Raw genomic sequence first — 55641 nt, forward strand, 5'->3', positions numbered from 1 at the left:
GCTGGTCAAGCTGCAGCAACAGCTGGTGGTGGACAAGGAAAAGCGCATCGCCAATGGCCTGGGCATCAGCGACGACCATCTGTCCGCGCAAACGCGCTTGAGCTTGCTGCAACAGCAGATCGCCCTGCTGGAAACGCAGATCGTCACGGAACGGGAAGCCTTGCGCGCCCTGCTCGGTGCGGATTCCTCGGCCCTGGCCAGTCTGCAGCCCAAAGAAGCCCAGGCATTGCCGCACGCCCTGCCCGGCAAGCTGGGCATGGAATTGCTGGCGCGCCGGCCCGACTTGCAGGCGGCGCGCTGGCGGGTGCAGGCGGCCATGAGCACGATCGAGGCGGCGCAGGCGGCGTTCTACCCCGATATCGACCTGGGCGCGTCGTTCGGCCTCGATGCGATCAAGCTGGGCAAGCTGCTGCAGTCCGGCAGCCGCACCCTGTTCATCGGTCCCGCCTTGTCGCTGCCCCTGTTCGACAGCGGCCGTTTGCAGGCGCAGCTGGCCGGCGCGCGCAGCGAACGCAATGAACTGATCGCCGACTACAACCAGAATGTCTTCAATGTCGTGCGCGACGTGGCGCAAGCGGGGGCCAAGGTGCAGGGCGTGGAAAACCAGCTGCGCCTGCAGGAAGAAAACCTGCGCGCCAGCGAGGCGCAGCTGCGCAACGCCAATGCCCGTTTGAAACAAGGGCTGGCCGACCGCGCCACCCAGCTCAATGCGGAAATGACCGTGCGGGGCCAGGTAGACCTGGGCATGCAGCTGCAAAACCAGCGCCAGAACGCGGAAATCAACCTGAACGTGGCACTGGGCGGCGGCTACCGGGGCAGCAGCGACTTTGCCGATACCGCAAGCACCAGCAAACGCAGCACCCAACAATAACACTGACTACGGAACACATCATGAGCAGCGATACCACAGCAAGCACCACCCCAACCGAACAGCCGGGCAAGCGCAAGGCCGTCCTCCTCGCCATCACGGCCGCCTTTGTCGTGGCCGGCGTGGCCTGGGCCGCCTATTACCAGCTGGTGCTGGCCAAGGAAGAAGTCACGGACAACGCCTATGTGGGCGGCAACCTGGTCACCCTGTCCGCGCAAGTGACGGGCAATGTCGATGAAATCCGCGCCGATGAGACGCAGATGGTGAAAGCGGGCGCGCCCCTGATCACCCTGAACGGCATCGATGCGGACCTGGCCCTGAGCCAGGCGCAGGCGCGGCTGGGCAACGTCGTGCGCCAGGAGCGCGAGCGCTATGCCAGCGTGGCGCAGTACGACGCCGTCATCGAGCAGCGCCGCCTGGCACTGGCCACGGCGCAGGGCAACCTGGCCCGCCGCGCGCCGCTGGCCGCGGACCAGACGATTTCCGGTGAAGACCTGGCCCATGCGAAACAGGCCGTCGATGACGCGAAAGCGGCGCTGGCCGTGGCGCAGCGCCAGGCCGAGTCCGCCAAATCGGGCGTGGCCGGCGTGAACCTGGCCAGCCATCCGGCCGTGCTGTCCGCCAAAGGCGACGTGGTGCAGGCGTGGCTGGCCGTGCGCCGCAACGCCGTGCTCGCGCCCGTCTCCGGCTACGTGGCCAAGCGCAGCGTGCAGCTGGGCACGCACGTGACGCCGGGCACGCCCTTGATGTCCATCGTGCCGCTCGACCAATTATGGGTCGATGCCAACTTCAAGGAATCCGAATTGCGCAATATCCGCGTGGGCCAGGCGGCCACCATCGAAACGGACTTGTATGGCAGCAAGGTGGTCTACCACGGCAAGGTGCTGGGCATGTCGGCCGGCACGGGCAGCGCGTTTTCCCTGCTGCCGGCGCAAAACGCCACGGGCAACTGGATCAAGGTGGTGCAGCGCGTGCCCGTGCGCATCACCCTGGACCCGAAGGAACTGGCCGCCCACCCGCTGCGCATCGGCCTGTCGACCACGGTGACGGTCGACACCAGCCATGGCGAAGGCGCGACCCTGGACCAGCCGATGGTGGCGTCAACCGTCTACACGACCAAGGCGCTGGGCCAGCCCGTGGATGAGGCGGAGAAGATGGCTGATACCATCATTGCGCAAAATCTGGCACAGTAAGACCAGCCCTAACCCCCAGCAACATCCGGGGTCGTACCCTGCTGGGTACGACCCCGGCATTTGGCCTCTGGGTTTGCTTGACGTTACTTCGTCTTGCCCGCGGCCGCCACCTGGTCGAGGATATGCTTGGGCACGGCCGCATAGTGCTTGAATTCCATCGTGTAGGTGGCGCGGCCCTGGGTCAGTGAACGCAGGGTGGTGGAATAGCCGAACATCTCGGCCAGCGGCACCAGAGCCTTGACGATGCGGCCCGAACCGCCGGGAATGTCGTCGACGCCCTGCACCATGCCGCGCCGCGCCGTCAGGTCGCCCATGACGTTGCCCATGAACTCTTCCGGCGTTTCCGCCTCCACCTGCATCATCGGTTCCAGCAGCACAGGATGGGCCTTGCGCATGCCATCCTTGAAGGCGATGGAACCGGCCATGCGGAATGCATTCTCATTCGAATCGACGTCGTGGTAGGAGCCGAACGTCAAGGTCGCCTTGACGTCCACCACGGGATAGCCGGCCAGCACGCCCGCCTTCAGGGTTTCGACGATGCCCTTGTCGACGGCAGGAATGAATTCGCGCGGCACCACGCCGCCCTTGATGGCGTCGACGAACTGATAGCCGGTGCCGGGCGGCAAGGGTTCCAGCTTGAGCACCACGTGGCCGTACTGGCCCCGTCCGCCCGATTGCTTGACGAACTTGCCCTCGATATCTTCCACCGCGCGCGTGATGGTTTCGCGGTACGCCACCTGCGGCTTGCCCACGTTCGCTTCCACGCCGAATTCGCGCCGCATGCGGTCCACCAGGATTTCCAGGTGCAATTCTCCCATGCCCGACATGATGGTCTGGCCCGATTCCTCGTCCGTATGGACCTTGAACGACGGGTCTTCCTGCGCCAGGCGGTTCAGGGCGATGCCCATCTTTTCCTGGTCCGGCTTGGTCTTCGGTTCGACCGCCTGCGAAATCACGGGTTCCGGGAAGATCATCTTTTCCAGCACGATGATGTGGTCGAGCGCGCACAGGGTGTCGCCCGTGGTGACGGCTTTCAGGCCCACGGCGGCGGCAATATCGCCCGCATACACTTCCTTGATTTCCTTGCGCTCGTTCGCATGCATCTGCAGGATGCGCCCCAGCCGCTCGCGCGCGCTCTTGGTGGGGTTGTAGACCATGTCGCCCGAGTTCACCACGCCCGAATACACGCGGAAGAAGGTCAGCTGCCCCACGAACGGGTCCGTCATGATCTTGAAAGCGAGGGCCGAGAAATGCTCGTCGTCCGTCGGGTGGCGTTCCACCTCGTTGTCGTGCTCGTCATGGCCCATGATGGGCGGCACTTCCATCGGCGACGGCAGGTATTCGATGACGGCATCCAGCATGGCCTGCACGCCCTTGTTTTTAAAAGCGCTGCCGCACAGCATGGGCACGATCTCGTTGCGGATGGTGCGCGCGCGCAAGGCTTGCTTGAGTTCCGCTTCCGTAAACGTGTCGCCGTTCAGGTAGCGCTCCGTCATCTCCAGCGTGGCCTCGGCCGCATGTTCGACCAGGTGCTCGTGCCATTCCTGCGCCTGGGCCTGCAACTCGGCGGGAATCTCGCCATAGCTGAACTGCACGCCCTGGCTGGCGTCGTCCCACGTGATGGCGCGCATTTTCAGCAAGTCGATCACGCCCGTGAAATGCTCTTCCGCGCCGATGGGCAGCTGGATGGGCACGGCCACGCCCTTCAGGCGGTCGGCGATCTGCTTGCGCACGCGTAAAAAATCTGCACCCACCCGGTCCATCTTGTTGATGAAGGCGATGCGCGGCACATGGTATTTGTTCGCCTGGCGCCACACGGTTTCCGATTGCGGCTGCACGCCGCCCACGGCGTCGTAGACCATCACGGCGCCGTCGAGCACGCGCATCGAGCGCTCCACCTCGATCGTGAAATCCACGTGGCCCGGCGTATCGATGATGTTGATGCGGTGTTCGGGGAAGTTGCCGGCCATGCCTTTCCAGAACGCCGTGGTGGCGGCCGAGGTGATGGTGATGCCCCGCTCCTGTTCCTGCTCCATCCAGTCCATGGTGGCGGCGCCATTGTGCACTTCGCCGATCTTGTGGTTGACCCCCGTGTAAAACAGGATGCGCTCGGTGGTGGTGGTCTTGCCGGCGTCGATATGGGCGCTGATGCCGATGTTGCGGTAGCGCTCGATAGGTGTTTTGCGGGTCATCACAATCTCCATGGCTAGCCCCGGTACCCGGTTTTCCAGTGTAGCAGACATCGATTTGCAGGGCTGCCGGTAACCAGTTTTTACCGTGCGCACAACACTAACATTAACGCGCACGTGCGTTGCGCAGGATAAACAGGAGATTCAGCTATACTTTCATATCTATTAATTCAACAAAGATTAATCAGAATCAAGACGCACGGTGAGATATCGTGCAAGGCGACGCCGCCGGCATGCCAGCCCAGGTGCGCACCGAATGACATGCCCCACTCAGCCTATGACTATCCAACTAAGAAAAATAATCCTCTCTTCCCTGCTGGCGTCCCCGGCGCTGGCCATGGCCGGCGAACTGGAACAGCAAATGCAGCGCTGCGCCGTGCTTGGCGATGCCAGCGCCCGCCTGGGCTGCTTCGATACACTGGCCAAGGCGGCAGAAAAAGCCACCATCGCCGCCGGCGGTGATGCGGCCACGGCCGCCGTGACCCTGGCAGCCGCCGCCGAAGTCGCCCCCTTCACGCCCGTCAGCCCGCCTGGCGTGGCCACGCCAGAAGCGGTCAACGCGGCCATTCCCGCCGTCGCGCAGGCTGGCGCGGCGCCGCCGGAAGCGCCGATTTCGCGTACGCAACAATCCTGGGAACTCAACGATGCGTCGAAGCGGGGCCTGTTCAACTTCCGTCCCCACCGCGACACCTATCTGTTGCTGGCCAATTACAGCGATGCCTCGAACGACGAACCGTTCCAGGATTTCACGCCGGGCGGCATCAAGAGCCAGCACGTGGAATTGACGTTCCAGCTCAGCTTTAAAATGAAGATGCTGGAAGACATCGCCGGCACGCCCATCGACATGTGGTTCGGCTATACGCAGCAAAGTTTCTGGCAGGCGTATAACCGCAAGGCGTCGAGCCCGTTCCGCGAGACCAATTACCAGCCGGAACTGATGCTGGTCATGCCGATCAACAAGAATCTGGCTGGTTTGGAATTCAATTACCTGAACTTCGGCCTCGTGCACCAGTCGAATGGCCAGACCTCGACCCTGTCACGCAGCTGGAACCGCGTGTATGCCGAGCTGGGCATGGAAAAGGACAATCTGGCCATCACGGCCCGCGTCTGGCACCGTCTCGACAATAGCGCCAAGGACAATGACAATATCGACATCATCGATTACATGGGCCATGGCGACTTGCGCCTGAGCTACCGCAACAAGGGCCATGAATACGCGGTGACGGCGCGCCGCAATTTCAGCAAGAAGCATGGCTCCATGCAGGCCAGCTGGGCTTTCCCCTTGAAAGCCAACCTGAAAGGCTATCTGCAGCTGTTCTCCGGCTATGGCCAGAGCCTGATCGACTACAACTACTCGCAGAAATCGATCGGCGCCGGTTTCATGGTCGACCTGTAAGCAGCACAAAGATGGAAATGAAAATGGCGCCATGGGCGCCATTTTTTATTGCGAGAAAGTAAATCTCAGCGCCGGCCGCCACCCAGCACGCGGGCCGGCAGCATGACGATGGCGCGCAGCAGTTCGAACACGCCTTCCACGCCGATGCCGATCAAGCGGAATGGCAGCAACAGCAGCCAGGCCAGCGGATACAGCACGAGGGCCAGCAAGGCCAGGGGCCAGCACACCAGCAAGAGCAGCAGCCACAGCACAAATCCCAGCATCGCGTTCCCCCAGAATGAAATGTGCGGAGCAAGCCGTGCTTGCCCCGCTACCGTGACAGCACTATATAAAAGCGCCGGCGCGGCGGCAACGGCCATGCGATGAACTGCAGGATGGGGGGATGGACTGGATAAAAACGGGGATGAACGGTAGTTGGCGGCCCGCTTACTGGCCGACGCAAATCACTTTCGTGACGTATTCATGCGCGTTCGGCTTCTTGCTGGTGGCCCATTTGATGGCCTGGTTGGCATCTTCGATGGTCATGACGGTGGCCTTGTCCTTCGACTTGATGAAGGACACGCCTTCAAACACGCCTTCCTTGCTGCGCATTACCTTGGCAAACACGGGCGGCCTGGTCTCGCCATCGCTGATTTTGTTCTGTTGCACGAGGTAACGCTGATCGATCTGTTCCATGATAGTAAAGCTGTCCAGTGGGTAAAAGACGAAATATACCCTGAATGGACGAACGCCGCAGGATGAAATCGCTGCGGCGTTGCCTTTACATTAATGATGCTTAAGCATACACCGCGTTCTGTATCACCGGCTGCAGGTTCACGTCATAGATCACCTGCGCGCGGATCGACGCTTCCAGCGAAGGGATCGAACCGCCCGCGCGGTACTGGAAGCTCACCTGCAGCACGTCGCCCGCCTTCACGGCGACGGGCGCGGCCAGCGGCAGACACATGTAGTGGTTCAGCCAGTCGATGGTGGTCGAGCGTTCGGGCACCACGGCCAGGATGTTCTTGGTGACGAAGCGCAAGGCGTTCAGGGTGCCGCTGCGCTCGACGACAAACTTGCCGTCGAAACCGAACACGCTGTCCGTCGGCTGGCTGAAGTCGATGATGCTGTAGACGGACGGCGGCGCCAGTTCCTGCACGCCCGGGTGGATGGCCGTGGTTTCCTGGAATTGCACGATGGGCGCATAAAAACCCTCGAAATCGTATTCCTGCTGCATCGGCTGCACGGCCATGATCACGGCTTCGGGCAGGAAGATGGGCAGCGGGCCGCCAAAGCGTGCCAGGTAGCGGCGCTTGAACGATTCGATCACTTCCACCTGCTTTTCGCGCAGCATGCCCACATGGATCATTTCGCAGATGACCACGTCGACGGGCTCGGGCGGCAGGTATTCGAAGGCATCCGCGTGGACCACTTCGACCTTTTCACCGTTGGGATTGAGCGCCAGCATCTTGCGCGCTTCCTTCACCATGTCCGGATTGAATTCCACGCACCACACCTTGTCGGCGCGCGCGGCCGCAAACCATGACAGCACGCCCGTGCCGCCGCCCAGCTCCAGCACCTTCATGCCGGGTTTCACCGCGTAATCGATCGCCGACTTGAACCCGTGCATGCGGTTCTGGTCCATCAACATATTGTGGTGGTAATGGACGGGGATAAATTGCCCCAGGTAACAACTCTCGATTTCTCGTTCATTCAGCATGTCTGTCCTCTTGGAGTCTGGCTCCGATGGCCGATCGGTTTTGTCATTCCAGAAAGCAGTGATATCGCACGGGCTGCGCGAGGGGCGGCGACAATACAGCCGGCGCCTGACGTTGATGTGATGATTGCCCATGCGAGATATCTCCTGATTAATGCGACACGATCATTATCGTGAATCGGGAGCGGGAACAAAGGGCTGAGGTGAGAGGCAATTCCATGCCAGTTTGAGCGCTGGCATGGAAAGTATTACTAAAGAGATATTTACTTGCGTGCCGCGCGCGCCTGCTGGGCGGCCGTGATGATGGCCACCACGCCAGGCTTGTCGCCCGCCTGGGCGAACTGCACGGCCGTCCAGCCGTGATCGCTTTTCAGGCTGGCGTCCGCGCCCCAGGACAGCAGCAGCTTGACGGCGCCCTCCTGCCCTTCGCGGGCGGCAAACATCAGCGGCGTGATGTTGGCGGGCGCGCGCGCATCGACCACGGCGTCGCGGTCCAGCAAGATCTTCATGATGGGCAAGTCGCCGGCCGAGGCCGCATAGTGGAGCGCCGTCCAGCCGCCCTGGTTGACCTTGGCGCCCTTGGCCAGCAAGGCTTGCACGGCATCCTGCTTGTGCTTGTAGGCAGCCATCATCAGCGCCGTGTTGCCATTGGCCGAGCGCGCTTCGAGGTCGATGCCGGGAGCGTCGAGCAGCACCTTGAACACCCGGTCCGCATCGTCGCGCAGGGCCAGCACGAGGGGAATGTCGCCCCGCTGCGCGTCAGGCTGGTTCGGATTCATGCCGTCATCCAGCATGCCGCGCACGCCGCTGGCGTTGTTGACGGACACGGCGCGGAAGAAGGCGTCCGGTTCCGGCGCCGCGTGGCTGGCGCCAGCCCAGCACAGCAGCATCGCCACGGCGAGTTTTTTCATCATGTCTGACCTTAAGAAGTTATGGCAACTGATTGAATAACTTGAAGAAATTGTCCGTCGTCTGGCGTGCCACCTGGTCCAGCGGGATGCCTTTCAGGGTGGACAGGTATTCGGCCACGTGGGCCACATAGCCCGGCTCGTTCATGCGGCCGCGGAACGGCACGGGTGCCAGATACGGCGAATCGGTCTCGATCAGGATGCGCTCGAGCGGCACTTCCAGGGCCACGGCTTGCAAGTCTTTCGCGCTCTTGAACGTGACGATGCCGGAAAACGAAATATAGAAACCCATGTCGATGGCGGCGCGCGCCACTTCCAGGGATTCCGTAAAGCAATGCATGACGCCGGCCACGCCGCCGTCGGACACGCCCGCGCCCTCTTCGCGCATGATGCGTATCGTGTCTTCGCTGGCCGCTCTTGTGTGAATAATCAAGGGCTTGCGCGTGATTCTTGAAGCTTTGATGTGGGTACGGAAGCGCTCGCGCTGCCATTCGAGGTCGCCCGTCAGGCGGAAATAGTCGAGGCCCGTCTCGCCGATGGCGATGATCTTCGGATGGTCGGCCAGGCGCACCAGGTCTTCCACGGACGGTTCCGGCGTGTCTTCATAGTCGGGATGCACGCCGACCGATGCAAAAATATGCGGATACTGCTCGGCCAGGGCCAGCACCTGCGGGAAGTCCGGCAAGTCGACGGACACGCACAGCGCGTGCGTCACCTTGTTCTCGGCCATCTTGGCGAGGATTTCGGGCATGCGAGCAGCCAGCTCGGGGAAATTGATATGGCAATGGGAATCGATATACATAAGGCGGGATTGTACCGGAGCGGGGAAAAACCGGCAGGGGAACGGCTGCGCCGCGCAACCCCTGCCGAGGCGGTTCAACTGCTGGCAGCCGATTAGACCTGGGAGGCCGGATGGTCGGCGAGCGGCACGAAATTGCCGGTCGACTCGTCGAGCGCATCGAGGGAGCCGTTCTCGATGTCGTAGACCCAGCCGTGCAGGGTCAGGCGGTCCTGCGCCATGGCCAGGGCCACCGAAGGATGGGTGCGCAGGTTATTCAGTTGCGCCACCACGTTGGCACGCACCATGCCGTCGATGCGCGACTGTTCCGTCGGATGGTCGATCGACTCGTTGATCATGCGCGCCGCATCGGCATGGTGCAGCCAGCTGCGCACGGCCGGCATGTGGTCGAGGCAGGCACAGGTGGCAATCGCCTTCATCGCGCCGCAATCGGAATGGCCGCAAATGACGATGTCGGTCACGTTCAGGGCGGACACGGCAAATTCGACCGTGGCGCTCACGCCGCCCGGCTCGGGGCCGTACGACGGCACGATGTTGCCCGCGTTGCGGATCACGAACAGCTCGCCCGGCTCGCGCTGCGTCACCAGTTCCGGCACCATGCGGCTGTCGGAACATGAAATGAACAGGGCTTTGGGGGTCTGTCCCGTGGCCAGCGTCTTGAACAACTCGCGGCGCGTGGGAAAAACCTCTTTTTGGAAGCGTAGGAAGCCAGCAATAATGTCGCGCATAAATAAATAAGATGGTTATCTGAACCCGTATTATCGCTGATCTGGCGCCTGCCCTGCCTATTGTCCTTCTGGCGGCTGCCACAGCTCCACCTTGTTGCCCTCCGGATCAATGACCCAGCCGAACTGGCCGTATTCCGAATCGGGCGCCTTGTCCAGCACATTGCAGCCTTCGTCGCGCAGGGCTTGCAGCAGCGCATCGAGGTCATCGACCCGGTAATTGATCATGAAGGCGGCCTTGCCGGGCGCGAATTGCTCGCTGTCCTGTGCCGCCACGGACCAGATGGTGGTGCCGGCCGTGAGCTGGCCGTCGGCGTCCGTCCAGGTAAACGCGGCGCCGCCCCAGGGCTGTACGTCCAGGCCCAGATGGCGCTGGTACCAGGCGCGCAATGCGGCCGGATCCTGCGCGTGGAAGAAGATGCCGCCGATGCCAGTGACCCGTTTCATGCACGCCTCCGTGGCGGGACGCTGCCCGCGAGGTTATCCAGTGCGCTGACTGTAACACCAGGCTCCGGGCATGGCAATCGGCCATGGCGCGGTAGGCAAAAACGTTATCAAGATGTATAGTTGGCGGCCGGTGCGCGGCCATGGGGTTGCGCGCGGAACCATGGAGAGTGTACATGCTGAAAATTGCCAGCCCTTTGATACTGCTGGCCTGCCTGGCCCACAGCGCGCACGCACAAGACAAGCGCGACGTGCCCAGGGCCCTCCCCGACAGCGGCTTGTGCGCGCCCGTGTGTGCGTCGGCGCGCCAGGATTGCCGTGCGCACGTGGAGCGCGCCACGGAAGACGACAGCAGCCCCATGCTGCTGATGAAGCCCAGCAGCAACCCCTACGCTGCCGCCAGCCGGGAAACGGGGCCCCAGTCGCAGCAGCTGCAGCCCACGCAAGCCCAGGCCTTGCGCGCCCGGCGCGCCGAACGCCAGCAAGCGTGTGAAGTGCAGTACCGCAGCTGCACGCGCGCCTGCGGCTAGGTCATTCGCCCGCACCAAGAATCATACAATCAACATCAACTTGATGATGCAAGTGCTTGATTCTATTGACAGCTGGATGCGTAGTCGAGCAGCATGTCCTCGAGGAACAGCTTGGGCGACAAGGGGTGCTCGGCAATGGCCCGGCGCTCATTTGCCGCCTTGATGGCCGCCATCAGACGGCTGACGTTGATGCGTCCGGCCAGCGCTTCCAGCTCGCGCCGGTGGCGCGGGTAGTAGCGGATGGTGCCCGACAGCTTGACGGAGAACACGTCGTACAGCCAGCGCTGCAGGGACGCCACCAGCGGCGCCAGCGGAGACTTCTGTAATTTGTCGGCCGCCTTCAGGGCCGCTTCCACGCCCGGATTGGCCAGCACCTGCAGCAATTGTTCCGTTTCTTCGCGCCCGCCCGACTCGGACTGGGCCAGCGCGGCCAGCGGCGCGCCGCCCTGCTCGCGCAGCCAGCTGTCCGCGTCGTTCAAGCCCTGGGCCTTGAGCCAGGCCAGGGCCTGCTCGTGGCTGGGCATGGGCAGGGCGAACTTGCGGCAGCGCGACAGGATGGTCGGCAGCAACCGGTCCAGGCTGTTTGAGGCCAGCAGGAACAAGGTGCCCGGCGGCGGCTCTTCCAGGGTCTTCAGCAAGGCGTTCGAGGCGGGCGTGTTCAGCGCCTCGGCCGGATACAGCACCACCACGCGCAAGCCTTGCCGGTGCGTGGAAATGTTCATGAAATCGGCCAGGTTGCGGATCTGCTCGATCTTGATGTCTTTCGACGGCGTCTTGGTCTTGGCGCTTTTCTTCGCGCCTTCGCCCTCTTCGCCGTCATCGGCCACCTCGTCTTCCAGCGCTTCCGGACGGACCCGGCGGTAATCGGGATGGTTGCCCTGGCTAAACCAGCCGCACGAGGCGCATGCACCGCAGGCATGGCCATCGGGACGCACGTCTTCGCACAGCAGCGCCTGCGCAAAGTGCTCGATGAAGTCGGCCTTGCCGATGCCTTGCGCGCCATGGAACAGGATGGCGTGCGGCATGCGCGGGCGCAAGGCTTGCAATTGTTGCCAGGCGTCCTGCTGCCAAGGATAGAGAGAACTGGTCATTTTATCCTTTGTAAATCAGCATGTTGTAACGCTTTTCTCAAGTAACACATCAAGCAGTTGCGCGAGTTGTACTTGAATGTCAGCAATGCTTTGCGTGGAATCGATGATGCGGAAACGCCCGGGGAACTGGGCGGCGCGGCGCAGATACTCGTTGCGCGTGGCGGCAAAGAAGTCCGCCTGCTCCTGCTCGAACTTGTCGAGCGCGCGCGTGGCGTCCAGGCGGGCACGGGCCACTTCCAGGGGGACGTCGAACAGGAACGTCAGGTCCGGCTGCAGGTGCGGGTGCACCCACGCTTCCAGCGCTTCCATCTTGCCCAGGTCCATGCCCCGGCCGCCGCCCTGGTAGGCGAAGCTGGCATCGGTGAAACGGTCGGAAATGACCCACTCGCCCCGCTCCAGCGCGGGCGCGATGACTTGCGCGATGTGTTCGCGGCGGCTGGCAAACATCAGCAGGGCTTCCGTTTCCAGGTGCATCTTTTCGTGCAGCAGCAGTTCGCGCAGCTTTTCGCCCAGGCTGGTGCCGCCCGGTTCGCGCGACGAGACGAGGGCCACGCCCCGCTGCTGCAGGTAGTCGGCAACAAAGCCGATATGCGTCGACTTGCCCGCGCCATCGATGCCTTCGAAGGTGATGAAGCGCGGTTGATAGTGTTGTGTCATGAAACTCTTAATCTGGTGATGATGAATGCCGGCAATTAGCGCTGATACTGGTTCACGGCGCGGTTATGGTCGGGCAAGTTGGCCGAGAACTGGCTGGTGCCGTCGCCCCGCGCCACGAAATACAGGGCCTGCGTGCGGGCCGGCGCCAGCGCCGCCGTCAGCGATTGCGCGCCGGCCAGAGCGATCGGCGTGGGCGGCAAGCCGCCGCGCGTGTAGGTATTGTACGGCGTGTCCGCTTCCAGGTCGCGTTTGCGGATCTTGCCCTGGTAGCTGTCGCCCATGCCATAGATCACGGTCGGGTCCGTCTGCAGCAGCATGCCCGTCTTCAGGCGGTTGACGAACACGCCCGCAATCATGGCCCGCTCGGATTTCTGTCCCGTTTCCTTTTCCACGATGGAGGCCATGATCAGCGCCTCGTACGGGTTTTTATACGGCAGGGCCGGATCGCGCTTGAACCACGCTTCGGACAAGCGGCCTATCATGGCCGTGTGCGCCTGCTTGAAGATCTGCATTTCGCTGGCGCCCTTGGCGAACAGATACGTGTCCGGGAAGAACAGCCCTTCCGGCAGCACGAACTCGGGGCTGATCTTCGCCATCAGTTCCCTGTCGGACAGGCCCACGGTATCGTGCTTGAGGCCGGGATGATTGGCCATCGCCTGGCGCATCTGCTTGAACGTCCAGCCTTCGATGATGGTCAGCGACTCCTGCGCGAACTCGCCGCGCGCCAGCTGCGTGATCAGGCGCTGCGGCGTCGTGCCGGGCTTCAATTCGTAGGAGCCGGCCTTGATCTTCGACGTCTTGCCTTCGATGCGCGCCAGCAGGTTGAACAGGATAGGCACGATGGGCACGCCCGCATCGGCGATCTGCTGGCCGGCCGCATGCGCGCCGCTGCCCGGGCTGATCGTAAACGGGATCGCGTCGCCTTCCGTGGTGATGGGCTGCTGCGCCCAGTACACAAAAGTACCACCGGCGCCGATGGCGGCGATGACTGAACTGACTACAAGTTTTTTAAAGAAAGCCATTGTTCCGATTCTTGTGATGCGGTCGCTGATGGGCAGCGCCCGCTTGTTATGATCGTTCATTTGTGAAGCAAGTGCGCGCAAAGCGGCGCCAACACTGGCAATCTTGCCGCTGCCGACGCAAACTGCGCGACATCACTATAATGAACCCGTAATGATAATGCTTAATCGCTGATCTAATGGAAATTATGAATAACTGGAATCAATTTTTAACAGCCCAAGGCGCCCGCCCCGTTGCCACCGATGGCGCGCCTGACAGCGGCGCTCCCATCGCCGCCGCCCCCATCCATGATTTTGGCCAGTCCCTGACAGTGCCCCAGCTGCAAGACGGTTTTGTCGCGGCCATCACGGACCAGGGCTTGATCGGCCTCCATGGCGACGATGCGGCCAGTTTCCTGCACGGCCAGCTGACCAACGATGTGGAGCACCTGAGCCAGGAGCAAGTGCGCCTGGCCGGCTACTGCACGCCGAAAGGCCGGTTGCTGGCCAGTTTCCTGATGTGGCGCAATGCCACCACCATTTATCTGCAATTGCCGCGCGCCATACAGCCCGCCATCCAGAAGCGCTTGCAGATGTTCGTGCTGCGCGCCAAGGCCAAGCTGCACGATGCGAGCGGCGATGAAGCCAATCAAGTCATCCTGGGCCTGGGCGGCAAGCAAGCCACCGCCGCCCTGTCCGCCTGGTTCCCCGTGCTGCCCGCCGCGCCGTTCAACAAGGTCGAGCACGCATCCGGCACCCTGCTGCGCGTGGCCGACGCGTTCGGCAGCGCCCGCTATGAATGGCTGACGTCGGCCGCCACGGCGCGCGACGCGTGGCCGCAATTGACGGCCCAGCTAGCCAAGGGCGGCTATGACGCCTGGCAATTGTCGGACATCCATGCGGGCATCCCGCAAATCACGGCCGCCACGCAAGAACAATTCGTGCCGCAGATGGTCAACTTCGAACTGCTGGGCGGCGTCAATTTCAAGAAAGGCTGCTATCCGGGCCAGGAAATCGTCGCCCGCAGCCAGTACCTGGGCAAGCTCAAGCGCCGCACCACGCTCGTCAGCATCGCTGATGCGGCAGCCGTGGCGGGCGGCGAACTGTTTGCCGTCAGCGACCCGGACCAGCCTTGCGGCATGGTCGTCAACGCCGCGCCGAACGGCGCCGGCGGCATCGACGCCCTCGTCGAGATGAAGCTGGGGGCGATAGCGGAAGGTTCAAGCGCCGCCGGCGCCGTGCGCTACGGCTCGGCCCAGGGCGCCAGCGTGCATTTCCTGCCCATGCCTTACGTGCTCGACGCACTCGACTTGTGAGAATGCCATGAAAGATTTGTACATCTATTATCAAGTCAAAGAAGAGCACGCCCAGGCGCTGGAAGCCAGGGTCCGCGCCATGCAGGCGAAGCTGGCAGCCGCTTCCGGCGTGGCGCCGCAACTGAAGCGCCGTCCTGACAGCAAGGATGGCTTGCAGACGTGGATGGAAATCTATCCCGTCGTGGGCGAAGGTTTTGCGGACTTGCTGGCCGCTGCCGCCGACGAGGCAGGCTTGCTGGCCCTGACGGCCGGCGCGCGCCATACGGAAGTGTTCATGGATTTGCCTCCATGTGCCTGATCGTTTTTGCCTGGAAAGTCAATCCGCACATCCCGCTGATTGCCGCCGCCAACCGCGACGAATTCTATGAACGCGCCAGCGCCCCCGCCGGTGCCTGGCCCGAGCACCCGCAAGTGTATGCGGGCCGCGACCTGCAGGCGGGCGGCAGCTGGATGGGCATCACCCAGGCGGGCAGCGGCAGTTCGCGCTTTGCCGCCATCACCAACATCCGCAGCCCGCAAGACCGCAATCCGGACGCTCCCTCGCGCGGCGCCCTGGTGGCCGACTATCTGGCAGGCAACATGTCGCCGCAAGACTACATCGCGCAAATCCGTCCCGGCAGCGGGGCCTACAACGGCTTCAACCTGGTGCTGGGCGATGCGGATACCCTGATCTGGTTTTCCAACCGGGGCGATGGCGATGCGCGCAATGGCCAGCCTTTGGAGCCGGGCATCTACGGCCTGTCGAACGCCCTGCTGGACGCGCCGTGGCCGAAGGTGCTGAAAACCAAGGCCCAGTTCGCCAGCCTGTTGTGCCAGGGTGCGCCCGACGAAGCGTATTTCGACATGCTGGCCGACACCACGCGCGCACCCGACTTCCGCTTGCCAGACACGGGCGTGCCGCTCGACCTCGAGCGCGTGCTGTCCGCCGTCTGCATCGAAACGCCGGGCTACGGCACGCGCACATCCACCGTCGTGAAACTCTTCCCCGATTCGCCCGGCGAATTGCATGAGCTGGTGATTCAGTAACGCCACCTTGCACCAGGCAAGGTCAGGCAGGTCGGGTTAGCGCGCAGCGCGTAAGCCGACACCACCCACCCCACTCCAGCGGCATCACCGCCGTCCCGATGCCGGATCAGCGCGCCGTTGGCGCGCCGATCCGGCCTGCGCAAGCTTCCCTGCCCCCTAAAAAATTCACCCATCATCCATGCGCACAAAAAAAGAAAGCGCTTGCGCAAGCGCTTTCTTTTGTTTACGATGGATTCCAACGCGGCGACACAGCCGCATCCAATCGCAGCACATAAGAATAAAAAAACACCATCAGGAGACACCATGGCCACCATGGAAGATGTAGCGCGGGCGGCGGACGTATCGCTGTCGACCGTTTCGCACGTACTCAACGGCACCCGCAAGGTCAGCCCGAAAACCGTCGCCGCCGTCAACGCGGCCATGCAGCAGATCGGCTATGTACCCAATATGCTGGCGCGCGCGCTGGCCGGCTCGTCGTCGGGCACCATCGGCGTGGCCATTTCCGCCTTCACCAATCATTACTTCAGCGAAACCGTGCGCGCCATTGAGGCAGCCTGCACGCGCCACGGCTTGATGATGCTGTTTTCCGATACGCATGACGATCCCGCGCAGGAATTGAAAGTGGTGCAGAACTTGCACCAGCGCAGGGTCGACGGCATCGTGCTGGCGCCGTCGGGCGACGCGCACAACCGCACCCTCGACTATTTGACCGGCAACAAGATCGCTTCCGTGCTGGTCGACCGCATGTCGCCCCAGCCGTTCGACCAGGTGGGCGTGGAAAACATCGAGGCGACGGCGCAGCTGGTCAGCCATCTGATCGCCGCCCACGGCCACCGCCGCATCGGCTTCATCGCGGGCGCACCGGGCCTGTCCACGACGGACGAGCGCATCGACGGCTACCGCCTGGCCTTGCAGCGCGCCGGCATCGTCTTTGATCCCGAACTGCTGCGCTCGGGCGACTCCAACCTGGAACGCAGCGGCGCGGCCACGCGCGAACTGCTGGCCTTGCCATCGGACAAGCGCCCTACGGCCATCGTTGCCGGCAATAACCTGATGACCATCGGCACCATGCATGCCTTGCGCGACGCGCACATTGCGGTACCTCAAGACGTCGCGCTGGCCGGCTTCGATGATTTCGACTGGGCCGATTATTTCAGCCCTCGCCTGACCGTGATGGCCCAGCCGCTGGAAGAGCTGGGCGCCATGGCCGTCGACCTGTTGATCGAACGTATCGCCAACCCGGGCCGCGCCCAGCATGTGCAGCGCCTGTCGCCGGCCTTGCGCGTACGCAATTCCTGCGGCTGCCCCTGACCTTTTACCGTACATACTCATGCATCCAGCAATTTCCCTTGGTATCGACCTCGGTACCTCCGAACTGAAAACCGTGCTGATGGACAGCGCAGGCAGCGTGCGCGGCCAGGCTTCCGTGCGCATCGCCACCAGCCGCCCGCAGGCAGGCTGGTCCGAACAGTCGCCGCAGGACTGGTGGGACGCCTGCATCAAGGCGCTGGGCCAGCTGCGCGCCGGCTGGCCCCAGGAGTATGCGCAGATCGCCTGCATCGGCCTGTCGGGCCAGATGCATGGCGCCGTGCTGCTCGACCTGGACGAGGCCGTGATCCGCCCCGCCATCCTGTGGAACGATGCGCGCGCCGAGGCCGAAGCGGCCGCCCTGGCGCGCGATTATCCCGCCTACGCGGACGTGACGGGCAGCCTGCCCATGGCGGGATTGACGGCGCCGAAACTGCTGTGGCTGCAAGCGCACGAGCCGTCCGCCTTTGCTGCCATCGCCTGCGTGCTGTCGCCGAAAGACTATCTGCGCCTGCGCTTGACGGGCAAAAAAGTGACCGAAATGTCCGACGCGGCCGGCACCCTGTGGCTGGACGAAGCCAAGCGTTCCTGGTTCGCCCCCATGCTGGCTGCCTGCGGCCTGACCTTGGCGCAGATGCCGGCCCTGGCCGAAGGCGATGCGGCCACGGGCACCGTGCTGGCCGCCATCGGCGACCAGCTGGGCTTGCCCGCTGGCGTGGTGGTGGCAGGCGGCGGCGGCGACAATCCCGTCTCGGCCGTGGGCATCGGCGCCGTCAACGGCGGCGACAGTTTCATTTCGCTGGGCACCAGCGCCGCCATCGTCAGCGTGACGGAAGCGCCGCTGGGCAACCCGGCCGGCGGCGTGCACAGCTTTTGCCACGCCCTGCCCGGCCGCTGGTACGCGATGGGCGCAATCCTGTCGGGCGCCAGCTGCCTGCGCTGGGCGACTGGCGTGCTGGGCCAGCCGGACGAGGCGTCCCTGCTGGCACTGGTGGAAGCGGGCTTGCCGTTTGACGTCCCCGTCGCGCCATCGGCGCCCCTGTTCCTGCCCTACCTGTCGGGCGAGCGCACGCCGCACAACGACCCGCAAGTGCGCGGCGCCTTCCTGCAGCTGGGCCACGACAGCACGCCCGCGCAGCTGGGCTACGCCGTGCTCGAAGGCGTGGCCTTTGCCTTGCGCGACGCCATGGCGGCCGTCACCTCGACGGGCGCCGTCGTACCCCACTGCATGCTGGTGGGCGGCGGTGCGCGCAGCCAGTACTGGGCGCAACTGCTGGCCAATGTGCTGGGCTGCGAAATGCGCACCTTGCACAACAGCGAACTGTCAGCCAGCCTGGGCGCGGCCAAGCTGGGCTTTGCCGCCATCGGCCAGCGCCAGCTGCTGTCCACCGGCTTGCCCGTCAAAAACACTTTCCTGCCCGATGCCGCGCACAGCGCAGCCTTGAGCCTCCGCTACGGCCGATACCGTAGCCTGTTTCCTGCCGTGCAAGCCTTGCACCAACTTAGCGAAGGATAAGCAGCAATGAATCAACTGCAACAATTGAAGCAACACAGCACCGTCGTCGCCGACACGGGCGACTTCCTGCAACTGGCCCGTTTCGCGCCGCAAGACGCCACCACCAACCCGTCGCTGATTTTAAAAGCCGTGCTGCAGCCCGATTACGCGCCCTTGCTGGAAAGCACGGTCGCCGCCCATCCAGGCGCCTCGCTCGGCGATATCGTCGACCAGGTGCTGGTGCGCTTCGGCCTGGAAATCCTGAAGGTCGTGCCGGGCCGCGTGTCGACGGAAGTCGATGCCCGCCTGAGCTTTGACCGTGCCGCCACCGTGGCCCGCGGACGCCGTCTGATCGCCCTGTACGAAGCGGCAGGTATCAACCGCGAGCGCGTGCTGATCAAGGTCGCCGCCACCTGGGAAGGCATCCAGGCCGCGCGCGAACTGGAAGCGGACGGCATCTTTTGCAACCTGACCCTGCTGTTCGCGTTTTGCCAGGCCGTCGCCTGCGCCGACGCGAAAGTGCGCCTGATTTCGCCGTTTGTGGGCCGCATCTACGACTGGCACAAGAAGTCGCAAGGTCCGGCATGGGACGAAGCGGCGCGCAGCCTGTCCAACGATCCGGGCGTGCAATCGGTCACGCGCATCTTCAATTACTACAAGCAACATGGCATCGCCACGCAAGTGATGGGCGCCAGCTTCCGCAACGTGGGCCAGATCACGGCCCTGTCCGGTTGTGACTTGCTGACCATCAGCCCCGATTTGCTGGCCAAGCTGGAAGCCTCGGATGCGCCATTCGAGCGCGCGCTGGGCGGCGACCTGGGCGCGGCGCAGCCGGCCGTCACGTACGACGAAGCGGCTTTCCGCTACGCCTTGAACGACGATGCGATGGCGACCGAAAAGCTGGCCGAAGGCATCCGCGGCTTTGCCATCGATGCGGGCAAGCTGGACGCCATGATCGAGAAATTGCGCAGTCACTAAGTTCAACCCGGTTTTCACCCGCAGCACCGTTTGTTTTTACAATAAAAACCCTTGGAGATCCTCATGAAAAAAGTCATTACCGCCACCCTGCTGCTGTCCGCCGCCTGCGGCGCCTTCGCCGCCGACAAACCGCTGAAATCGATCGGCGTCAGCGTGGGCGACCTGGCCAACCCGTTTTTTGTCGCTATCGGCCGCGGCGCGGAAGAAAGCGCGAAAAAGCTGGGCGGCCCTGGCGTGAAAGTCACGACTGTTTCCAGCAAGTATGACCTGAACACCCAGGTGGACCAGATCGAGAACTTCATCGCCAACAAGACCGACATCATCATCCTGAACGCCGTCGATTCCAAGGGCATCGCGCCCGCCATCAAGAAAGCGCGCAATGCGGGCGTGGTCGTGATCGCCGTCGACGTGGGCGCCGTGGGCGCGTCGGCCACCGTGATGTCCGACAACACCATGGCGGGCGACGTGTCGTGCGCCTACCTGGCCAAGCAGATCGGCGGCAAGGGCAACGTGGTGATCCTGAACGGTCCGCCCGTCACGTCCGTGATCGACCGCGTCAACGGCTGCAAGAAAACCCTGGCCGCGTTCAAGGATATCAAGATCCTGTCCGACAACCAGAACGCGGGCGGCAGCCGCGACGGCGGCATGACCGTGATGTCGAACCTGCTGACGGCCCATCCGAAGATCGACGGCGTGTTCGCCATCAACGATCCGACGGGCATCGGCGCCGAACTGGCGATCAAGCAATCGAAGCGCACGGACGTGAAACTGATCACGGCCGTCGATGGCGCGCCCGATGGCCAGAACGCCCTGAAAAACAAGGCCGGCCTGTTTGCCGCCACCTCGGCGCAAAACCCGTACCGCATGGCCACGGACGCCGTGCAGATGGGCTACGACATCATGAATGGCCGCACGCCAAAGCAAACGATGGTGCTGCTGCCGACGCCGGCCATCACCAAGGAAAACGTCGCCACCTACACGGGCTGGGTAAAGAACTGATCTGCCTGACCTGAACCACGTGGCGCCGCCTGCGATCAGGCGGCGCCAGTTTCACCAGCAAGGAAGGACAGTCATGAGCGACGATATTATTTTTGAAATGCGCGGCATCGAGAAGCGCTTTGGCGCCACGCGCGCGCTGCGCGGCGTGCACCTGACGGTGCGCAGCGGCGAAATCCATGCCGTGATGGGCGAGAACGGCGCCGGCAAGAGTACCCTGATGAAGATTCTGTCGGGCGTGTACACGCCTGACGCGGGCGAAATCATCCTCGACGGCAAGCCGATCAGGATCCGCAACCCGGGCGAGGCACGCGCGCTGGGCATCAACCTGATCTACCAAGAACTGAGCGTGGCCAAGAACATGACGGTGGCGCAGAACGTCTTCATGGGCAGCGAGCCGCAGGGACCGTTCTGGACCGTCAAGGGCGGCGAGATGCGCGCGCGCACGAACGCCATCCTGGCCGACCTCGGCTCCCGCTTCGACGCGGACACCATGGTGTCCACCCTGTCGATTGCTGAGCAGCAGCAGGTGGAAATCGCCCGCGCCCTCGTGCACGAAAGCCGCATCCTGATCATGGACGAGCCCACTGCCGCCCTGTCCGACCGGGAAACAGAACAATTGTTCCGCATCATCGAAGAGCAGCGCGACAAGGGCCTGGCCGTGCTGTACATCAGCCACCGCATGGCCGAGGTGGAGCGCCTGGCGCGCCGCATCACGGTACTGCGCGACGGCGCCTATGTAGGCGAGCTGGGCAAGGATGAACTGGATCAAAAGAAAGTCGTGCAAATGATGGTGGGCCGCCCCGCCGACGACTTCTATTCGCACCAGCGGCGCACCACGCGGGGCGCCGAGCGCCTGCGCGTGGAAAACGTGGGCGGCGGCAAGGTCAAGCCCGCCTCGTTCTCCCTGCATGCGGGCGAAGTGACGGGCCTGGCCGGTCTCGTGGGCGCGGGCCGCACGGAACTGGCGCGCCTGATCTTTGGCGCCGACAAGAAGCAATCGGGGCAAGTATGGCTCGATGGCCAGGAAGTGCATATCCAGCGGCCGCTGGCGGCGATACGCCACGGCATCGGCTATCTGCCCGAGGACCGCAAGAGCCTGGGCCTGTTCATGCAATTGTCGGCCATGGAAAACATGTCGATGAATATCCTCTCCAAGCATTCCACTGCAGGCGTGGTCAACCGCGGCGCCCTGACGCAGCTCACGCGCGAAGCGATCAGCAACCTGAACGTCAAGGTATCGGGGCCCGAAGGCATCGTGGGCGGATTGTCGGGCGGCAACCAGCAGAAAGTCTTGCTGGCACGCTGGCTGGCCATCGCGCCCAAGGTCCTCATCCTCGATGAACCGACGCGGGGCGTGGACGTGGGCGCAAAGAGCGAAATCTACAAGATCATCCACCAGCTGGCCGATGCGGGCACGGCCGTGCTGTGCATTTCCAGCGAACTGGCCGAACTGGTCGGCATCTGCGACAGGGTGATGGTGATGTGCGAGGGACGCCTGACGGGCGAAGTGACGGGCGACGACATCACGCAGGAAAACATCCTCGCCTATGCCACCCAGCTGGAAGCGGCATAAAAATAATCATTCAGGAGATTTAACATGACAACGACTACCACCCGCGGCGCCGCGCGCGCCGGCGAACCCTTCAATGCCTCGAACATGATGCGCCGCCTGGGCATGCTGCCCGTGCTGGTGGTGCTGTACCTGGCCATGTACGGCCTGACCGTGTATTTCTCGGCCGACGGCACGTCCACCTTCATGACCAGCAACAACACCATGAACATCTTCCGCCAGGTGTCGATCAACATCGTGCTGGCGTCCGGCATGACCTTCGTCATCCTGACCAGCGGCATCGATTTGTCCGTCGGTTCCGTGCTGGCCGTCTCGGCCGTGGCGGGCATGCTGATGTCGCTGTCGGCCCAGTTTGCCGGCTTCTCGATTCCCACCTTCCTGATCGTGGGCCTGCTGCTGGGCGCGCTCAATGGCGTGCTGGTGGCCCTCGTCGGCCTGAACCCGTTCGTCGTCACCCTGGGCACCATGACGGCTCTGCGCGGCGCGGCCTACCTGCTGGCGGACGGCACCAGCGTGCTGAACACGGAAATCCCCAGCTTCGAATGGATGGGCAACGGCAGCTTCCTGGCCGTGCCCTGGCTGATCTGGCTGGCCGCGGCCGTCGTCGTGCTGACGTGGTTCATCCTGCGCAAGACCACCTTGGGCCTGCATATCTACGCCGTCGGCGGCAACATCCAGGCTGCGCGCCTGACGGGCATCAAGGTCGGCCTCGTGCTGATGTTTGTCTACACGATCAGCGGCCTGTTCGCAGGCCTGGGCGGCGCCATGTCGGCCAGCCGCCTGTATGCGGCCAACGGCAACTGGGGCACGGGCTATGAGCTGGACGCGATTGCAGCCGTCGTGCTCGGCGGCACGAGCCTGATGGGCGGCGTGGGTTCCGTCTGGGGCACCGTCATCGGCGCCTTGATCATCGGCGTGATGAACAATGGCTTGACGATCCTGGGCTTGTCGTCGTTCTGGCAGTATGTGGCCAAGGGTGTCGTGATCGTGCTGGCCGTCATTCTGGATAAATGGCGCCAGTCGCACGCACAAAACTGATTGTGCTGGTGGTGTTGGGTTACGCGCTGCGCGCTAACCCGACCTACCATAGCCGTAACAGGTCGGCGTAGGTCGGATTAGGCCGCAGGCCGTAATCCGACAACACCTGAAGCAAGGCCTATAACACCAGCCGCATCTCCACATGCGCAATCCCCGCCTCTTCGAATTGTTCCCCCTGCTGCACGAAACCGTGGCGCGCATAGAATGGCGCGGCCACGGTTTGCGCGTTCAGGACCACGGCGGCATCGCCCCGTTCGCGCGCTTTTTCCATCAGCAAGGTCAAGATGGCGCCGCCCACGCCCGTGCCGCGGCCCGGCAGGCGCACGGCCATGCGGCCGATGTGGCCGTCGGGCAATAAACGGCCCGTGCCGATGGCATTGCCGGCATCGTCATAGGCGACGGCGTGCAGGCAGACGGCGTCCATGTCGTCGAGTTCGATCTCGGCCGGCACTTTCTGTTCATCGACGAAGACTTCAAAACGGATGGCGGTGGCGTCAGGGCCCAGGGTGGCCCAGTCGCCGAGGCGGATGGTGTGCTTGGTCATGGTAGGCAGTAGTAAAAGACAGGCCGTTATTGTCGCACGGCCTGCCCTGCTTTAGCAGGACACTCTGCCCAGCCGATTCAAGTCAGCTTCACCAGCTGCTTGCCGAAGTTACGGCCTTTCAACAGGCCGATGAAAGCCTCGGGCGCACTGGCCAGGCCGTCGGCCACGGATTCGCGGAATTTCAGCTTGCCCGTCGCCACCAGGCTGCCCAGTTCCGCCAATCCCTGCGGCCAGAATTCGGGCTGCTCGGAAACGATGAAACCGCGCACGGTGAGGCGGTTGGTGAGGATCAGGCGCGCATTGTCGAGCGGCGTCGGCTCGCCGTTGTAGCCGGCGATCCAGCCGCACACGGCCACGCGGCCAAACGCATTGGTGCGCGCCAGCGCCGCATCGAAGATGGCGCCGCCCACGTTTTCAAAGATGGCGTCGATACCGTCCGGCGTGGCTGCCGCCAGGTCAGCCACCAGATTGCCCGCCTTGTAGTCGATGCAGGCATCGAAACCCAGTTCATCGACCACGTACGCGCATTTTTCCGCGCCGCCCGCGATGCCGACGACCCGGCAGCCTTTCAGCTTTGCCAGCTGCCCCACCACGCTGCCCACGGCACCACTGGCCGCCGACACGACCACCGTCTCGCCCGCTTTCGGCGCCATGATCTGGTTCAAGCCATACCACGCCGTCATGCCGGGCATGCCCACGGAACCCAGGTAGGCGGAGGCAGGGATGTGCGTCGTGTCGACCTTGCGCAGCATGGTGCCGTCCGATACGGCCACTTCCGTCCAGCCCAGGGTGCCCACCACCATGTCGCCCACGGCAAACTTCGGATGCTTCGATTCCAGCACCACGCCCACTGTGCCGCCGATCATGGTTTCATCGAGCTCCTGCGGCGCCGCATAGCTCTTGTTGGCGCTCATGCGCCCCCGCATATACGGATCGAGCGACAGATACTGGTTACGCACCAGCAACTGGCCCTCCGCAATGGCGGGAATGTCTTTGGTTTCCAGGCGAAAATGTGCCGGCTGCACTTCCTCATTGGAGGCGGGGCGCGAGGCGAGGACGATGCGTTGGTAGGTGGTCATGAATGCTCCTTATCAATAGATAGGATCAGCGGAAGGCTGGGGTCAGACCCGCCGGGTCTGACCCCGGGTGTCTGATGCGTAACGACTAAATCTCATAATCCATACATTGTCTGGCTTCCCGAACTGCCCCAAAGAACGGCTTGATCTTCACGTGCTCGGGGTGGTTCTGGTAGGCGTCGAGCGCTTCGCGGCTGGCAAACTCGCTGTACAGCACGATGTCGTAGGTGGCTTCCAGGCCGGGCTGGGCCACGGCCGCCTCGAATTTCAGGATGCCGGGCACCAGGTCGGAACAGGAATCGAGCAGGGCTTTCAGTTTCAAGGCGTTCGTGGCGCGGTCGGCGCCTTCGGCGTGGTCTAACAGTTTCCAGAAAACGATGTGCTTGATCATGGTGGCAGGCTGGTTGTTTATCAATGAAGCATTACTGTAACCGCTATCGGCGCGCCTTGCAGGAAGCGGGCCGGAAAGTAAAACGGGCGGCCCTGGAAGCCGCCCGCAGACTGGGTTCACGCAAACATCACAGCACTTCGAACAGGCCGGCCGCGCCCTGCCCGCCGCCGATGCACATGGTCACCACCACGTATTTGACGCCGCGGCGCTTGCCTTCGATCAAGGCGTGGCCCGTCAGGCGCGCGCCCGACACGCCGTACGGGTGGCCGACGGCAATCGCGCCGCCGTTGACATTCAGGCGGTCCATGGGGATGCCCAGGGTGTCGGCGCAATACAGCACTTGCACGGCAAACGCTTCGTTCAGTTCCCACAGGCCGATGTCGGCCACCGTCAGCCCCGCTTTTTTCAGCAGTTTCGGGATGGCAAACACGGGGCCGATACCCATCTCATCGGGTTCGCAGCCGGCCACGGCAAAGCCGCGGAAGATGCCCAGCGGCTGCAAGCCTTTCGCTTCGGCCACTTTCGCATTCATGACGATGGCCATCGAGGCGCCATCGGAAAACTGGCTGGCGTTGCCGGCGCTGATGACGCCGCCCGGGATGGCCGGGCGGATCTTGGCCACACCGTCGTACGTCGTGTCGGCACGGATGCCTTCATCGCTTGAGATCGTCACTTCGCGCGAGACCAGCATGCCGCTGGCCTTGTCGGCCACGCCCATGATGGTGGTCATCGGCACGATTTCCGCGTCGAACAGGCCGGCCGCCTGGGCCGCGGCGGCACGCTGCTGGCTTTGCGCGCCATACACGTCCTGGCGCTCGCGCGAAATCTGGTAGCGCTTGGCCACCGTTTCGGCCGTCTGCAGCATGGGCCAGTACACTTCCGGCTTGTGCTGCTGCAGCCAGACCTCGCGGTACATATGCGTGTTCATTTCATTTTGTACGCAGGAAATCGATTCCACACCGCCCGCCGCATAGATATCGCCTTCGCCGGCAATGATGCGCTGCGCCGCCAGGGCGATGGCCTGCAAGCCCGACGAGCAGAAACGGTTGACGGTCATGCCGGCCGTGGTGACGGGGCAGCCGCCCCGCAGCGCCACCTGGCGCGCGATATTGCCGCCCGTGGCGCCTTCGGGAAAGGCGCAACCGACCAGCACGTCTTCCACTTCGTCCGCCTCGATGCGCGCGCGCTCGACGGCGGCCGCCAGTACATGGCCGCCCAGGGTGGCACCATGCGTCATGTTGAACGCGCCCTTCCAGGACTTGGCCAGACCCGTGCGGGCGGTCGATACGATGACGGCTTCATTCATGCTGTGTCTCCTTGTGGGAATGTTATATGGTCAGTAGTGGTCAGTGGTCGATCTGCGGAATCAGAATAGCACATTTAAGTACGGTCGTTCGCAAAGTTGCTCCGTCTTTTTACCTGACGCAAATGACGCGCACTGTAAGCTTGGTGTAAGTTTCAAGCAAGCATGACGTAAGGTTCGGAGAACACACTCGCCTCCAAGCTGTTGCAAGAATGGTCAAAAAAGACCTCGGCACCAGTTCACTATAAAACATAGGGAGACAAACCATGGCATCATCATCCGGCCCGGCCGACGTACGGAAAGTATCCACCAAGGGAACGCCGATCACGCCCGAGGAACGCAAGGTCATCTTTGCGTCATCGTTGGGCACCGTCTTTGAATGGTACGATTTTTACCTGTACGGCTCGCTTGCTTCCATCATCGCCAAGCAATTCTTCATCGGCGACCCCACCACCACCTTCATCTTCGCGCTGCTGGCCTTTGCCGCCGGCTTCATCGTGCGTCCGTTCGGCGCGCTGGTCTTCGGCCGCCTGGGCGACATGATCGGCCGCAAGTACACCTTCCTGATCACCATCCTGATCATGGGCGGTTCCACCTTCATCGTCGGCTTGCTGCCGGGCCATGCGTCCATCGGCATCGCCGCACCGATCATCCTCGTCATCCTGCGCATCCTGCAAGGCCTGGCGCTGGGCGGCGAATACGGCGGCGCAGCCACGTATGTGGCCGAGCATGCGCCTGAAGGCAAGCGCGGCGCGTTCACGGCGTGGATACAGACGACGGCAACCCTGGGCTTCTTCCTGTCGCTGATGGTCATCCTGGGCACCCGCCTGGCGACCGGCGAGAAGGATTTCGAGGCGTGGGGCTGGCGCATTCCCTTCCTCGTCTCCGTCATCCTGCTGGGTATTTCCGTGTGGATCCGCCTGGCCATGAATGAATCGCCGGCATTTGCAAAAATGAAGGCCGAGGGCAAGACCTCGAAAGCGCCTCTGACGGAAGCGTTCGGCAAGTGGAAAAACCTGAAGATCGTCATCCTGGCCCTGATCGGCCTGACCGCCGGCCAGGCCGTCGTCTGGTACACGGGCCAGTTCTACGCCCTGTTCTTCATGATCCAGACCCTGAAAGTGGACCTGGCAACGGCCAACGTGCTGGTCGCCATCGCCCTGCTGCTGGCCACGCCGTTCTTCCTGTTCTTCGGCAGCCTGTCCGACCGCATCGGCCGCAAGTACATCATCCTCGGCGGCTGCCTGATCGCCGCGGCCACCTACTTCCCCATCTTCAACGGCCTGACCCACTTCGCCAATCCGCAGCTGGAAGCGGCACTGAAGAACTCGCCAGTGGTGGTGGTGGCCGATCCGGCTTCCTGCCACTTCCAGTTCAACATGACCGGCACCAAGAAGTTCCCATCGTCGTGCGACATCGCCACGGGCTTCCTGTCGAACAGCTCGGTGAACTACACGAAGGAAGACGCGCCGGCCGGCAGCATCGCCAAGGTACGCATCGGCACGAAGGAATTTTCCTCGTTTAACGCCGTCATGACGGCCGATGGCCTGAACTTCGATGCGGACAGCAAGGCCCACGAAGCCGCGCTGAAGAAAGAACTGGGCGCCGGCATCAAGGAAGCGGGCTACCCTGCGAAAGCCGATCCGGACCAGATCAACAAGCCGATGGTCGTCCTGCTGCTGTTCATCCTAGTGCTGTACGTGACCATGGTGTATGGCCCGATCGCCGCCATGCTGGTGGAAATGTTCCCGACGCGTATCCGTTACACGTCGATGTCCCTGCCCTACCATATCGGCAACGGCTGGTTCGGCGGCTTGCTGCCCACCACGGCTTTCGCGCTGGTGGCCTTCAAGGGCGACATCTATTACGGCCTGTGGTATCCGATCGTCGTGGCCCTGGCGACCGTCGTGATCGGCACCCTGTTCGTCAAGGAAACCAAGGATAACAATATCTACGCCGACGATTGATCCGGCGCAAGCCCCGGCAGCCATGCCTGGGCCTTCAACGCAAAACGCCGCTGACTGGTCAGCGGCGTTTTTTTTATAAGGCGTATGCAGTGGCGAGCTGGAGCTTATTTGTCGCTCTTGCTCTTTTTCAGCTGGTCGCGCTGCTGCACGTATTCCTGGTAGCTGGTCTGGTTGCGCTTGCGGCAGGCGTTGCGGTCGTCGAAATTATTGAGGCTGTTGCAATACTCGCCGATCTTGTCCCGGTTCGCGTCATACAAAACTTCACAGCCGGTAATGGCCAGCAAAAAGGGAACGATCAGATATTTCATTGCTACTCTCATGGATAGGGACGGAATTGCGCGAAAAAACACCAGATTGCCCGCTCGATAAGCAGGCAGCTTTATCTTAACGCGATCTTGCCGGAAAGTACAAGCGCTCGGTATTACTTAATGGAAAGGATGACCGTGCACGGCCCGCTGGCGCATGCTATGGTGCACGTTTCTCCCACCGGATTCATGCCAGGCATGCCCGCGACCGCTCCCGCCACCCTGCCCGCCGCCCCGCACGGCCCCCTGCAAGCCATCTTCGGCGCCTTGCTGCAGGACGTGTGCGCCAGCCTGTCCACGCATGCCGGCGACGTGCTGGACGGCATTTACCTGTACGGCAGCATCGCCCGCGGCGACGCCACGCCGGGCGTGTCCGACCTGGACCTGACCCTGGTGCTGCGCCAGCCGCCCACGCCGCCGCAGCGGGAAACGTTGGAAGCGCTGCGCCTGGCCCTGCAGGCACGCCACCGGGAAGTACTGAAAATCGATTTCGATATCGGCCACCGCGCCCAGGTACTGGCGCCGGAAAACCTGTACAGCTGGGGCTACTGGATCAAGCACCAGTGCCGCTGCGTGTGGGGCGAGGACCTGGCCCCGCACTTTGCGCCCTTCGCGCCGTCGCGCGCCATCGCCCTGGCCGTGAATGGCGACTTCGTTCCCGTGCTGGAAGACTATGCGCGGCGCCTCGATGAGGAGCGCGCGCCTGGCGCCATCGTCCGCCTGCAAAGGGAAGCGTCGCGCAAGCTGATCCGTTCCACCAATATCCTGCGCCACGATGGCGAGCCGTGCTGGCCCGCCAGCCTGGACGAGCATGTGACGCTGTTGCTGCGCCGCCATCCCGCCATGCAGGCGCAGGCCGCCTATTTTCTTGCCCAGGCCAGGCCCGGCGCCACGCCGGCCAGCGGCTTTGCGCCGGCTTTGCGCCGGTTCACGCAGTGGCTGGCGCAGCAGCAGGCGAGCTAAACGTCCAGTTCCTCGTTCAACAGGGGATTGTCCGCCGCAAACGCCGCCAGGTGCTCGAGCAGCACGCGCACGCGGGCCGGCAGGTAGCGCCGCTGCGTCCACACGGCATACACGTGGCGCGGCTGCGGCATCCAGTCGGGCAAGACGCGCACCAGCGAACCGCGGGCCACTTCCTCGCGGCACTGCAGTAGCGGGCACAGCAGGATGCCGATGCCCGCATCGGCCATCTCCACGGCCAGGCGCATTTCATTGACGCGCAGGCGCGCCTGCGGCTCGATCGCCATGTCGGCGCCGTTGCCGGGCCGCCGCAAACGCCAGCTGCGCAGCGGCTCGGCCACGATCAGTTCATGCTGCGCCAGGTCCTGCAAGTCGCGCGGCACGCCGGCGCGCGCCAGGTAGGCGGGCGCCGCCACCATCACCAGCGACGCGCTGCCCAGGCGGCGCTGCATCAGCGAGGAATCGTCGAGCGCCCCCACGCGGATGGCCAGGTCGGCGCCGCTGCCCACCAGGTCTTGCAGCTGGTTCGACAGTTCCAGCTCCAGGCGGATATCGGGATAGCGCTGCATGAAGCTGATCCAGGCAGGCGTCAGCAAGCCGCTGGCGAAGTTGACGGGCGCCAGCACGCGGATGCTGCCCGAGACGGCCGACAGGCTGGCGTCGAGCTGCTGCGTCGCCTGGCGCAGCGCATGCACGAGGGGGCGGCACTGCTCGTAGTATTGCCAGCCTTCCGCCGTGGGCTGCAAGCGGCGCGCGCTGCGGTTGAGCAAGCGGTAGCCCAGCTGGCTTTCCAGCTTTTGCAGCCGGCGCGTGACGGTGGCGGCCGGCAATTCCTCCTTGACGGCTGCCGCATGCAGGCTGCCCGCCTCCACGATGGCGACAAACAGGGCCAGGTCATCGAGCATGAGTCGTCGCGTATGATTGCATATATGGAATTTGAAATTAAAAATATGGCGCTAGTATAGATTGCTGCAAGTCGTTACGCTGCCATCTTCTCAACTTTCCTGAAAGTGCACCATGTCCGAAGCCCTGCGCCTGCGCTGCGTATTTGCCTTCCTGATGTCGCTGATCATGACCCTGCTGATGAGCGCCTGGGTCACCTGGCTCAATATCGGCCTGCAGGCGGACTTCCTGCCCCGCTGGCGCCATGCGTTCTTCGCCGCCTGGCCCGTGGCCTTTTGCGCCGTGATGCTGTTCGCGCCCCGCGTGCAGCAGATCAGCCGCGCCATCGTTGCCAGGACGACGCGCCCGGCGCCTGCCTGTCCCGTCTGCTCGCCCGGCGCGCCGACGGGCACGGGGGCGGCCGCCTGTTCATGCACCCGCTGAGCGGCACCCGCCTCTCTCCAGCGCCCCCGCGCCGGCCGTCCTTAACCGGCAGTTGGCCACCGGCAGTGTCACTCGGTCACTCGCGCCCACAGCCGCCCTGATCCGGGCTATGCTATGGCCGTCCTTGTTTTTACCGCGGAGTGCCGATGCTCGATCACGTTTCCCTCACCGTTACCGACCTGGAACGCGCCGAGCGCTTCTACGACGCCATCTTTGCCGCGCTGGCAGTGCCCAAGGTGGGCAGCGACCACGCCAACGCCTGGATAGGCTACGGCCAGCGCAGCGATGCCGACCACCCCGAACGCAGCTACTTTTCCGTACGCCTGGGCCCCGCGCCCGGCGATGCCCCGCGCCGCCACTGCTGCTTCAAGGCCCCCTCGCGCGCGGCCGTGGAAGCGTTCTGGCACGCGGGGCTGGCGCACGGCGGCATCGACCTGGGCGCGCCCGGCCTGCGCCACTATCACGCCAGCTACTACGCGGCTTTTTTGTTCGATCCGGACGGCAACCGCATCGAAGCCGTCTGCCATCGCGCCTAGGCCAGCGGGCAAGACGGGAAATCCGTCTCTGTTCGGCATTTTCACTTCAGCGTGAAATGCCTATAATGGCTGGCACGCCATACCGGTCCCCGGTCCCTGCACCAAGAAGGAGATTCATGCATCATCTATTCGTCGGCCGCCCCGCGCGCACCATGCTCCTCTCCAGCGCCGGCTTGCTGCTGGCAGGCTGTTCCCTCCTGCCGTCCACCCCGGCGATGCCGGGCGTACCGGCCACCGCGGCCCTGCCCGACGCCAGCATCGCCTACACCGTGAGCGGCCAGGGCGGCTTGCCCGTCGTGTTCCAGTCGGCCATGGGCGACGGCAAGGATGTGTGGGCCAAGGTGGTGCCGGAAGTATCGAAACAGCACCGCGTGCTCGTGTACGACCGTCCTGGCTACGGCGACAGCCAGAAAACCACCACGCCGCGCGACCCCTGCACCATTGCCGCCCAGCAGCGCGCCCTGCTGGCGCAAGCGGGCCTGAAACCGCCGTATGTGCTGGTCGGCCATGGCCTGGGCGGACTGTACCAGTATGTGTATGCCAGGCTGTACCCGCAGGACGTGGCCGGGCTGGTGCTGCTCGACCCCACGCATCCGCAGCAATGGAGCCGCCTGCAGACGGACGCCTCCACCTACGCCATGCTCGTCAAGACGCGGCGCAAGCTGATGTTCAACAGTGCGGAATCGGCCGAATTCGATGCCCAGGCACAGTGCCTGCAGCATGTCGACATGGCCAGCCCCCTGCGCGTGCCCGCCATGCTGCTGGTGCGCGACAAGTTCGGCATCGAGGAAATGGGTTCGTTCGAGAACGTGGTGCGGGCGCAGGAGAAAGACTGGCAGCGCCTGTCCGGCGCGCCGGCCATCGAGCGCATCACGGGCGCCGGCTATTACATCCAGAAAGACAACCCCGTCATCGTCAACGAGGCGGTCAAGATGGTGGCGAAGAAGAAGTAATAAATATCGCAGGCATTTAATCCCGGCAGCAAAATCCGGGGGCGGCCCCTGAGGGTTCGCCCCCGGTCTCTGCCGTTGGGTTTCTTAGCTGTTGAAACCCTTGCCCTCGCCCGCCAGCTTCACCAGCAGGGGCGCCGGGGTCCACGCTTCGCCGTGGCGGCCTTTCGCGTAGCCGGCGATCGTATCGAGCACGTTCGGCAAGCCGACCGTGTCCGCGTAGAACATGGGACCGCCGCGGAACAGGGGGAAGCCGTAGCCCGTCAGGTACACCATGTCGATGTCCGAGGCGCGCAGGGCGATGCCCTCTTCCAGGATGCGCGCGCCTTCGTTGACCAGCGCATACACGAGGCGTTCGACGATTTCCTGGTCGCCGATCTTGCGCCGCGCCACGCCGATGTCGGCCGAGTGCTGCACAATCATGGCGTTGACCTGTTCCGATGGATAGGCCTTGCGGTCGCCCGGCTTGTAGTCATACCAGCCGGCGCCCGTCTTCTGGCCATAACGCCCCAGTTCGCACAGCAAGTCGGCCGTCTTCGAATACGTGACGTCCGGCTTTTCCACGTAGCGGCGCTTGCGGATGGCCCAGCCGATATCGTTGCCGGCCAGGTCGCCCATGCGGAACGGTCCCATGGCAAAGCCGAATTTCTCCACCGCCTTGTCCACCTGCTCGGGCAGGCAGCCTTCTTCCAGCAGGAAACCGGCTTGCCGGCTGTACTGCTCGATCATGCGGTTGCCGATGAAACCGTCGCACACGCCGGACACGACGCCCGTCTTCTTCAGCTTTTTCGACAGGGCCAGCGCCGTGGCCAGCACGTCCTTGCCCGTCTGCTTGCCGCGGACGATTTCCAGCAGCTTCATCACATTGGCAGGACTGAAGAAATGCGTGCCGATCACGTCCTGCGGGCGTGTGGTGAACGCGGCGATCTTGTCCAGGTCCAGGGTGGACGTGTTCGACGCGAGGATGGCGCCCGGCTTCATGACGGCATCGAGCTGCTTGAACACGGTTTCCTTGACGCCCAGTTCCTCGAAGACGGCTTCGATGACGATGTCCGCCTGCGCGATGTCCGCGTAGGCCAACGTGCCGGAAACGAGCGCGATGCGCTGTTCGGCCCTGTCCTGCGTCAGCTTGCCCTTCTTGACCGTGTTCTCGTAATTCTTGCGGATGGTGGCCAGGCCCTTGTCCAGCGCCTCCTGCTTCGTTTCCAGCAACATCACGGGAATGCCCGCGTTGGCGAAATTCATGGCGATGCCGCCGCCCATGGTGCCGGCGCCCACGATCGCCGCCGTCGCGATGGCGCGCACGGGCGTGTCGGCAGGCACGTCGGGCACCTTGCTGGCAACGCGCTCGGCAAAGAAGGCATGGCGCAGGGCTTTCGACTCGGGCGACTGCACCAGCTGCATGAACAGTTCGCGCTCGTACTTCAAGCCGTCGTCGAACTTCATCGTCACGGCGGCTGCCACGGCATCGACGCATTTCAGGGGTGCAGGGAACGGACCGGACATGGCCTTGACCGTATTGCGCGAAAACTGCAGGAACGCTTCGTGGTTCGGGTAGTCGACCTTGCGCTCGCGCACTTTCGGCAGCGGACGCACGTCGGCGACCTTGGTGGCAAAGGCCACGGCGGCAGCCAGCAAGTCGGCGCCGGGGGCGATCACTTCGTCGAACAGGGCCGTGCCGGCCAGTTTTTCCGACGCCACGGGCGTGCCCGAAACGATCATGTTGAGCGCCGTTTCCAGGCCCAGGACCCGCGGCAGGCGCTGCGTGCCGCCCGCGCCCGGCAAGATGCCCAACTTAACTTCCGGCAAGGCCATTTGCGCGCCAGGCGCGGCCACGCGGTAGTTGCAGCCCAGCGCCAGTTCCAGGCCGCCGCCCATGCACACGCTGTGGATGGCGGCCACGACGGGCTTGGTCGCGTTTTCCACCACGCTGATCAGGGTATGCAGGGTCGGTTCCGTGAGCGCCTTGGGCGAATTGAATTCCTTGATATCGGCGCCGCCCGAGAACGCCTTGCCGGCGCCCGTGATGACGATGGCCTTGATGGCCTCGTCGGCCAGCGCCTGGCGGATGCCGGCCACGGCGGCCGTGCGCGTGGCCAGGCCCAGGCCGTTGACGGGGGGATTGGCCAGGGTAATGACGGCAACGGCGCCGTTTACTTGATATTCAGCACTCATGTCTCTTCCTTATTGATTTACCGGTTTTTGCTTGGCGATGAGGTGGTTGCAAGGGATGAAGCTTCACTATACCGCATAAAAGAACGCTCGTATTATTTTTGTCGCGGCGCGCGGGGCGCCGGTACCGGCCACCATGGTACAACATCGCCCGCTGCGGCTGGCGGCACCGCTGGCAGAAAGCGCCAGCAGCTATCGAATGCATATCCATTTTAAATAATTAAAACATAACAAGAAAAACACCGTTTTATTATGTGCGAAATGCGCTGCGCTATCGGGCCGCGGGCCAATAACGACACTTTTTACATTATTTATTCATGCCCCTTGTTTTTCGCCAGGGGCTGGGGAATAATAAAATTATTGATTCAAATCAATACACTGCAATTGATTTATTATTAGGGATCAGTGCCGCCGGCTATCGCCCGTTTATATCGCGCAGATTCTCACCGATTATCACGCGGTTCATGTGCGGGGCATTATGGAATCATTTTATATCGTCATTACCCGTCAGTATTAGCGCCACCCATTCCTCTTCCCACACTGAAGGAAATACTATGGACGCAGCCAGCCATGTCAGCCACTCCCAGGATCTGGACTTACAAGCGATAAATACTGCATTGAACCGTGTCCAGGCCGTGATCGAGTTCGAACTCGACGGTACCATCCTGCATGCGAATGACAATTTCCTGCGCGTCGTCGGCTATTCCCTGGCCGAAGTGCAAGGCAAGCACCATGCCATCTTCTGCGACCCCGAGTATGTGAAAACGGCCGAATACCGCGACTTCTGGGCCAAGCTGGGACGCGGCGAGTTCGACCAGGGCGAATACAAGCGCCGCGCCAAGGATGGGCGCGAAGTGTGGATCAACGCGTCCTACAACCCCATCCTCGACGCCGACGGCAAGCCGTATAAAGTGATCAAGTTCGCCACCGACATCACGGCCAGCAAGCGCCGCAATGCCGATTACGAAGGCAAGATCGACGCCATCAGCAAGGCCCAGGCCGTGATCGAATTCCGGCTCGACGGCACCGTCATCCGCGCCAACGACAACTTCCTCAAGTCCGTCGGCTACACGCTGGCCGAGATCGAAGGCAAGCACCACCGCATGTTTTGCGAAGCGGAATACGCGAAGAGCGAGGAATACGCGCAATTCTGGCAAAAACTGGCCAAGGGCGAGTTCGACGCGGGCGAATACAAGCGCGTCACCAAGGACGGCCGCGAAATCTGGCTCAACGCCACCTACAATCCCATCTTCGACACGGAAGGCCGGCCGTTCAAGGTGGTCAAGTTCGCCAGCGACGTCACGGCCCTGAAAAAGCGCAATGCCGAATACGAAGGCAAGGTCAGCGCCATCGGCAAGGCGCAGGCCGTAATCGAATTCGACATGCAGGGCAATGTGCTCGACGCGAACGAGAATTTCCTCGCCGTCATGGACTACGACTTGAGCGATATCAAGGGCGAACACCACCGCATGTTTTGCGAGCCCGAGTACGCCAGCAGCGCCGAATACAAGAAATTCTGGCAAAAGCTCAACCGGGGCGAATTCGACGCGGGCCGCTACAAGCGCCTGGGCAACCATGGCAAGGTGGTGTGGATACAAGCCACCTACAACCCCATCCTGGACCTGAACGGCAAGCCCTATAAGGTGGTCAAGTTCGCCATCGACATCAGCGAACAGGTGAACCTGGAAAACAGCATCCAGGCCAAGGCCAGCAACGACAGCCGCAAGGTCAATGCCCTGCTCGAGTCGGTGGCGCGCGCGGCGCAAGGCGACCTGACCTGCAATATCGTGCCCGAGGGCGACGAGCCCATCGACCTGCTGGCGGGCGGCATCAGCAAGATGATCGTCGACTTGCGCGGCGTGATCGGCAACGTGGTGTCGGCGGCCAACGGCTTTGCCGACGCCTCGCATACGATCGCCGAGCGGGCCACGGGCGTGGCCGTGGGCACGCAGGCGCTGGGCGCCACGGTGGAGGAAATGAACGCTTCCATCGACGGCCTGACGTTTTCCATCAATTCCATCGCGGAAAACACCTCGAACGCCGACTACCTGGCGAAAGCCACGCAGCAGGAAGCGGAAGCGGGCGCGCGCGCCGTCGCCAAGTCGATCGAGGCGATGGACCTGATCAACCGCTCGTCGGAAGACATCGGCGAAATCGTCAAGGTCATCAGCGAGATCGCCAACCAGACGAACATGCTGGCGTTCAATGCGGCCATCGAGGCGGCGCGCGCGGGCGAACACGGCCTGGGCTTTTCCGTCGTCGCCGACGAGGTGCGCAAGCTGGCCGAACGCTCGTCGCAAGCCACCAAGGAAATCTCCAAGCTGATCAACGAATCCGTCAAGCGCGTCTCCACGGGCAGCGAAATCTCGCGCCAGGCCAGCGACGCCTTCGACAAGATCGTCTCGGGCGTGGCGAAGACCACGCTGGCCATCTCGGATATCTCGAAGGCGGCCAACGAGCAGCTGCTGACGGCGCGCGAAGTGTCGACGGCGATCCAGTACATCGCCGAGGAAACGGAAAAGTCGGCCGCCAACTGCGACAGCATCGCCCGCTCGACGGACGGCCTGAACGAGCGCGCGGGCAGCCTGAACCAGACTGTCTCCGGCTTCGTGGTGTAGGCCATGAGCCACGCGGCCACCTTGACGCCCGAGGTGCTGACGACCCTGATCGCGCTGGTGCGCCAGCACACGGGCATCGCCATGACGGCGCGCAAGAGCGTCTTGCTGGAACGGCGTTTGCAGCCACGGCTGCAGGCGCTGTCCCTGCACAGCTACCAGGCCTACCTGGACCGGGTGGCCAGCGACCGCGACGAGGTGGCCCATTTCATCGACCTGGTGACCACCAACGACACCCTGTTCTTCCGCACGCCGTCCATCTGGGATTACTTCCGCGACCGCTACCTGCCCGCCTGGGCGCGCGCGCATCCGGGCGGCTGCCTGAACATCTGGTCGGCCGCCGCCGCCAGCGGCGAAGAACTGTATTCGATCGCCATGCTGTGCGAGCAATTCAAGCTGCAGGCGCCGGCCTTCCGCTACCAGATCCTGGCCAGCGACATTTCGCAGCAGATTCTGGGCGCCGCCAGGGCCGGCCAGTACAGCGGCCGCTCCGTCGAACGCATCCGCCTGTCGCACCCGGACTTGCTGCGCAAGTACTTCACGCCCTCCCCGTATGGCGTCAAGGTCAACGAGGAACTGCGCCAGCACGTCAGCTTTGCGCAGCACAATCTGCTCGAAGCGCTGCGCCCGGCCCAGCGCTTCGACCTGGTTTTCCTGCGCAATGTGCTCATCTATTTCGATGCCGAACACCAGGAAACCGTGCTGCGCCAGGCGCGCCTGAGCCTCAAGGACGAGGGCCGGCTGATCCTGGGCGAGTCCGAAACCATCGCCCGCCTGGGCACCGGCTACCAATTCGAGTTTCCCATGATTTATAAGGCGGGCACGGCATGAGCATCAGCCTACTCAACGAACACGGCGCCCCCTTGCACCACGTTGGCATGGGGCAACTTAGCGTGGGCATGCAGGGCGAACAGCTGCAGGCGCTGCTGGGCTCCTGCATCGGCATCGGCTTCATCTGGAAGAACGGCCCCTGCTGCGGCCTGGCCCACTGCCTGCTGCCGGAAGCGCCCGGTGCCGAGCCGGGCCTGGGCGCGCCTAGTGCACGTTATGTCAGCCAGGCCGTGCCCTCGCTGCTGCGCCTGATGGGCGTGCGCCAGGCCGACTACGCCGATATCGAAGTGGTGCTGGCGGGCGGCGCCAGCATGTTTGGCCCCCGCAATGGCCGCCTGCAGGTGGGCCGGCAAAATGCGGAAGCAGCGCAGAAATACCTGGACCAGTGCGGCCTGCACGTGAGTTTTTGCGCGCTGGGCGGACGCCACGGGCGCCAGCTGCTGATCGATTGCGCCCACCACAGCTACGCCGTCACCGATGTGGTGGCGCAACCCGGATTGAATCCACGCAAGGAAGGCGCATATGGATATGCATGAAGCGACGGGCTTGCACAGCCAGGCCCAGGGCGACGCGGCCGCCGACCTGTTCGGCTCCTTCCAGCTGGGCGGCGATGAGTTCGCGCTGCCCGCCGGCTGCATCCGCGAGGTGGTGAACTACCCCGCGAAAGTCACGGCCCTGCCCCTGTCGCCCGCATACCTGGAAGGCATGTTCACCTTGCGCGGCAGCGTCATTCCGGTGGTCAACCTGGGCCGCTTGTTCCGCGCCGATGCGCCGCGCGCCGTGGCCACGGACAAGATCGCCATCCTCGATTTTCAGCAAGTGCTGATCGGCATCGTCTTCCAGGACACGGGCGAGATCCTGCGCGTGCCCGCCAGCGCCCGCAGCGCCTTGCAGTATGGGGCCGGCGACGCGCACGCCGTCATCGCCGGCACGATCCTGCTCGACGGCGGTGCGCGCCTGCTGCAAATCCTCGACCCGCACGCGCTGCTGCGCATCGAGAACGTGCCGCACGTGCTGGCCCTGCAGACGAGCGGCGCCAAGCTGAGCACGGCCCGCTACCATGCGCAGAGCGAGCGGCGCCAGTGCGTCAGCTTTCATGCGGCCGGCGCCACGTTTGCCTTCGAAATGCTGGCCATCCAGGAAATCATCAAGGTGCCGGAACTGCACAGCTCCCTGCTGAACAGCGAACTGTGCCTGGGGCGCATGCATTTCCGCGGCAGCCAGGTGGCCGTCGTCGATTTCGGCGCCCTGCTGCAGGCCGCCGGCGCCGGCAAGGCGGCCACGCCCGAGCAGCGCATCATCGTCGTGCGCCTGGAAGAGACGACGATCGGCTTTCTCGTCGATTCCGTCGACAGCATCGTGCATTTCTTTGGCGATGAAGTGCTGCCGATACCCCTGCTGAGCAAGGCACGCGCGGCCATGTTCGCCGGCTGCATCACCAAGGAAGGCCTGGGCGACATCATTTTTCTGGACCACAAGGAAATCCTGTCGCAGGCCGAGATCGTCGAAATGCGCGACGGCCACGCGCGCCTGTACCCGGCCGACACGGAAACGGCCACCGCCGCCACGCGCAAGGCGCAGCGCCGCGTCTACATCACGTTTACGGTGGAAACCCAGTTCGCCGTGGAAATCGGGCAAGTGCGGGAAATCATCGACTTCAGCGGCGCCATCACCACGCCGCCGGGCATGCCGGCCAGCATGCGCGGCATGCTGAACCTGCGCCAGCAAATGATCAGCATCATCGATCTGCGCCAGCTGTATGCGATGCCGCCGCTGGCGGACACGGGCGCCGGCAAGATCCTCATCGTGGAACGGGGCGCCGAGCGCTACGGCTTCCTCGTCGACCACGTCGACAACATCATGACCATTTCCGACAGCCAGCGCTTTGCGGCGCCGCAAATCATCCGTACGGGCACGCATGACGACTTGCGCAGCGAAATGGATGAAATGATCGATATCGGCACGCAGGAGCAACGCCAGACCCTGTCCGTCTTCCAGTGCGATCATTTGCTGGAGAAACTGGGGTCGGCGTTGCCGCAGGCGGCCTAGCATTTCTTCTTGAAGCAAACCCAACGGCGTAAAATACCGGGGTCGGACCCTGAGGGTCCGACCCCAGCCCTTGCTGTCGGGTTCCCTGAAGCTCCGTCCCCGGCCCTTGCCGCCGGCTGGATCAGGCCCGCTGATGCATCACAGCCCCGGCAGCTTGTGCCCCTTGAACTGGTCGCGCAGCTTGTTCTTCTGGATCTTGCCCGTCGCGCCCATGGGCAAGGCGTCGATGAACAGCACGTCGTCGGGCGTCCACCATTTGGCGATCTTGCCTTCAAAGAACTGCAACAGCGCTTCGCGCGTGACTTCCATACCGGGGCGCAGCACCACGACCAGCACGGGGCGCTCGTCCCATTTCGGGTGGAACACGCCGATGCAGGCCGCCTGCAGCACGGCCGGGTGGGCCATGGCCAGGTTTTCCAGGTCGATGGTGCCGATCCACTCGCCGCCCGACTTGATCACGTCCTTGCTGCGGTCCGTGATCTGCATGTAGCCGTCCGCATCGATGGTGGCCACGTCGCCCGTGGGGAACCAGCCATCCTGCAGCACCTCGCCGCCCTCGTTCTTGTAATAGGAGGAGATAATCCACGGCCCCTTGACCAGCAGATGGCCGTAGGCCACGCCATCCCACGGCAATTCCTTGCCGTCGTCATCGACGATCTTCATGTCCACGCCATAGATCGCATGGCCCTGCTTGTGCAGGATATCGCGCTGCGCCGCCTTGTCCATGGCCAGGTGCTTGGTCTGCAAGCCGCCCGTGGTGCCCAGCGGCGACATTTCCGTCATGCCCCAGCCATGGATGACTTCCACGTCGAACTTGTCGATCAGGGTATCCATCATGGCTGGCGGGCACGCGGCGCCGCCGATCACCGTGCGGCGGAAGGTGGAGAATTTCAAGCCGTTCTGCAAGGCGTAATTCAGCAGGCCCAGCCAGACCGTGGGCACGCCAGCCGAGAACGTCACCTTTTCCGATTCGAACAGCTCGTACAGCGACTTGCCGTCCAGCGCCGCGCCGGGAAACACCATGCGCGCGCCCGACAGCAGCACGGAATACGGCAAACCCCAGGCATTCACGTGGAACATGGGCACGACGGGCAGGACCGTGTCGGTGGCGCGCACGTTGAGGGCGCTGGGCATGGCCGACGCATACGCGTGCAGCACGGTCGAGCGATGCGAATACAGGGCGCCCTTGGGGTTGCCCGTCGTGCCCGAGGTGTAGCACAGGGCGGCGGCCGAGTTTTCATCGAACACGGGCCACGTGTAATCGTCCGAATGCGTGTCGATCAAGTCTTCATAGCACAGCAGGTCGGGGATGCTGCTGTTGGCGGGCATGCGGTCGCGGTCGCACATCAGCACGAAATGGCGGACAAAGGTGCAGTCGGCGGCGATCTTTTCCACCACGGGCAAGAATGTCAGGTCGAACAGCAGGACCTGATCTTCCGCATGGTTCGAGATGTAGGCGATCTGTTCGGGAAACAGACGCGGATTGATGGTGTGCAGCACGGCGCCCGAGCCGGACACGGCATAGTACGCTTCCAGGTGGCGGTAGCCGTTCCAGGCCAGGGTGGCGACCCGGTCGCCCATGCCCACGCCGAGCCCGTGCAAGGCATTGGCCAGGCGCCGCGTGCGCTGGTGGCAATCGCGGTAGGTATAGCGGTGCAAATCGCCTTCCACGCGCCGCGAGACGATTTCCCCACTGCCATAATGACGCGCTGCAAACTCGATAATGCTGGAAATCAGCAGGGGCTGGTTCATCATCTGGCCCATCACTGGGCTCATGGGAAATGCCATCGTGTCTCCTGGTAGTGGATGCTGGATTTTATTGCTGGAATTTAAAGATTTTTCCTAGTTTCGTACGGTCGTGCGGAAATCGTCAACGCATTTCGATATTGCAATGCAGCATGGAATTTTCGATTCCGTTTTTCCTCGTGTTCACGCCCGCCGCGGCAGGCCGAAAGACGCCCGGCGCACGCCCTGGCGCTGTGCGGTAAAATCGTATTTTGGCTGGCGCTTGTCTTCCCTTTCCTGCCGGCACCTCTTATTGAATGGAATTGCCATCACCGCCCTTACCTTACCACTGGATAATGCCTTTGCGGCCCTGCCGCCTGCGTTCTATACGCGTTTGATGCCCACGCCCCTGCCCGCCCCGTATTTCGTGGCTGCCAGCGGGCCGGCCGCACGCCTGGTCGGCCTCGATGCCGCGCGCCTGGCCGGGCCGGATTATGTCGAGCTGCTGAGCGGCAATACGGTTGCCGAACGCTCGATACCGCTGTCGGCCGTGTATTCGGGCCACCAGTTCGGCGTCTGGGCCGGCCAGCTGGGCGACGGCCGCGCCATCTTGCTGGGCGACATCGCCACCGACGATGGCCCGATGGAACTGCAGCTGAAAGGCGCGGGCGCCACGCCGTATTCGCGCATGGGCGACGGGCGCGCCGTGCTGCGCTCGTCCATCCGCGAATTCCTGTGCTCGGAAGCCATGGCGGCGCTGGGCATTCCCACGTCGCGCGCGTTGGCCATCATGGGTTCGCAGCAAGGCATCATGCGCGAAACGGTGGAAACGGCCGCCGTCGTGACGCGCATGGCGCCCTCGTTCGTACGCTTCGGCTCGTTCGAACACTGGTTTTACCGCAAGAAGCCGGACGAGCTGAAAATCCTTGCCGATTACGTCATCGACGGCTTTTATCCCCATTTGCGCGCTGCGGCAAATCCATATCAGGCCTTGCTGGCCGAAGTGTGCGTGCGCACGGCGCACATGATTGCGCACTGGCAAGCCGTAGGTTTCATGCATGGCGTGATGAACACGGACAATATGTCCATCCTGGGCCTGACCATCGATTACGGCCCGTTCGGCTTCATGGAAGCGTTTGACGCCGAGCACATCTGCAACCACACGGACCAGCAGGGCCGCTATTCCTACGCCAACCAGCCGCAGGTGGGCCACTGGAACTGCTATGCGCTGGGCCAGGCGCTGCTGCCGCTGATCGGCGAAGTGGAGCAGGCGCAGGCAGCGCTGGACACCTACCAGGGCGCCTTTGCGGACAAGATGAATGCCTTGCTGCGCGCCAAGCTGGGCTTGCGCACGGAGCAAGACGACGATACGGCCCTGTTCGACAGCATGTTTGCGCTGATGCAAGCCAATCACGTCGATTTCACCAACTTTTTCCGCGCGCTGGCAACCTTGCAAGTGGCCGCTCCCGAACACGACACGGTGCTGCGCGACATGTTCATCGACCGCCCCGCATTCGATGCGTGGGCCGCCGCCTACCACGCGCGCCTGCAGCAGGAACACAGCATCGATGCCGAGCGCCGCGCCGCCATGAACCTGGTCAACCCGAAATACGTGCTGCGCAACTACCTGGCGCAAGTGGCCATCGAAAAAGCCCAGCAGCAGGACTACACGGAAGTGGCGAAACTGCTGGAAATATTGCAAAAGCCATTTGACGAACAGCCCGAACACCAGCACTATGCGGCCCTGCCGCCCGACTGGGCCAGCCACCTTGAAGTCAGCTGCTCATCCTAAGGAGTCATTATGACCACGAATAAAGTCAAGAAAACGGACGCCGAATGGCGCGCCATGCTCGATTCCATGCAATACGAAGTGACGCGCCACGCGGCCACGGAGCGGGCCTTCACGGGCAAGTTCTGGGACCACCATGAACACGGCATCTACACCTGCGTCTGCTGCAACACGCCCTTGTTCGCATCGGACACGAAGTTCGATTCCGGCTGCGGCTGGCCCAGCTATTTCCAGGCGCTCGACCCGGCCAACGTGACGGAAATCGTCGACCGCAGCCACGGCATGGTGCGCACGGAAATCGTCTGCGCCGTCTGCGACGCCCACCTGGGCCACGTGTTCCCGGACGGCCCGCCGCCCACCGGCTTGCGCTATTGCATCAATTCAGCCTCCCTGCGCTTCGATCCGCAGCCTTGATGGCACGGGAATGATGCTCAGGAGCAGCGATGTTGCTCCTAAGTCATTCCTAAGATGTTTACACCACGCTCATAGTAAAGTCTCGCCATGAAATTTCTATTCGACCTATTCCCCCTGATCGCCTTCTTTGCCGCCTTCAAGCTGGGCGGCATGTATGAAGCGGCCACGCACGATTTCGTGCAGCAATACCTGTCCGGCTTCGTATCCGGCGGCCTGATCAAGGCCGACCAGGCCCCGTGGATACTCGCCACCCTGGTCGGCATCGTCGCCACCGCTTGCCAGGTCAGCTATCTGCTGCTGCGCGGCCGCAAGGTCGACGGCATGCTGTGGCTGTCGCTGTTCATCTTTGTCGTCTTCGGCGGCGCCAGCATTTACCTGCATGACGATTTCTTCCTGAAATGGAAACCGACCCTGATCTACTGGCTGTCCGGCCTGGCCCTCCTGATTGCCCACGTGGGCTTCAAGAAAAACCTGATCCGCAAGACCATGGAAGCGCAAGTGCAATTGCCCGATGCCGTATGGAACCAGTTGCTGGCCGCATGGATCATCTTCTTCGGCGCCATCGGTGCCCTGAACCTGTTCGTGGCCTTCGTGCTGTACAAGGGCGACATGGCTGCCTGGGTCAGCTTCAAGGCGTTTGGCGCGACGGGCATTTTCTTTGCCTTCATCGTGGCGCAAACCCTGTTCCTGGCCAAACACATCAAGGAAGACGCATGATGCATACCCTCACCGAAAATACTTCGCCGGAAACGCGCATGCAGCGCATCCGTACCCGCCTGGAAACGGCACTTTCTCCTCTGGAATGCGTGCTGGAAGACGACTCGGCGCGCCACCGGGGCCATGCGGGTGCCGCCTCGGGCGGTGGCCATTACAATCTGCGCATTATTTCTAGTCAATTTGAGGGGCTCAGGCTCGTCATGCGCCATCGACTGGTGTATGATTCCGTGCACGATATGATGCATAATGAGATACATGCATTGGCGATTGTGGCCTTGGCGCCGTCCGAAGCAGGTTAAGGATGGCGTTTTTGGCGTACCGGGGCGACCTGGTATGCCGCTGGCCGCAAACGCCATGCACGCGTTTTCTGTCCATGCGTTTTTTACGAAACTTTCCCTAACAGGATTTAATAATGACTTTTAAGCCAGCCCGCTTGCTGATCGCACTACTCGCCGTTGTCGCGGTACCTGTTTTTGCGCAAAATGTTGCCGTTGTGAATGGCAAGCCTATCCCATCGTCGCGCGTTGATGCAGTCGTCAAGCAAGTCGTCGCCCAAGGCCAGCAACCGGATTCGCCGCAATTGCGCGAAGCCATCAAGAAGGACTTGATCGGCCGTGAAGTGCTGATGCAAGAAGCGGAAAACAAAGGTTTCGGTAAAGATGCAGCTGTCAAACAGCAAATCGAGAACGCACGCCAAGCCATCGTCATCAACGCCCTGGTCGGCGACTACCTGAAAAAGAATCCCGTCAACGACGCTGAAATCAAGGCTGAATACGACCGCTTCGTGGCCCAGACGGGCGACAAGGAATACCACGTACGCCACATCCTGGTGGGCACCGAAGCCGAAGCGAAGGACATCATCGCCAAGCTGAAAGGCGGCGCCAAGTTCGAAGACCTGGCCAAGCAATCGAAAGATGCCGGTTCGGCCGACAATGGCGGCGACCTGGACTGGGCAGCCCCATCGTCGTTCCCGAAAGTCTTCTCCGACGCCTTCGTGAAACTGCAAAAAGGCCAGGTCACCGAGACCCCGGTGCAAACGCCTAACGGTTTCCACGTGATCAAACTGGACGACACCCGCGCGGCAAAACTGCCGACCCTGGAAGAAGTCAAGCCACAGATCGCCGAAGCGCTGCAGCAAAAGAAACTGCAAGCGTATCAGGAAGAAATGATCAAAAAAGCGAAAGTTCAATAAGAACTGACCTCCCCGGCGCCCTTTTCGGCGCCGGTCGTGTATTCTGCGCCTGAATGCGAACTGCACGGCAGTCGCGTTCTCCGTATCGGTTTTTGTATATTTATTAGGAATGAACATGATTTTGAAGCCAGCCCGCCTGATCTTAGCCCTGGTCGCCGTTGTCGCGATCCCTGCGTTCGCGCAAAACGTGGCCACCGTGAATGGCAAGGCCATCCCATCGTCGCGCGTTGACCAGGTCGTCAAGCAAGTCGTCGCCCAAGGCAAGCAAGCTGATTCGCCGCAATTGCGCGAAGCCATCAAGAAAGACCTGATCGGCCGCGAAGTGCTGATCCAGGAAGCCGACAAGCAAGGCTACGGTACCCGTCCGGAAGTCAAATCGCAGATCGACAATGCCCGTCAAAGCATCATCATCAACGCCCTGCTGGCCGACTACGTGAAGAAGAACCCTGTCAAGGACGCTGAAATCAAGGCCGAGTACGACAAGTTCAAGGCACAAGCGGGCGACAAGGAATACCATGCACGCCACATCCTGGTGGCCACCGAAGCGGAAGCGAAAGACATCATCGCCAAGCTGAAAGGCGGCGCCAAGTTCGAAGAACTGGCGAAAGTATCGAAAGACGGTTCCGCTGCCAATGGCGGCGACCTGGACTGGGCTAGCCCAGCTTCGTACGTGAAGCCATTCTCCGACGCCATGGTGGCCCTGAAACCAGGCCAGGTCACGCAAACGCCCGTACAATCGCAATTCGGCTTCCACGTGATCAAACTGGAAGAAACCCGTCCGACGAAGCTGCCGGCACTGGAAGAAGTCAAGGGTCAAGTGGCCGAGTCGCTGCAGCAGAAGAAACTCGCCGCCTACCGCGACGAACTGATGAAAAAAGCCAAAATCCAGTAAAAACGCCTGATATAAGCTACTGCGCGTCGCGCTTTGCGGCCTGCGATGCTCACCGCCTCGGCGGCCCCGTACTTTCGTACGCTTGCGCATCTCGGCCACAAATCGCTGCCGCTCGCTACGCTTCTATCAGCCGTCTGGATGGCTGGACAAGAGCGCTCTTCGGGGCGCTTTTTTTACGCCTGAAACTTAACGGGATGCGATGAACCAATCGATGGAATTTCACGCAGCACTGAAGGCCGCGCTGGAAGCGGTTGCCGAACCGGGCCGTGCGGGGCCCATGCAGGCCTATATGCGCGACCAGTTCGTTTTCCTGGGCGTGGCAGCGCCGCGGCGACGGATAGCCGCCAGGGCCCTGCTGGCGGGCCTGAAGGGCATCGATGGGGGGACACTGCTGGAACCGCAGCTGCTGTGGCAGCAGCCGGAACGCGAATACCAGCACGTGGCGCTGGACATGCTGGCCCTGCACCGGCGGCAACTGGGCATCGAACATATCCCCGCCCTGCTCGGCCTGGCGCGCCAGCGCGCGTGGTGGGACAGCATCGACGGCATGGCGAGCATCGTCGGCGACGTGCTGCAGGCGGAGTTGCGGCGCGGCGGCGACGGCCATGCGCACATGGATACAGTCCTGCGCCACGACGACTACTGGCTGCGCCGCATCGCCATGCTGCACCAGCTAGGCTGGCGCGGCGACACGGATGCGGCCTGGCTATTCGGCGCGGCGCTGGCGCTGGCCCATGAAGACGAGTTTTTCATCCGCAAGGCCATCGGCTGGGCCTTGCGCGACTACGCGCGCCACGCGCCCGAAGCCGTGACGGCGTTTGCCGACGCGCACCGCCATCAACTGTCTCCGCTCACCCGCCGCGAAGCGCTGAAGCACCAGTCGCGCTGAACGCCGAGCCGCCCAGCAGGCGCAGCGCCGCGTCGATGCGGGGCCCGGCATCCCAGGCGGGCACGGGCGCCAGCAAGCCCAGCGCCATCTGCCGCAGCGGTTCGGCTATCACCATGGCCAGCAGCAAGCCGGCCAGTTCAGGCGCATTGCCGGACGCCACGTGGCCGCGCGCGGCCTGGCGTCCCAGCCACTCGGCCAGCAAGGCCGTGCCCCGCTCGATGCCGTTGCGCTGGTACACGACCAGCAAGTCCGCGCGCGCGGGAAACTCCGTGCACAGCAGGCGGAACAGTCCCACGGCATCGGCTGTCAGCACGCGCGCCGCCATCACCTGCAAGATCTCCTTCAGCAAGGGCAGTACCTCGCCGGGCGCGGACGCGTCATGCGCCATGGCCGGCAGGAAGCCATCCGTCCAGCCCCGCACCACGAGGGCGACGAGTTCCTCGCGGTTGGCCGCATATTGATACAGCGACTTCTTTGCCATTCCCGCGTGGCGCGCCACCGCTTCCATGGTGGTGGCTGCATAGCCTTCGTGCAGCAGCAGCCACGTGGCCGCCTGCACGGCCGCCTCGCGCGCTTCCTCGGGCGGCCGCGCCGGGCGGCCCCGTCCACGCACGGCCTTGCTCTCTTCTTGCTGCATGCCAGCTCCCATCTTGATCGATGGGCAATTTTACACTGAAACATATTTTGGAAACGCTAAACGTTTCTTTAATATATAATTGTCTCACCCTAACAAAGGAGAACGACATGACGAGTTACACGCATATTCAATTTCCATGGAGCATCACCGGCACGGGCGACTTGCTCGATCCGTTTCCCCTGCACCTGGAAACGGGCATCACGCGCCTGGCCGACGGCTGCCTGCTGGTGGCTGCCCGCACGGAGCTGCACGGCTGCAGCGGGCGCATGCTGGACTGGTGGTTTGCGTTTTTCGAGACGACGCAGCACATCAAGTGGTGGCATCCGCACGACCACGTGGCGCACCATGGCTGGAACAGTGCGTGGAAAAAGGGAGAGAGTTACTACGGCGCCTCGATCGAGGCCGTGGAATCGCTGGGCGACATTGCGCCCGTGAAAGCCAAGCTGAAGTTCCACGATCCGAAACACGTGTTCGATCCCGCGCAACTGCAGCTGGCCAGGGACAGCGGCGCCCTGTCGGCGGCCGTCTGCGCGCGCATCGGCTTTGGCGACCACGTGGTGCTCGACCCGCATGGCGACCCGCTCGATGGCGAAATGCTGCATCTGGCGCGCGACACGCCCACGGGCTGCGTGCTGCGCAGCCGCTTCCTGCTGGGCCGCAACAGCTTGAACCCCGTGCGCGACGTGCCCGACGTGCTGGGCCTGAACTTGCTGCGCCATTGCTACAGCGAATTTACCTATCTGTCGCGCTTTTTGCCGTCGCTGTACTACGGCGAACATGGCAACGGCGAAAAGGCCCCGTTGCCCTGGTAAGGCGTCGCAGCCAAGGCTGCTCTGCTAAGTAAACTCCTTACAGCCGCTTGTGCATGCGCGCCAGCGGCAGTTTGATGTCATCGGGCAAGTCCAGATGAAACTCTTCGGTCACGGCAAAACCGCTGGCCAGGTATAGCGGCACGCCGGGCAAGGTGGCGGCCAGTTCCAGCGCACCGAAACCGGCGGCCTGCGCCTGGCGTTCGCAATGGCGCATCAGCATGCTGCCTAATCCCTGGCGGACGGCCGCCGGCTCGACAAAGAAGGCGCGGATGCGTCCCGGCTGGCTGGCCGGATCGAGCAGCGGGTCCGGCCCGCTCTTGGCCCGGTCGGCGCCATACAGGGTGGCGCGCCGGCTCCAGCCGCCGCAAGCCAGCATGGCGCCATCGCGCTCGATCACGAAATACGTCTGGTCGGCCACGAGCTGCGTATCGACGCCGAACACGTGGCGCGTGACGGCCTGGGCTTGCTCCTGCGTATAGAATCCTGCGCTCAGTTCCACGCCGGAACGGGCGATCAGTGCATTCATGGCCGGCACGTCGGCCGGCAGTGCTACGCGCAAACGCGTCAGCGGGCCAAAGCTGAACCAGGCGCGCGCGATGCGCCCCTGCACCACTTCATATGTCGCCACCAGTTCCTGCGCGGAAACACCGTCCGGCGTGTCGCCATGGACGATTTCATGGTCGATCACCAGCTTGCCGCAGGCGATGCGGTTGAGCAACTGCGCCCGTGGCCGGCTGGCGGCAAAGCGGGCCGTGAAACGGGGACCGATTTGCGCGCCGCCCGTGGCCAGCAAGGTATCGGGATGCTCGAATTGCTGCGCGTCATCGGCATAGATGGCCAGCAAGGCGGCAACATCGTGGGCGTTGTAGGCGTCCAGTTGGGCCTGGACCACCGCCGTGGGCGAAATGCGTGTATCGTTGCCAAGTGCCATGCGTGTACCTGTTGTGGAGTGGGTGAAAAGTTGCAAAGGGTAACATTGTCGCCCCTGTCGCGGTGCGGTTTGCTGCGATAATAACAAGATTCGTCGCAAGAGGCATCTTGAGGCGTCAACAATCAATCGCACAATCGCAGCAGGAGTAAATATCATGAAATGGGAAGGCAATCGCGAAAGCGACAATGTGGAAGATCGCCGCGGCGAAGATGGCGGCGGAGGCGGCGGTGGGGGCGGCTTTGGCGGGCGCTCGATCGGCATCGGCACCATCGTCATCGCCCTCGTCGGCTCGTATGTGCTGGGCGTCAATCCCTTGACCTTGCTCAACATGCTCAGCGGCGGTGGCGGCCAGATCTCCACCCAGCAAAGCCAGTCGCCCGCGCGCCAGCCGCCCGAATCGGACGAGATGGCCCGTTTCGTGAAAACGGTGCTGGCCGATACGGAAGACACGTGGGGCGCCCTGTTCAAGGCGGAAGGCGGCAGCTATGTGAAACCCAAGCTGGTCCTGTACTCGGGCAGCACGCCGACGGCTTGCGGCACGGGCCAGAGCGCAAGCGGTCCCTTCTATTGCCCCGGCGACCAGAAAGTCTACCTGGACCTCGATTTCTTCAACCTGATGCAGCAGCGCTTCAAGGTCTCGGGCGAATTTGCCGAAGCGTATGTGATCGCCCATGAAGTGGGCCACCACGTGCAAAACCTGATGGGCTTGTCCGAAAAGGTCGACAATGCACGCCGCTCGCAAACGGAACGCCAGGCCAACGCCATGTCCGTGCGCCTGGAATTGCAAGCGGACTGCTTTGCCGGCGTGTGGGCGTATCACGCCAATGCCGACCGCAAGATCCTGGAACAGGGCGACGTGGAAACAGCCCTCAAGGCGGCCACGGCCATCGGCGACGATGCGCTGCAGCGCCAGTCGCAAGGCCATGTCGTGCCGGACTCGTTTACACACGGCACTTCGGAGCAGCGCGTGCGCTGGTTCAGCAAGGGCATCGAGAGCGGCCAGATTTCCCAGTGCAACACGTTTGAGGCGCGCCAGCTGTAACGGCGGTGCACCTTTCCCTGCGGCAGGCCAGCCTGCCGCAGGGCCACCCGGCTGGCAGCAAGCGCCGCCTATTTCAGGTCAATGCGCCCATATTGCCCGTGCGTCTCGTCATTCGGTCCCGCTGCATAGAACAGGGTATTGACGGGTTGGCTGTTGAGCCCATTGCCGAAGGCGATGCCCCACAAACCGTCGATCACGAGCGGCGTGCCGTCCACCTTGCGCAACGCGCCCCCCGCCTCGCCCGTGGCCGGGTCATAGGCATTGATCTTGCCGTCGCCAAAATTCCCTATCAATAACATATTGCTGGCAGTGCCGAAGTCGGCTGGCGCCAGCGCCATGCCCCACGGCGCATTCAAGGCCCCGCCGCTCACCAGCCGCTTGATCAGTTTGCCGCCGGTGTCGTACACATTGACGATGCCCAGGCCCGCGCCAGCCTGTTCATCGTCGCTGGCCTGCCGCATGGCATACGCGACATAGATGCGCTCGCCGATGGCCTGGATGCCGAACGGCGCATAGCCGGCCGGCAAGCCGGGGTCGCTGAACGCGCCAGACCAGCTGACCCTGGCGAAACTGGCATCGAAGACGTCGACGCGCTGGTTATGGAAATCGGCCGCATACAGGTAGTTGGCGCCCGCATAAGCGGAAATGGCCAGGCCCTTGTAGACGCTGCCTCCCCCGCTGCCGTCGTACACGACCACGGCGGTCGTCGGGCTGACCGTGGGCGACCACGCCGCAATGCTGCCGCTTTCGCTGGCGAAAATGAAGGGACTGGCCGCCGTCACGCCGTTCTGGCTCAGCTTGAAGTCTTGCGTGCCGTTGAATACGATGCCCGTCGGCCCCGCCGGCGTGCTGACCACCAGCGCCTGGGGCACGCCGTTGCCGTCGTACAAGGTGGACTTCGCCGTGCCATTCGCCACCACCCAGACGAAGCCGCGGGGATTGAAGGCCACGCCCCAGGCGTTGACGAGGTTGGCGTCCGTGTGCACGGCGGGCACGACGGCCGTATCGGACACGAGGCTGGTCGCCGCATACGTGCTCAGCGCGGGTGGCTTGTGGTGATGATGGCCGCCGCCGCAGGCAAGCAGCACGGCGGCCAGCGCCGCGGCGAAACAGGCGTACACGATCTGCCTGGTGGCATGCGTTTTCATGGCGTTCCCCTTCTGCGTGGTGGGCAGCATTGCACTGCCTGTCATCAGGGTATAACCGGGCCTGGCCGGACGCTTGAGGCGCGTCAAACGGGGTGAAGATAGGCCGGGGTCAGGGCACGGCCACGTCGTAGCGCTTGCCCAGTCTTTTCAGTTCGCCTGTCTCGATCAGGGTATTGAGTTCCTGGTCGAACTGCAGGCGCAGCTTGTCGAAGGCGGGCGAACGGGGAAAGGCAAAATAGCCGTTCTGCACTTCGATGACCCTGGGCAGGGGTTTCACCTGGCGTCCATAGCCGAGGCGGGCGATCACGGGGTCGGTATTGCGGCGGTTGCTGACGAACACGTCGACATGGTTATGCACGAGCATCTTCAAGCCGTTTTCCACATTGTTGGCCACACTGACCTGCAAGCCGGGCCGCATGCGCTCCCAGTCCGCGCCATAGGCCCAGCCATTGAGCAGCACCACCCGGCGGCTCTTCAGCGCCGCGTAGTCGCCATCCCAGGCGAAACTGGCGTCCTGGCGCGTATAAAAGACCATCTGGTCCTGATAGAACGGCTTGTCGGAAAAGCCCATGCTGGCGATGCGCTCGGGCGTCTTGTAGGGGCCGATCAGGATATCGGCCTGCCCCTGCACCAGCATGGCTTGCGCGCGCGCCCACGGCACCATGCGAAAACGCACGGTATTGCCCGTGCGCGCCGCCATGAGGCGCAGCAGTTCCGCGCCCAGGCCGCCATACTCGCCGCTGTCCTGGTACTCGAACACGCGCTCGAACTGCGCGCCCACGGCCAGCAGCTCGCGCGCCTGCGCAGGCAGAGGCGCCGCAAGCACAGGCCACAGCAGCGCCAAGGCCAGCAGGCGCCGCCCTGCTCCGCTCATCAGCCGACGATGCGCAAGGAGTAATCGGTGGCCCGCACGTCCTTGGTCAGGCTGCCGATCGAGATGCGGTCCACGCCCGTTTCGGCGATGGCCCGCACGGTATCGAAATTGATGCCGCCCGACGCTTCCAGCAAGGCGCGGCCATGCGTCAAGGCCACGGCTTCGCGCATCATGTCGTTGCTGAAGTTATCGAGCAGCACGGAAACGGCGCCCGCATCGAGCGCTTCCTGCAGTTGCGCCAGGGTTTCCACCTCGATCTGCACGGGCACGCCCGCGTCGAGGTTGCGCGCGTTTTCCAGGGCCTGGCTGACGCCGCCCGCGGCCGCGATATGGTTTTCCTTGATCAGGATGCCGTCGTACAGGGCCAGGCGCTGGTTCTTGCCGCCGCCCACGCGCACCGCATACTTTTGCGCCAGGCGCAGGCCCGGCAAGGTCTTGCGCGTATCTAAGATGGATGCCTTGGTGCCGGCGATCACGTCGACATACTGGCGCGTGGCCGTGGCGACCGCCGACAGCAGCTGCAGGAAATTGAGGGCGCTGCGCTCGGCCGTGAGCAGGGCGCGCGCCGGCGCTTCAATCGTGCACACGACGCTGTCGGCCGTCATCATGTCGCCTTCGGCATAATGCCAAACGATATCGATGCTGCGGTCCAGGCTTTTCATGATGCCTTCGAACCACGGCGCGCCGCACAGCACGGCTGCTTCGCGCACGATGACGCGGGCCGTGACGATGTGGTCGGGCGGCACCAGCTCGCCCGTCAGGTCGCACTGGCCCACGTCTTCCAGCAAGGCGGCCAGCAAATTGCCTTCGAATGCGCGCGCCAGGGCGGGATCGAAAGGAGCGAAAGAATTAACGAGGGTACTCATGCTGGACCGATTCCTTGGAACAATGTAGTTTCTTTTGCCAGGTCCGCGCCTGGCTTGAGGCCCGCCTTCTTGGCGGCGGCGAAGTCGAGCATGCGGTTGATCGAGCGCACGGCCAGCTGGCCGACGGCAGGATCGACGTGGATTTCGTTGTGCATGTTTTCCAGCGTCTGCGCCAGGTTCAGCAAGCCGTTCATGGCCATCCACGGGCAGTGCGCGCAGCTCTTGCACGTGGCGCTGTTGCCGGCCGTGGGCGCTTCGATGAAGCGTTTTCCAGGCGCGGCCGCGCGCATCTTGTGCAGGATGCCGTTGTCGGTGGCGACAATAAAAGTGTCCGTGTCCATGGTTTGCGCTGCCGCAATCATTTGCGACGTGGAACCCACCATGTCGGCCAGCGCCACCACGTTCGCGGGCGACTCCGGATGCACGAGCACCTTGGCTTGCGGATACTCTTCCTTGAGCAAATCGAGTTCGATGCCCTTGAACTCGTCGTGCACGAGGCAGCTACCCTGCCACAGCAGCATGTCGGCGCCCGTTTCCTTCTGGATATACGAACCCAGGTGTTTATCGGGTGCCCACAGGATTTTCTTGCCCTGCGCATGCAGGTGGGCCACGATATCGAGGCCGATGGACGACGTCACCATCCAGTCCGCGCGCGCCTTCACGGCCGCGCTGGTATTGGCGTAGACGACGACGGTACGGTCGGGATGGGCATCGCAGAAAGCCGTGAATTCGTCCACGGGGCAGCCGAGGTCGAGCGAACAGGTCGCGTCGAGGTCGGGCATCAATACCGTTTTTTCGGGACTGAGGATCTTGGCCGTTTCGCCCATGAAGCGCACGCCAGCCACGACGAGGGTCTTGGCCGGATGGTCGCGCCCGAAGCGGGCCATTTCCAGGGAGTCGGAGACGCAGCCGCCCGTGGCTTCCGCCAGGTCTTGCAGGTCAGCATCAACGTAGTAGTGGGCAACGAGCACGGCTTCGCGCTCGATCAGCAGGCGCTTGATGCGCGTGATCAGTTCGGCTTTTTCAGCCGGGGATGGCGTCGCTGGCGTGCGCGCCCAGGCGTGGGCAGTGCAGCTGGCTCCGTCTTGTGGATGTTCATACTCGACGGATTTGATGGCTAAAGTTTGCATGGCTGTGTCAAACAAAAACGGGATAGACCGGCACGAACGCAATAAAGCAGGTGCGCCGGAACGAAAGGACCGCGGCGCGTCGGTGTGGTGATACCAGAGTACACCACCAGCTTTCCAAACGCCTGATAAAACCGTAGCGCGAGGCAGCGAGGCTCGGCGCCCCCTTGCGGCCGAGAAGCGCAACCGTGCTGAAGCACGGTGAGCATCACAGGCCGCAAAGCGCGACGCGCAGCAGGTTTGATCAGGTGTTTAATCGATACCTTGGCTCTTCAGGTAGTCTTCGTAGTTGCCGCGGTAATCGACCACTTCATCTTCCTTGATCTCGATGATGCGG

At 63.1% G+C, this 55641-nt stretch carries 57 protein-coding genes (2 of these 57 only partly in view); 31 read left to right on the forward strand and 26 right to left on the reverse strand.

Annotated elements, in window-relative coordinates:
• Both VPH41_RS10725 and VPH41_RS10730 read left to right on the forward strand, forming a co-directional pair.
• Positions 1–871, forward strand: partial view of an efflux transporter outer membrane subunit gene (locus VPH41_RS10725; protein ID WP_328569985.1) — the 3' portion only. 581 nt of this gene lie to the left of the window's left edge; 871 of the gene's 1452 nt are visible here — the last part of the coding sequence; its start codon lies beyond the left edge, outside the window; its stop codon occupies positions 869–871.
• Positions 872–891: 20 nt separating this feature from the next.
• Positions 892–2061: an HlyD family secretion protein gene (locus VPH41_RS10730; RefSeq protein WP_328569986.1), complete on the forward strand. Its 1170-nt coding sequence runs from the start codon at positions 892–894 to the stop codon at positions 2059–2061.
• A gap of 83 nt (positions 2062–2144) precedes the next feature.
• Here the strand turns inward: VPH41_RS10730 and fusA are convergent, their stop codons facing one another.
• A complete protein-coding gene (fusA, locus tag VPH41_RS10735) occupies positions 2145–4253 on the reverse strand; it encodes an elongation factor G (RefSeq protein WP_328569987.1) in 2109 nt (702 codons plus the stop codon).
• A 274-nt stretch (positions 4254–4527) separates the two neighbouring features.
• Here fusA and VPH41_RS10740 point away from each other — a divergent pair, with 274 nt between their 5' ends.
• Complete coding sequence (locus VPH41_RS10740) at positions 4528–5646, forward strand: phospholipase A (RefSeq protein WP_226940961.1); 1119 nt, start codon at positions 4528–4530, stop codon at positions 5644–5646.
• Between the two features lie 65 nt (positions 5647–5711).
• Here VPH41_RS10740 and VPH41_RS10745 read toward each other — a convergent pair whose 3' ends face one another.
• The 7 genes from VPH41_RS10745 to VPH41_RS10775 form a co-directional block, all read right to left on the reverse strand.
• Positions 5712–5909, reverse strand: coding sequence for a hypothetical protein (locus tag VPH41_RS10745; RefSeq protein ID WP_034784591.1), 198 nt, complete (start codon positions 5907–5909; stop codon positions 5712–5714).
• A gap of 163 nt (positions 5910–6072) precedes the next feature.
• Positions 6073–6321: a hypothetical protein gene (locus tag VPH41_RS10750; RefSeq protein WP_092708370.1), complete on the reverse strand. Its 249-nt coding sequence runs from the start codon at positions 6319–6321 to the stop codon at positions 6073–6075.
• Between the two features lie 100 nt (positions 6322–6421).
• The gene (locus tag VPH41_RS10755; protein ID WP_152280884.1) at positions 6422–7345 is read right to left on the reverse strand and encodes a methyltransferase domain-containing protein; all 924 of its coding nucleotides are present in this window, start codon (positions 7343–7345) and stop codon (positions 6422–6424) included.
• Positions 7346–7605: 260 nt separating this feature from the next.
• Positions 7606–8256 carry an ankyrin repeat domain-containing protein gene (locus VPH41_RS10760; protein WP_328569988.1) on the reverse strand — a complete coding sequence of 217 codons (651 nt, stop codon included), beginning with the start codon at positions 8254–8256 and terminating at the stop codon, positions 7606–7608.
• A 16-nt stretch (positions 8257–8272) separates the two neighbouring features.
• Positions 8273–9052 (reverse strand): TatD family hydrolase, encoded by a 780-nt coding sequence (locus tag VPH41_RS10765; protein ID WP_077404693.1) that lies wholly within the window; start codon positions 9050–9052, stop codon positions 8273–8275.
• Between the two features lie 92 nt (positions 9053–9144).
• A complete protein-coding gene (locus VPH41_RS10770) occupies positions 9145–9777 on the reverse strand; it encodes a carbonic anhydrase (protein ID WP_287772398.1) in 633 nt (210 codons plus the stop codon).
• A 57-nt stretch (positions 9778–9834) separates the two neighbouring features.
• On the reverse strand, positions 9835–10221 hold the full coding sequence (locus tag VPH41_RS10775; RefSeq protein WP_328569989.1) for a VOC family protein: 387 nt from the start codon (positions 10219–10221) through the stop codon (positions 9835–9837).
• A 173-nt stretch (positions 10222–10394) separates the two neighbouring features.
• On the opposite strand from VPH41_RS10775, the gene VPH41_RS10780 reads away from it, so the two are divergent.
• The gene (locus tag VPH41_RS10780) at positions 10395–10748 is read left to right on the forward strand and encodes a hypothetical protein (RefSeq protein ID WP_328569990.1); all 354 of its coding nucleotides are present in this window, start codon (positions 10395–10397) and stop codon (positions 10746–10748) included.
• 62 nt (positions 10749–10810) lie between these two features.
• Here the strand turns inward: VPH41_RS10780 and VPH41_RS10785 are convergent, their stop codons facing one another.
• Genes VPH41_RS10785 through mltG form a run of 3 tightly spaced genes read right to left on the reverse strand, consistent with a single transcriptional unit; the run spans position 10811 to position 13518 of the window.
• Entirely contained in the window at positions 10811–11839 is a 1029-nt protein-coding gene (locus VPH41_RS10785) for a DNA polymerase III subunit delta' (protein ID WP_152280880.1), read from the reverse strand.
• 15 nt (positions 11840–11854) lie between these two features.
• Positions 11855–12496 carry a dTMP kinase gene (tmk, locus tag VPH41_RS10790; protein WP_328569991.1) on the reverse strand — a complete coding sequence of 214 codons (642 nt, stop codon included), beginning with the start codon at positions 12494–12496 and terminating at the stop codon, positions 11855–11857.
• Positions 12497–12531: 35 nt separating this feature from the next.
• Positions 12532–13518: an endolytic transglycosylase MltG gene (gene mltG / locus VPH41_RS10795; protein WP_152255636.1), complete on the reverse strand. Its 987-nt coding sequence runs from the start codon at positions 13516–13518 to the stop codon at positions 12532–12534.
• A 176-nt stretch (positions 13519–13694) separates the two neighbouring features.
• Between mltG and ygfZ the strand changes: the two genes are divergently transcribed.
• The 9 genes from ygfZ (at position 13695) to VPH41_RS10840 (ending at position 23224) form a co-directional block, all read left to right on the forward strand.
• Complete coding sequence (gene ygfZ, locus VPH41_RS10800) at positions 13695–14810, forward strand: CAF17-like 4Fe-4S cluster assembly/insertion protein YgfZ (RefSeq protein ID WP_328569992.1); 1116 nt, start codon at positions 13695–13697, stop codon at positions 14808–14810.
• A 7-nt stretch (positions 14811–14817) separates the two neighbouring features.
• Entirely contained in the window at positions 14818–15108 is a 291-nt protein-coding gene (locus tag VPH41_RS10805; RefSeq protein ID WP_152280876.1) for a DUF4936 family protein, read from the forward strand.
• Positions 15099–15836: an NRDE family protein gene (locus tag VPH41_RS10810; RefSeq protein ID WP_046682751.1), complete on the forward strand. Its 738-nt coding sequence runs from the start codon at positions 15099–15101 to the stop codon at positions 15834–15836. Before VPH41_RS10805 ends, VPH41_RS10810 begins: the two co-directional genes overlap by 10 nt.
• A 303-nt stretch (positions 15837–16139) precedes the next feature.
• Entirely contained in the window at positions 16140–17147 is a 1008-nt protein-coding gene (locus VPH41_RS10815) for a LacI family DNA-binding transcriptional regulator (RefSeq protein ID WP_328569993.1), read from the forward strand.
• A 31-nt stretch (positions 17148–17178) separates the two neighbouring features.
• Entirely contained in the window at positions 17179–18660 is a 1482-nt protein-coding gene (xylB, locus tag VPH41_RS10820) for a xylulokinase (RefSeq protein WP_328570515.1), read from the forward strand.
• Positions 18661–18666: 6 nt separating this feature from the next.
• Entirely contained in the window at positions 18667–19617 is a 951-nt protein-coding gene (gene tal, locus VPH41_RS10825) for a transaldolase (protein ID WP_328569994.1), read from the forward strand.
• A gap of 63 nt (positions 19618–19680) precedes the next feature.
• The gene (locus VPH41_RS10830; RefSeq protein WP_121669532.1) at positions 19681–20616 is read left to right on the forward strand and encodes an ABC transporter substrate-binding protein; all 936 of its coding nucleotides are present in this window, start codon (positions 19681–19683) and stop codon (positions 20614–20616) included.
• A gap of 73 nt (positions 20617–20689) precedes the next feature.
• Positions 20690–22189: a sugar ABC transporter ATP-binding protein gene (locus tag VPH41_RS10835; protein WP_328569995.1), complete on the forward strand. Its 1500-nt coding sequence runs from the start codon at positions 20690–20692 to the stop codon at positions 22187–22189.
• A gap of 24 nt (positions 22190–22213) precedes the next feature.
• On the forward strand, positions 22214–23224 hold the full coding sequence (locus VPH41_RS10840) for an ABC transporter permease subunit (protein WP_328569996.1): 1011 nt from the start codon (positions 22214–22216) through the stop codon (positions 23222–23224).
• A 118-nt stretch (positions 23225–23342) separates the two neighbouring features.
• On the opposite strand, the gene VPH41_RS10845 is transcribed toward VPH41_RS10840, so the two are convergent.
• From VPH41_RS10845 to VPH41_RS10860, 4 genes are all read right to left on the reverse strand, one after another.
• Positions 23343–23768: a GNAT family N-acetyltransferase gene (locus VPH41_RS10845; RefSeq protein ID WP_328569997.1), complete on the reverse strand. Its 426-nt coding sequence runs from the start codon at positions 23766–23768 to the stop codon at positions 23343–23345.
• 77 nt (positions 23769–23845) lie between these two features.
• Positions 23846–24847 (reverse strand): NADP-dependent oxidoreductase, encoded by a 1002-nt coding sequence (locus VPH41_RS10850; protein WP_328569998.1) that lies wholly within the window; start codon positions 24845–24847, stop codon positions 23846–23848.
• Positions 24848–24932: 85 nt separating this feature from the next.
• Positions 24933–25235: a Dabb family protein gene (locus tag VPH41_RS10855; protein WP_099377195.1), complete on the reverse strand. Its 303-nt coding sequence runs from the start codon at positions 25233–25235 to the stop codon at positions 24933–24935.
• Positions 25236–25362: 127 nt separating this feature from the next.
• On the reverse strand, positions 25363–26541 hold the full coding sequence (locus VPH41_RS10860; RefSeq protein ID WP_328569999.1) for an acetyl-CoA C-acyltransferase: 1179 nt from the start codon (positions 26539–26541) through the stop codon (positions 25363–25365).
• A gap of 263 nt (positions 26542–26804) precedes the next feature.
• Here VPH41_RS10860 and VPH41_RS10865 point away from each other — a divergent pair, with 263 nt between their 5' ends.
• Positions 26805–28505, forward strand: a complete 1701-nt coding sequence (locus tag VPH41_RS10865; protein ID WP_152255623.1) for an MFS transporter — start codon at positions 26805–26807, stop codon at positions 28503–28505.
• Positions 28506–28609: 104 nt separating this feature from the next.
• Here the strand turns inward: VPH41_RS10865 and VPH41_RS10870 are convergent, their stop codons facing one another.
• Positions 28610–28813 (reverse strand): hypothetical protein, encoded by a 204-nt coding sequence (locus VPH41_RS10870; protein WP_152280867.1) that lies wholly within the window; start codon positions 28811–28813, stop codon positions 28610–28612.
• Positions 28814–29008: 195 nt separating this feature from the next.
• Here VPH41_RS10870 and VPH41_RS10875 point away from each other — a divergent pair, with 195 nt between their 5' ends.
• Positions 29009–29773 (forward strand): nucleotidyltransferase domain-containing protein, encoded by a 765-nt coding sequence (locus tag VPH41_RS10875; RefSeq protein WP_328570000.1) that lies wholly within the window; start codon positions 29009–29011, stop codon positions 29771–29773.
• Here the strand turns inward: VPH41_RS10875 and VPH41_RS10880 are convergent.
• Entirely contained in the window at positions 29770–30675 is a 906-nt protein-coding gene (locus tag VPH41_RS10880; RefSeq protein ID WP_328570001.1) for a LysR family transcriptional regulator, read from the reverse strand. The genes VPH41_RS10875 and VPH41_RS10880 overlap by 4 nt on opposite strands.
• Positions 30676–30787: 112 nt before the next feature.
• Between VPH41_RS10880 and VPH41_RS10885 the strand changes: the two genes are divergently transcribed.
• From VPH41_RS10885 to VPH41_RS10895, 3 genes are all read left to right on the forward strand, one after another.
• Entirely contained in the window at positions 30788–31096 is a 309-nt protein-coding gene (locus VPH41_RS10885; protein WP_328570002.1) for a DUF2798 domain-containing protein, read from the forward strand.
• Positions 31097–31242: 146 nt separating this feature from the next.
• Positions 31243–31632 carry a VOC family protein gene (locus VPH41_RS10890; RefSeq protein ID WP_328570003.1) on the forward strand — a complete coding sequence of 130 codons (390 nt, stop codon included), beginning with the start codon at positions 31243–31245 and terminating at the stop codon, positions 31630–31632.
• Between the two features lie 116 nt (positions 31633–31748).
• Positions 31749–32585, forward strand: a complete 837-nt coding sequence (locus VPH41_RS10895) for an alpha/beta fold hydrolase (protein WP_193317331.1) — start codon at positions 31749–31751, stop codon at positions 32583–32585.
• A gap of 84 nt (positions 32586–32669) precedes the next feature.
• Here VPH41_RS10895 and VPH41_RS10900 read toward each other — a convergent pair whose 3' ends face one another.
• Positions 32670–34757 (reverse strand): 3-hydroxyacyl-CoA dehydrogenase NAD-binding domain-containing protein, encoded by a 2088-nt coding sequence (locus tag VPH41_RS10900; protein ID WP_328570004.1) that lies wholly within the window; start codon positions 34755–34757, stop codon positions 32670–32672.
• Between the two features lie 551 nt (positions 34758–35308).
• On the opposite strand from VPH41_RS10900, the gene VPH41_RS10905 reads away from it, so the two are divergent.
• The 4 genes from VPH41_RS10905 to VPH41_RS10920 are packed head-to-tail and all read left to right on the forward strand — an operon-like array spanning position 35309 to position 40249.
• Entirely contained in the window at positions 35309–37372 is a 2064-nt protein-coding gene (locus tag VPH41_RS10905) for a methyl-accepting chemotaxis protein (RefSeq protein WP_442906255.1), read from the forward strand.
• 3 nt (positions 37373–37375) lie between these two features.
• Entirely contained in the window at positions 37376–38200 is an 825-nt protein-coding gene (locus VPH41_RS10910; protein WP_287772366.1) for a CheR family methyltransferase, read from the forward strand.
• Positions 38197–38736, forward strand: a complete 540-nt coding sequence (locus tag VPH41_RS10915) for a chemotaxis protein CheD (RefSeq protein WP_328570006.1) — start codon at positions 38197–38199, stop codon at positions 38734–38736. Before VPH41_RS10910 ends, VPH41_RS10915 begins: the two co-directional genes overlap by 4 nt.
• Complete coding sequence (locus tag VPH41_RS10920; RefSeq protein ID WP_328570007.1) at positions 38723–40249, forward strand: chemotaxis protein CheW; 1527 nt, start codon at positions 38723–38725, stop codon at positions 40247–40249. The genes VPH41_RS10915 and VPH41_RS10920 overlap by 14 nt, the downstream gene beginning before the upstream one ends.
• 138 nt (positions 40250–40387) lie before the next feature.
• Here the strand turns inward: VPH41_RS10920 and VPH41_RS10925 are convergent, their stop codons facing one another.
• The gene (locus VPH41_RS10925; RefSeq protein WP_328570008.1) at positions 40388–42025 is read right to left on the reverse strand and encodes a 3-(methylthio)propionyl-CoA ligase; all 1638 of its coding nucleotides are present in this window, start codon (positions 42023–42025) and stop codon (positions 40388–40390) included.
• Between the two features lie 346 nt (positions 42026–42371).
• On the opposite strand from VPH41_RS10925, the gene VPH41_RS10930 reads away from it, so the two are divergent.
• The 7 genes from VPH41_RS10930 (at position 42372) to VPH41_RS10960 (ending at position 47867) form a co-directional block, all read left to right on the forward strand.
• Positions 42372–43766 carry a protein adenylyltransferase SelO gene (locus VPH41_RS10930; RefSeq protein WP_442906256.1) on the forward strand — a complete coding sequence of 465 codons (1395 nt, stop codon included), beginning with the start codon at positions 42372–42374 and terminating at the stop codon, positions 43764–43766.
• A 9-nt stretch (positions 43767–43775) separates the two neighbouring features.
• Positions 43776–44177, forward strand: coding sequence for a peptide-methionine (R)-S-oxide reductase MsrB (gene msrB / locus VPH41_RS10935; protein ID WP_070218372.1), 402 nt, complete (start codon positions 43776–43778; stop codon positions 44175–44177).
• A gap of 87 nt (positions 44178–44264) precedes the next feature.
• Positions 44265–44894: a septation protein A gene (locus VPH41_RS10940; RefSeq protein WP_046682773.1), complete on the forward strand. Its 630-nt coding sequence runs from the start codon at positions 44265–44267 to the stop codon at positions 44892–44894.
• Positions 44891–45193: a BolA family protein gene (locus VPH41_RS10945; RefSeq protein WP_442906257.1), complete on the forward strand. Its 303-nt coding sequence runs from the start codon at positions 44891–44893 to the stop codon at positions 45191–45193. Before VPH41_RS10940 ends, VPH41_RS10945 begins: the two co-directional genes overlap by 4 nt.
• Before the next feature lie 113 nt (positions 45194–45306).
• Entirely contained in the window at positions 45307–46086 is a 780-nt protein-coding gene (locus tag VPH41_RS10950) for a peptidylprolyl isomerase (RefSeq protein ID WP_152280856.1), read from the forward strand.
• Between the two features lie 115 nt (positions 46087–46201).
• The gene (locus VPH41_RS10955) at positions 46202–46978 is read left to right on the forward strand and encodes a peptidylprolyl isomerase (RefSeq protein WP_034756072.1); all 777 of its coding nucleotides are present in this window, start codon (positions 46202–46204) and stop codon (positions 46976–46978) included.
• 199 nt (positions 46979–47177) lie between these two features.
• Positions 47178–47867, forward strand: coding sequence for a DNA alkylation repair protein (locus tag VPH41_RS10960; protein ID WP_328570009.1), 690 nt, complete (start codon positions 47178–47180; stop codon positions 47865–47867).
• Here VPH41_RS10960 and VPH41_RS10965 read toward each other — a convergent pair.
• A complete protein-coding gene (locus VPH41_RS10965) occupies positions 47830–48504 on the reverse strand; it encodes a TetR/AcrR family transcriptional regulator (RefSeq protein ID WP_328570010.1) in 675 nt (224 codons plus the stop codon). The two genes, VPH41_RS10960 and VPH41_RS10965, sit on opposite strands and share 38 nt — an antisense overlap.
• A gap of 107 nt (positions 48505–48611) precedes the next feature.
• Here VPH41_RS10965 and VPH41_RS10970 point away from each other — a divergent pair, with 107 nt between their 5' ends.
• Entirely contained in the window at positions 48612–49316 is a 705-nt protein-coding gene (locus VPH41_RS10970; RefSeq protein WP_328570011.1) for a DAPG hydrolase family protein, read from the forward strand.
• A gap of 37 nt (positions 49317–49353) precedes the next feature.
• On the opposite strand, the gene VPH41_RS10975 is transcribed toward VPH41_RS10970, so the two are convergent.
• Positions 49354–50247 (reverse strand): GNAT family N-acetyltransferase, encoded by an 894-nt coding sequence (locus tag VPH41_RS10975; RefSeq protein WP_251348609.1) that lies wholly within the window; start codon positions 50245–50247, stop codon positions 49354–49356.
• A gap of 154 nt (positions 50248–50401) precedes the next feature.
• Between VPH41_RS10975 and ypfJ the strand changes: the two genes are divergently transcribed.
• A complete protein-coding gene (ypfJ, locus tag VPH41_RS10980; RefSeq protein ID WP_328570012.1) occupies positions 50402–51289 on the forward strand; it encodes a KPN_02809 family neutral zinc metallopeptidase in 888 nt (295 codons plus the stop codon).
• Positions 51290–51357: 68 nt separating this feature from the next.
• On the opposite strand, the gene VPH41_RS10985 is transcribed toward ypfJ, so the two are convergent.
• The 5 genes from VPH41_RS10985 to VPH41_RS11005 all read right to left on the reverse strand — a co-directional run.
• Entirely contained in the window at positions 51358–52437 is a 1080-nt protein-coding gene (locus VPH41_RS10985) for a TIGR03118 family protein (protein ID WP_328570013.1), read from the reverse strand.
• A 109-nt stretch (positions 52438–52546) separates the two neighbouring features.
• A complete protein-coding gene (locus tag VPH41_RS10990; protein ID WP_328570014.1) occupies positions 52547–53311 on the reverse strand; it encodes a substrate-binding periplasmic protein in 765 nt (254 codons plus the stop codon).
• Positions 53311–54177 (reverse strand): carboxylating nicotinate-nucleotide diphosphorylase, encoded by an 867-nt coding sequence (nadC, locus tag VPH41_RS10995; RefSeq protein ID WP_152280849.1) that lies wholly within the window; start codon positions 54175–54177, stop codon positions 53311–53313. Before nadC ends, VPH41_RS10990 begins: the two co-directional genes overlap by 1 nt.
• Complete coding sequence (nadA, locus tag VPH41_RS11000; protein ID WP_070218383.1) at positions 54174–55307, reverse strand: quinolinate synthase NadA; 1134 nt, start codon at positions 55305–55307, stop codon at positions 54174–54176. The genes nadC and nadA overlap by 4 nt, the downstream gene beginning before the upstream one ends.
• A 249-nt stretch (positions 55308–55556) precedes the next feature.
• Positions 55557–55641: the 3' portion of an ABC-F family ATPase gene (locus VPH41_RS11005; RefSeq protein ID WP_034756044.1), read on the reverse strand. 1514 nt of this gene lie beyond the right edge of the window; only the last 85 of its 1599 coding nucleotides appear in the window; its start codon lies beyond the right edge, outside the window; its stop codon occupies positions 55557–55559.

The organism is Janthinobacterium sp. P210006, assembly GCF_036231885.1.
Classification (GTDB): domain Bacteria; phylum Pseudomonadota; class Gammaproteobacteria; order Burkholderiales; family Burkholderiaceae_D; genus Janthinobacterium; species Janthinobacterium violaceinigrum.

Excerpts from the sequence above, each read along its gene's own strand:
- tal (WP_328569994.1), top strand. The coding sequence starts at position 18,667 with ATGAATCAACTGCAACAATTGAAGCAACACAGCACCGTCGTCGCCGAC.
- VPH41_RS10890 (WP_328570003.1), top strand. The coding sequence starts at position 31,243 with ATGCTCGATCACGTTTCCCTCACCGTTACCGACCTGGAACGCGCCGAG.
- fusA (WP_328569987.1), bottom strand. The coding sequence starts at position 4,253 with ATGACCCGCAAAACACCTATCGAGCGCTACCGCAACATCGGCATCAGC.
- VPH41_RS10990 (WP_328570014.1), bottom strand. The coding sequence starts at position 53,311 with ATGAGCGGAGCAGGGCGGCGCCTGCTGGCCTTGGCGCTGCTGTGGCCT.
- VPH41_RS10780 (WP_328569990.1), top strand. The coding sequence starts at position 10,395 with ATGCTGAAAATTGCCAGCCCTTTGATACTGCTGGCCTGCCTGGCCCAC.
- VPH41_RS10905 (WP_442906255.1), top strand. The coding sequence starts at position 35,309 with ATGGACGCAGCCAGCCATGTCAGCCACTCCCAGGATCTGGACTTACAA.
- VPH41_RS10930 (WP_442906256.1), top strand. The coding sequence starts at position 42,372 with ATGCCCACGCCCCTGCCCGCCCCGTATTTCGTGGCTGCCAGCGGGCCG.
- tmk (WP_328569991.1), bottom strand. The coding sequence starts at position 12,496 with ATGACACAACACTATCAACCGCGCTTCATCACCTTCGAAGGCATCGAT.
- VPH41_RS10920 (WP_328570007.1), top strand. The coding sequence starts at position 38,723 with ATGGATATGCATGAAGCGACGGGCTTGCACAGCCAGGCCCAGGGCGAC.
- VPH41_RS10740 (WP_226940961.1), top strand. The coding sequence starts at position 4,528 with ATGACTATCCAACTAAGAAAAATAATCCTCTCTTCCCTGCTGGCGTCC.
- VPH41_RS10915 (WP_328570006.1), top strand. The coding sequence starts at position 38,197 with ATGAGCATCAGCCTACTCAACGAACACGGCGCCCCCTTGCACCACGTT.
- VPH41_RS10850 (WP_328569998.1), bottom strand. The coding sequence starts at position 24,847 with ATGACCACCTACCAACGCATCGTCCTCGCCTCGCGCCCCGCCTCCAAT.
- VPH41_RS10835 (WP_328569995.1), top strand. The coding sequence starts at position 20,690 with ATGAGCGACGATATTATTTTTGAAATGCGCGGCATCGAGAAGCGCTTT.
- VPH41_RS10970 (WP_328570011.1), top strand. The coding sequence starts at position 48,612 with ATGACGAGTTACACGCATATTCAATTTCCATGGAGCATCACCGGCACG.
- VPH41_RS10925 (WP_328570008.1), bottom strand. The coding sequence starts at position 42,025 with ATGAGCCCAGTGATGGGCCAGATGATGAACCAGCCCCTGCTGATTTCC.
- VPH41_RS10765 (WP_077404693.1), bottom strand. The coding sequence starts at position 9,052 with ATGTATATCGATTCCCATTGCCATATCAATTTCCCCGAGCTGGCTGCT.
- VPH41_RS10770 (WP_287772398.1), bottom strand. The coding sequence starts at position 9,777 with ATGCGCGACATTATTGCTGGCTTCCTACGCTTCCAAAAAGAGGTTTTT.
- VPH41_RS10900 (WP_328570004.1), bottom strand. The coding sequence starts at position 34,757 with ATGAGTGCTGAATATCAAGTAAACGGCGCCGTTGCCGTCATTACCCTG.
- VPH41_RS10875 (WP_328570000.1), top strand. The coding sequence starts at position 29,009 with ATGCCCGCGACCGCTCCCGCCACCCTGCCCGCCGCCCCGCACGGCCCC.
- VPH41_RS10805 (WP_152280876.1), top strand. The coding sequence starts at position 14,818 with ATGAAAGATTTGTACATCTATTATCAAGTCAAAGAAGAGCACGCCCAG.
- VPH41_RS10885 (WP_328570002.1), top strand. The coding sequence starts at position 30,788 with ATGTCCGAAGCCCTGCGCCTGCGCTGCGTATTTGCCTTCCTGATGTCG.
- mltG (WP_152255636.1), bottom strand. The coding sequence starts at position 13,518 with ATGGCTTTCTTTAAAAAACTTGTAGTCAGTTCAGTCATCGCCGCCATC.
- VPH41_RS10830 (WP_121669532.1), top strand. The coding sequence starts at position 19,681 with ATGAAAAAAGTCATTACCGCCACCCTGCTGCTGTCCGCCGCCTGCGGC.
- VPH41_RS10860 (WP_328569999.1), bottom strand. The coding sequence starts at position 26,541 with ATGAATGAAGCCGTCATCGTATCGACCGCCCGCACGGGTCTGGCCAAG.
- VPH41_RS10730 (WP_328569986.1), top strand. The coding sequence starts at position 892 with ATGAGCAGCGATACCACAGCAAGCACCACCCCAACCGAACAGCCGGGC.
- VPH41_RS10750 (WP_092708370.1), bottom strand. The coding sequence starts at position 6,321 with ATGGAACAGATCGATCAGCGTTACCTCGTGCAACAGAACAAAATCAGC.
- VPH41_RS10745 (WP_034784591.1), bottom strand. The coding sequence starts at position 5,909 with ATGCTGGGATTTGTGCTGTGGCTGCTGCTCTTGCTGGTGTGCTGGCCC.
- VPH41_RS10965 (WP_328570010.1), bottom strand. The coding sequence starts at position 48,504 with ATGCAGCAAGAAGAGAGCAAGGCCGTGCGTGGACGGGGCCGCCCGGCG.
- VPH41_RS10910 (WP_287772366.1), top strand. The coding sequence starts at position 37,376 with ATGAGCCACGCGGCCACCTTGACGCCCGAGGTGCTGACGACCCTGATC.
- nadA (WP_070218383.1), bottom strand. The coding sequence starts at position 55,307 with ATGCAAACTTTAGCCATCAAATCCGTCGAGTATGAACATCCACAAGAC.
- VPH41_RS10845 (WP_328569997.1), bottom strand. The coding sequence starts at position 23,768 with ATGACCAAGCACACCATCCGCCTCGGCGACTGGGCCACCCTGGGCCCT.
- VPH41_RS10895 (WP_193317331.1), top strand. The coding sequence starts at position 31,749 with ATGCATCATCTATTCGTCGGCCGCCCCGCGCGCACCATGCTCCTCTCC.
- VPH41_RS10880 (WP_328570001.1), bottom strand. The coding sequence starts at position 30,675 with ATGCTCGATGACCTGGCCCTGTTTGTCGCCATCGTGGAGGCGGGCAGC.
- VPH41_RS10855 (WP_099377195.1), bottom strand. The coding sequence starts at position 25,235 with ATGATCAAGCACATCGTTTTCTGGAAACTGTTAGACCACGCCGAAGGC.
- msrB (WP_070218372.1), top strand. The coding sequence starts at position 43,776 with ATGACCACGAATAAAGTCAAGAAAACGGACGCCGAATGGCGCGCCATG.
- VPH41_RS10975 (WP_251348609.1), bottom strand. The coding sequence starts at position 50,247 with ATGGCACTTGGCAACGATACACGCATTTCGCCCACGGCGGTGGTCCAG.
- VPH41_RS10940 (WP_046682773.1), top strand. The coding sequence starts at position 44,265 with ATGAAATTTCTATTCGACCTATTCCCCCTGATCGCCTTCTTTGCCGCC.
- VPH41_RS10985 (WP_328570013.1), bottom strand. The coding sequence starts at position 52,437 with ATGAAAACGCATGCCACCAGGCAGATCGTGTACGCCTGTTTCGCCGCG.
- VPH41_RS10755 (WP_152280884.1), bottom strand. The coding sequence starts at position 7,345 with ATGCTGAATGAACGAGAAATCGAGAGTTGTTACCTGGGGCAATTTATC.
- VPH41_RS10870 (WP_152280867.1), bottom strand. The coding sequence starts at position 28,813 with ATGAAATATCTGATCGTTCCCTTTTTGCTGGCCATTACCGGCTGTGAA.
- VPH41_RS10785 (WP_152280880.1), bottom strand. The coding sequence starts at position 11,839 with ATGACCAGTTCTCTCTATCCTTGGCAGCAGGACGCCTGGCAACAATTG.
- VPH41_RS10960 (WP_328570009.1), top strand. The coding sequence starts at position 47,178 with ATGAACCAATCGATGGAATTTCACGCAGCACTGAAGGCCGCGCTGGAA.
- VPH41_RS10815 (WP_328569993.1), top strand. The coding sequence starts at position 16,140 with ATGGCCACCATGGAAGATGTAGCGCGGGCGGCGGACGTATCGCTGTCG.
- VPH41_RS10760 (WP_328569988.1), bottom strand. The coding sequence starts at position 8,256 with ATGATGAAAAAACTCGCCGTGGCGATGCTGCTGTGCTGGGCTGGCGCC.
- nadC (WP_152280849.1), bottom strand. The coding sequence starts at position 54,177 with ATGAGTACCCTCGTTAATTCTTTCGCTCCTTTCGATCCCGCCCTGGCG.
- ypfJ (WP_328570012.1), top strand. The coding sequence starts at position 50,402 with ATGAAATGGGAAGGCAATCGCGAAAGCGACAATGTGGAAGATCGCCGC.
- ygfZ (WP_328569992.1), top strand. The coding sequence starts at position 13,695 with ATGGAAATTATGAATAACTGGAATCAATTTTTAACAGCCCAAGGCGCC.
- VPH41_RS10775 (WP_328569989.1), bottom strand. The coding sequence starts at position 10,221 with ATGAAACGGGTCACTGGCATCGGCGGCATCTTCTTCCACGCGCAGGAT.
- VPH41_RS10945 (WP_442906257.1), top strand. The coding sequence starts at position 44,891 with ATGATGCATACCCTCACCGAAAATACTTCGCCGGAAACGCGCATGCAG.
- VPH41_RS10955 (WP_034756072.1), top strand. The coding sequence starts at position 46,202 with ATGATTTTGAAGCCAGCCCGCCTGATCTTAGCCCTGGTCGCCGTTGTC.
- VPH41_RS10840 (WP_328569996.1), top strand. The coding sequence starts at position 22,214 with ATGACAACGACTACCACCCGCGGCGCCGCGCGCGCCGGCGAACCCTTC.
- VPH41_RS10810 (WP_046682751.1), top strand. The coding sequence starts at position 15,099 with ATGTGCCTGATCGTTTTTGCCTGGAAAGTCAATCCGCACATCCCGCTG.
- VPH41_RS10865 (WP_152255623.1), top strand. The coding sequence starts at position 26,805 with ATGGCATCATCATCCGGCCCGGCCGACGTACGGAAAGTATCCACCAAG.
- VPH41_RS10950 (WP_152280856.1), top strand. The coding sequence starts at position 45,307 with ATGACTTTTAAGCCAGCCCGCTTGCTGATCGCACTACTCGCCGTTGTC.